Source organism: Halobacillus sp. K22, from assembly GCF_052246795.1.
In the GTDB taxonomy this organism is placed as follows: domain Bacteria; phylum Bacillota; class Bacilli; order Bacillales; family Halobacillaceae; genus Halobacillus.
This window is the reverse complement of record NZ_JBQQCN010000023.1, coordinates 1-57,671: the sequence shown is the minus strand read 5'-3', so window position 1 is coordinate 57,671 and position 57,671 is coordinate 1. Positions and strand designations below refer to the sequence as shown.

General features: G+C 42.2%; 60 protein-coding genes and 1 tRNA gene (1 of these 61 running past the window's edge). 54 read left to right on the top strand and 7 right to left on the bottom strand.

Annotated elements, in window-relative coordinates; genetic code table 11:
* From ACTWPM_RS15665 to ACTWPM_RS15545, 25 genes are all read left to right on the top strand, one after another.
* Nucleotides 1-851: the 3' portion of a nucleoside recognition domain-containing protein gene (locus ACTWPM_RS15665; protein ID WP_443133959.1), read on the top strand. Its footprint begins 106 nt before the window's first position; only the last 851 of its 957 coding nucleotides appear in the window; its start codon lies off the left edge, out of view; it ends in the stop codon at nucleotides 849-851.
* Nucleotides 826-1,464 (top strand): pyrophosphatase PpaX, encoded by a 639-nt coding sequence (gene ppaX, locus ACTWPM_RS15660; RefSeq protein WP_443133958.1) that lies wholly within the window; start codon nucleotides 826-828, stop codon nucleotides 1,462-1,464. The genes ACTWPM_RS15665 and ppaX overlap by 26 nt, the downstream gene beginning before the upstream one ends.
* A 3-nt stretch (nucleotides 1,465-1,467) precedes the next feature.
* Nucleotides 1,468-2,007: an acyltransferase gene (locus tag ACTWPM_RS15655; protein ID WP_443133957.1), complete on the top strand. Its 540-nt coding sequence runs from the start codon at nucleotides 1,468-1,470 to the stop codon at nucleotides 2,005-2,007.
* A gap of 116 nt (nucleotides 2,008-2,123) precedes the next feature.
* The gene (locus ACTWPM_RS15650) at nucleotides 2,124-2,678 is read left to right on the top strand and encodes a glycerol-3-phosphate responsive antiterminator (RefSeq protein WP_443133956.1); all 555 of its coding nucleotides are present in this window, start codon (nucleotides 2,124-2,126) and stop codon (nucleotides 2,676-2,678) included.
* Between the two features lie 111 nt (nucleotides 2,679-2,789).
* Nucleotides 2,790-3,590: an MIP/aquaporin family protein gene (locus ACTWPM_RS15645; protein WP_443133955.1), complete on the top strand. Its 801-nt coding sequence runs from the start codon at nucleotides 2,790-2,792 to the stop codon at nucleotides 3,588-3,590.
* A gap of 31 nt (nucleotides 3,591-3,621) precedes the next feature.
* Nucleotides 3,622-5,118 carry a glycerol kinase GlpK gene (gene glpK / locus ACTWPM_RS15640; protein WP_443133954.1) on the top strand — a complete coding sequence of 499 codons (1,497 nt, stop codon included), beginning with the start codon at nucleotides 3,622-3,624 and terminating at the stop codon, nucleotides 5,116-5,118.
* 243 nt (nucleotides 5,119-5,361) lie between these two features.
* Complete coding sequence (locus ACTWPM_RS15635; protein ID WP_443133953.1) at nucleotides 5,362-7,029, top strand: glycerol-3-phosphate dehydrogenase/oxidase; 1,668 nt, start codon at nucleotides 5,362-5,364, stop codon at nucleotides 7,027-7,029.
* Between the two features lie 751 nt (nucleotides 7,030-7,780).
* The gene (locus ACTWPM_RS15630) at nucleotides 7,781-8,593 is read left to right on the top strand and encodes a hypothetical protein (protein ID WP_443133952.1); all 813 of its coding nucleotides are present in this window, start codon (nucleotides 7,781-7,783) and stop codon (nucleotides 8,591-8,593) included.
* Nucleotides 8,594-8,716: 123 nt separating this feature from the next.
* Complete coding sequence (locus ACTWPM_RS15625) at nucleotides 8,717-8,884, top strand: MerR family transcriptional regulator (RefSeq protein WP_443133951.1); 168 nt, start codon at nucleotides 8,717-8,719, stop codon at nucleotides 8,882-8,884.
* A 298-nt stretch (nucleotides 8,885-9,182) separates the two neighbouring features.
* Nucleotides 9,183-10,844, top strand: a complete 1,662-nt coding sequence (locus ACTWPM_RS15620) for an acyl-CoA dehydrogenase family protein (protein WP_443133950.1) — start codon at nucleotides 9,183-9,185, stop codon at nucleotides 10,842-10,844.
* 621 nt (nucleotides 10,845-11,465) lie between these two features.
* Nucleotides 11,466-12,650, top strand: coding sequence for an ATP phosphoribosyltransferase regulatory subunit (locus ACTWPM_RS15615; RefSeq protein ID WP_443133949.1), 1,185 nt, complete (start codon nucleotides 11,466-11,468; stop codon nucleotides 12,648-12,650).
* On the top strand, nucleotides 12,643-13,278 hold the full coding sequence (hisG, locus tag ACTWPM_RS15610) for an ATP phosphoribosyltransferase (protein ID WP_443133948.1): 636 nt from the start codon (nucleotides 12,643-12,645) through the stop codon (nucleotides 13,276-13,278). The genes ACTWPM_RS15615 and hisG overlap by 8 nt, the downstream gene beginning before the upstream one ends.
* Nucleotides 13,278-14,552 carry a histidinol dehydrogenase gene (gene hisD / locus ACTWPM_RS15605; RefSeq protein WP_443133947.1) on the top strand — a complete coding sequence of 425 codons (1,275 nt, stop codon included), beginning with the start codon at nucleotides 13,278-13,280 and terminating at the stop codon, nucleotides 14,550-14,552. The genes hisG and hisD overlap by 1 nt, the downstream gene beginning before the upstream one ends.
* Nucleotides 14,549-15,142: an imidazoleglycerol-phosphate dehydratase HisB gene (gene hisB / locus ACTWPM_RS15600; protein ID WP_443133946.1), complete on the top strand. Its 594-nt coding sequence runs from the start codon at nucleotides 14,549-14,551 to the stop codon at nucleotides 15,140-15,142. Before hisD ends, hisB begins: the two co-directional genes overlap by 4 nt.
* Complete coding sequence (hisH, locus tag ACTWPM_RS15595) at nucleotides 15,143-15,772, top strand: imidazole glycerol phosphate synthase subunit HisH (protein WP_443133945.1); 630 nt, start codon at nucleotides 15,143-15,145, stop codon at nucleotides 15,770-15,772.
* Between the two features lie 12 nt (nucleotides 15,773-15,784).
* Entirely contained in the window at nucleotides 15,785-16,516 is a 732-nt protein-coding gene (gene hisA / locus ACTWPM_RS15590; RefSeq protein ID WP_443133944.1) for a 1-(5-phosphoribosyl)-5-[(5-phosphoribosylamino)methylideneamino]imidazole-4-carboxamide isomerase, read from the top strand.
* Nucleotides 16,516-17,274 (top strand): imidazole glycerol phosphate synthase subunit HisF, encoded by a 759-nt coding sequence (gene hisF / locus ACTWPM_RS15585; RefSeq protein WP_443133943.1) that lies wholly within the window; start codon nucleotides 16,516-16,518, stop codon nucleotides 17,272-17,274. Before hisA ends, hisF begins: the two co-directional genes overlap by 1 nt.
* Entirely contained in the window at nucleotides 17,271-17,894 is a 624-nt protein-coding gene (hisIE, locus tag ACTWPM_RS15580; RefSeq protein ID WP_443133942.1) for a bifunctional phosphoribosyl-AMP cyclohydrolase/phosphoribosyl-ATP diphosphatase HisIE, read from the top strand. The genes hisF and hisIE overlap by 4 nt, the downstream gene beginning before the upstream one ends.
* Before the next feature lie 86 nt (nucleotides 17,895-17,980).
* On the top strand, nucleotides 17,981-18,997 hold the full coding sequence (locus tag ACTWPM_RS15575; protein ID WP_443133941.1) for a tetratricopeptide repeat protein: 1,017 nt from the start codon (nucleotides 17,981-17,983) through the stop codon (nucleotides 18,995-18,997).
* Between the two features lie 194 nt (nucleotides 18,998-19,191).
* Nucleotides 19,192-20,142: a thioredoxin-disulfide reductase gene (gene trxB / locus ACTWPM_RS15570; protein WP_443133940.1), complete on the top strand. Its 951-nt coding sequence runs from the start codon at nucleotides 19,192-19,194 to the stop codon at nucleotides 20,140-20,142.
* A 218-nt stretch (nucleotides 20,143-20,360) separates the two neighbouring features.
* Nucleotides 20,361-20,828: an 8-oxo-dGTP diphosphatase gene (locus ACTWPM_RS15565; RefSeq protein ID WP_443133939.1), complete on the top strand. Its 468-nt coding sequence runs from the start codon at nucleotides 20,361-20,363 to the stop codon at nucleotides 20,826-20,828.
* Nucleotides 20,829-20,845: 17 nt separating this feature from the next.
* Nucleotides 20,846-21,730 carry an RNase adapter RapZ gene (rapZ, locus tag ACTWPM_RS15560; protein WP_014644245.1) on the top strand — a complete coding sequence of 295 codons (885 nt, stop codon included), beginning with the start codon at nucleotides 20,846-20,848 and terminating at the stop codon, nucleotides 21,728-21,730.
* A 3-nt stretch (nucleotides 21,731-21,733) separates the two neighbouring features.
* Entirely contained in the window at nucleotides 21,734-22,687 is a 954-nt protein-coding gene (locus tag ACTWPM_RS15555; protein ID WP_443133938.1) for a gluconeogenesis factor YvcK family protein, read from the top strand.
* Nucleotides 22,688-22,722: 35 nt separating this feature from the next.
* Nucleotides 22,723-23,679, top strand: a complete 957-nt coding sequence (gene whiA, locus ACTWPM_RS15550; RefSeq protein WP_443133937.1) for a DNA-binding protein WhiA — start codon at nucleotides 22,723-22,725, stop codon at nucleotides 23,677-23,679.
* A gap of 132 nt (nucleotides 23,680-23,811) precedes the next feature.
* The gene (locus ACTWPM_RS15545) at nucleotides 23,812-24,066 is read left to right on the top strand and encodes an HPr family phosphocarrier protein (RefSeq protein ID WP_443133936.1); all 255 of its coding nucleotides are present in this window, start codon (nucleotides 23,812-23,814) and stop codon (nucleotides 24,064-24,066) included.
* 88 nt (nucleotides 24,067-24,154) lie between these two features.
* On the opposite strand, the gene clpP is transcribed toward ACTWPM_RS15545, so the two are convergent.
* The gene (gene clpP, locus ACTWPM_RS15540; protein ID WP_014644241.1) at nucleotides 24,155-24,736 is read right to left on the bottom strand and encodes an ATP-dependent Clp endopeptidase proteolytic subunit ClpP; all 582 of its coding nucleotides are present in this window, start codon (nucleotides 24,734-24,736) and stop codon (nucleotides 24,155-24,157) included.
* A gap of 490 nt (nucleotides 24,737-25,226) precedes the next feature.
* On the opposite strand from clpP, the gene ACTWPM_RS15535 reads away from it, so the two are divergent.
* The 26 genes from ACTWPM_RS15535 to ACTWPM_RS15410 all read left to right on the top strand — a co-directional run bounded on the left by ACTWPM_RS15535 (nucleotide 25,227) and on the right by ACTWPM_RS15410 (nucleotide 47,260).
* Nucleotides 25,227-25,302, top strand: a tRNA-Arg gene (locus ACTWPM_RS15535).
* Between the two features lie 207 nt (nucleotides 25,303-25,509).
* The gene (locus tag ACTWPM_RS15530) at nucleotides 25,510-26,502 is read left to right on the top strand and encodes a tyrosine-type recombinase/integrase (RefSeq protein ID WP_443133935.1); all 993 of its coding nucleotides are present in this window, start codon (nucleotides 25,510-25,512) and stop codon (nucleotides 26,500-26,502) included.
* Nucleotides 26,503-26,680: 178 nt separating this feature from the next.
* Nucleotides 26,681-27,436: a helix-turn-helix domain-containing protein gene (locus ACTWPM_RS15525; RefSeq protein WP_443133934.1), complete on the top strand. Its 756-nt coding sequence runs from the start codon at nucleotides 26,681-26,683 to the stop codon at nucleotides 27,434-27,436.
* Between the two features lie 30 nt (nucleotides 27,437-27,466).
* Entirely contained in the window at nucleotides 27,467-27,892 is a 426-nt protein-coding gene (locus tag ACTWPM_RS15520; protein WP_443133970.1) for an endonuclease domain-containing protein, read from the top strand.
* A gap of 1,123 nt (nucleotides 27,893-29,015) precedes the next feature.
* On the top strand, nucleotides 29,016-29,267 hold the full coding sequence (locus ACTWPM_RS15515; RefSeq protein ID WP_443133933.1) for a hypothetical protein: 252 nt from the start codon (nucleotides 29,016-29,018) through the stop codon (nucleotides 29,265-29,267).
* 1,301 nt (nucleotides 29,268-30,568) lie between these two features.
* On the top strand, nucleotides 30,569-30,787 hold the full coding sequence (locus tag ACTWPM_RS15510; RefSeq protein ID WP_443133932.1) for a helix-turn-helix domain-containing protein: 219 nt from the start codon (nucleotides 30,569-30,571) through the stop codon (nucleotides 30,785-30,787).
* A gap of 29 nt (nucleotides 30,788-30,816) precedes the next feature.
* Nucleotides 30,817-31,749: a hypothetical protein gene (locus ACTWPM_RS15505; protein ID WP_443133931.1), complete on the top strand. Its 933-nt coding sequence runs from the start codon at nucleotides 30,817-30,819 to the stop codon at nucleotides 31,747-31,749.
* A gap of 103 nt (nucleotides 31,750-31,852) precedes the next feature.
* The gene (locus ACTWPM_RS15500) at nucleotides 31,853-31,987 is read left to right on the top strand and encodes a hypothetical protein (protein WP_443133930.1); all 135 of its coding nucleotides are present in this window, start codon (nucleotides 31,853-31,855) and stop codon (nucleotides 31,985-31,987) included.
* A gap of 29 nt (nucleotides 31,988-32,016) precedes the next feature.
* On the top strand, nucleotides 32,017-32,157 hold the full coding sequence (locus tag ACTWPM_RS15495; RefSeq protein ID WP_443133929.1) for a hypothetical protein: 141 nt from the start codon (nucleotides 32,017-32,019) through the stop codon (nucleotides 32,155-32,157).
* Nucleotides 32,150-32,725 (top strand): HNH endonuclease signature motif containing protein, encoded by a 576-nt coding sequence (locus ACTWPM_RS15490; protein WP_443133928.1) that lies wholly within the window; start codon nucleotides 32,150-32,152, stop codon nucleotides 32,723-32,725. The genes ACTWPM_RS15495 and ACTWPM_RS15490 overlap by 8 nt, the downstream gene beginning before the upstream one ends.
* Nucleotides 32,726-32,774: 49 nt before the next feature.
* The gene (locus tag ACTWPM_RS15485) at nucleotides 32,775-33,140 is read left to right on the top strand and encodes a hypothetical protein (protein WP_443133927.1); all 366 of its coding nucleotides are present in this window, start codon (nucleotides 32,775-32,777) and stop codon (nucleotides 33,138-33,140) included.
* 19 nt (nucleotides 33,141-33,159) lie between these two features.
* Nucleotides 33,160-33,471: a hypothetical protein gene (locus tag ACTWPM_RS15480; RefSeq protein WP_443133926.1), complete on the top strand. Its 312-nt coding sequence runs from the start codon at nucleotides 33,160-33,162 to the stop codon at nucleotides 33,469-33,471.
* Between the two features lie 2 nt (nucleotides 33,472-33,473).
* The gene (locus ACTWPM_RS15475) at nucleotides 33,474-34,100 is read left to right on the top strand and encodes a hypothetical protein (protein WP_443133925.1); all 627 of its coding nucleotides are present in this window, start codon (nucleotides 33,474-33,476) and stop codon (nucleotides 34,098-34,100) included.
* Nucleotides 34,101-34,152: 52 nt separating this feature from the next.
* Entirely contained in the window at nucleotides 34,153-34,341 is a 189-nt protein-coding gene (locus ACTWPM_RS15470) for a hypothetical protein (protein WP_443133924.1), read from the top strand.
* A 95-nt stretch (nucleotides 34,342-34,436) separates the two neighbouring features.
* A complete protein-coding gene (locus ACTWPM_RS15465) occupies nucleotides 34,437-36,239 on the top strand; it encodes an ATP-dependent nuclease (RefSeq protein ID WP_443133923.1) in 1,803 nt (600 codons plus the stop codon).
* Between the two features lie 127 nt (nucleotides 36,240-36,366).
* Nucleotides 36,367-36,621: a hypothetical protein gene (locus ACTWPM_RS15460; protein WP_443133922.1), complete on the top strand. Its 255-nt coding sequence runs from the start codon at nucleotides 36,367-36,369 to the stop codon at nucleotides 36,619-36,621.
* A gap of 1,152 nt (nucleotides 36,622-37,773) precedes the next feature.
* The gene (locus ACTWPM_RS15455; RefSeq protein WP_443123026.1) at nucleotides 37,774-37,998 is read left to right on the top strand and encodes a hypothetical protein; all 225 of its coding nucleotides are present in this window, start codon (nucleotides 37,774-37,776) and stop codon (nucleotides 37,996-37,998) included.
* 73 nt (nucleotides 37,999-38,071) lie between these two features.
* A complete protein-coding gene (locus tag ACTWPM_RS15450; protein WP_443133921.1) occupies nucleotides 38,072-38,305 on the top strand; it encodes a glutaredoxin family protein in 234 nt (77 codons plus the stop codon).
* 146 nt (nucleotides 38,306-38,451) lie between these two features.
* On the top strand, nucleotides 38,452-39,480 hold the full coding sequence (locus ACTWPM_RS15445) for a sugar-binding transcriptional regulator (protein ID WP_443133920.1): 1,029 nt from the start codon (nucleotides 38,452-38,454) through the stop codon (nucleotides 39,478-39,480).
* A 35-nt stretch (nucleotides 39,481-39,515) separates the two neighbouring features.
* On the top strand, nucleotides 39,516-40,523 hold the full coding sequence (gap, locus tag ACTWPM_RS15440; protein ID WP_443133919.1) for a type I glyceraldehyde-3-phosphate dehydrogenase: 1,008 nt from the start codon (nucleotides 39,516-39,518) through the stop codon (nucleotides 40,521-40,523).
* A 169-nt stretch (nucleotides 40,524-40,692) separates the two neighbouring features.
* The gene (locus ACTWPM_RS15435) at nucleotides 40,693-41,874 is read left to right on the top strand and encodes a phosphoglycerate kinase (protein ID WP_443133918.1); all 1,182 of its coding nucleotides are present in this window, start codon (nucleotides 40,693-40,695) and stop codon (nucleotides 41,872-41,874) included.
* 19 nt (nucleotides 41,875-41,893) lie between these two features.
* On the top strand, nucleotides 41,894-42,655 hold the full coding sequence (gene tpiA / locus ACTWPM_RS15430; RefSeq protein ID WP_443133917.1) for a triose-phosphate isomerase: 762 nt from the start codon (nucleotides 41,894-41,896) through the stop codon (nucleotides 42,653-42,655).
* Nucleotides 42,648-44,186: a 2,3-bisphosphoglycerate-independent phosphoglycerate mutase gene (gene gpmI, locus ACTWPM_RS15425; protein ID WP_443133916.1), complete on the top strand. Its 1,539-nt coding sequence runs from the start codon at nucleotides 42,648-42,650 to the stop codon at nucleotides 44,184-44,186. The genes tpiA and gpmI overlap by 8 nt, the downstream gene beginning before the upstream one ends.
* 14 nt (nucleotides 44,187-44,200) lie before the next feature.
* On the top strand, nucleotides 44,201-45,487 hold the full coding sequence (gene eno, locus ACTWPM_RS15420; RefSeq protein ID WP_443133915.1) for a phosphopyruvate hydratase: 1,287 nt from the start codon (nucleotides 44,201-44,203) through the stop codon (nucleotides 45,485-45,487).
* 95 nt (nucleotides 45,488-45,582) lie between these two features.
* Entirely contained in the window at nucleotides 45,583-46,164 is a 582-nt protein-coding gene (locus ACTWPM_RS15415) for a YdcF family protein (protein WP_443133914.1), read from the top strand.
* 502 nt (nucleotides 46,165-46,666) lie between these two features.
* Nucleotides 46,667-47,260, top strand: a complete 594-nt coding sequence (locus tag ACTWPM_RS15410) for a nitroreductase family protein (RefSeq protein ID WP_443133913.1) — start codon at nucleotides 46,667-46,669, stop codon at nucleotides 47,258-47,260.
* Nucleotides 47,261-47,874: 614 nt separating this feature from the next.
* Here the strand turns inward: ACTWPM_RS15410 and ytzI are convergent.
* The 6 genes from ytzI to ACTWPM_RS15380 form a co-directional block, all read right to left on the bottom strand.
* Nucleotides 47,875-48,054, bottom strand: a complete 180-nt coding sequence (gene ytzI / locus ACTWPM_RS15405) for a YtzI protein (RefSeq protein ID WP_041601395.1) — start codon at nucleotides 48,052-48,054, stop codon at nucleotides 47,875-47,877.
* A gap of 82 nt (nucleotides 48,055-48,136) precedes the next feature.
* Entirely contained in the window at nucleotides 48,137-49,855 is a 1,719-nt protein-coding gene (gene ptsP, locus ACTWPM_RS15400) for a phosphoenolpyruvate--protein phosphotransferase (RefSeq protein WP_443133912.1), read from the bottom strand.
* Between the two features lie 3 nt (nucleotides 49,856-49,858).
* Entirely contained in the window at nucleotides 49,859-50,125 is a 267-nt protein-coding gene (locus ACTWPM_RS15395; protein ID WP_014644227.1) for a phosphocarrier protein HPr, read from the bottom strand.
* Nucleotides 50,126-50,178: 53 nt separating this feature from the next.
* Nucleotides 50,179-52,062, bottom strand: a complete 1,884-nt coding sequence (locus ACTWPM_RS15390; protein ID WP_443133911.1) for a PTS fructose transporter subunit IIABC — start codon at nucleotides 52,060-52,062, stop codon at nucleotides 50,179-50,181.
* The gene (pfkB, locus tag ACTWPM_RS15385; protein ID WP_443133910.1) at nucleotides 52,037-52,990 is read right to left on the bottom strand and encodes a 1-phosphofructokinase; all 954 of its coding nucleotides are present in this window, start codon (nucleotides 52,988-52,990) and stop codon (nucleotides 52,037-52,039) included. The genes ACTWPM_RS15390 and pfkB overlap by 26 nt, the downstream gene beginning before the upstream one ends.
* Complete coding sequence (locus ACTWPM_RS15380; protein ID WP_443123100.1) at nucleotides 52,987-53,736, bottom strand: DeoR/GlpR family DNA-binding transcription regulator; 750 nt, start codon at nucleotides 53,734-53,736, stop codon at nucleotides 52,987-52,989. Before ACTWPM_RS15380 ends, pfkB begins: the two co-directional genes overlap by 4 nt.
* A gap of 272 nt (nucleotides 53,737-54,008) precedes the next feature.
* Here ACTWPM_RS15380 and secG point away from each other — a divergent pair, with 272 nt between their 5' ends.
* The 3 genes from secG to rnr all read left to right on the top strand — a co-directional run bounded on the left by secG (nucleotide 54,009) and on the right by rnr (nucleotide 57,511).
* Nucleotides 54,009-54,242, top strand: a complete 234-nt coding sequence (gene secG / locus ACTWPM_RS15375; protein WP_014644223.1) for a preprotein translocase subunit SecG — start codon at nucleotides 54,009-54,011, stop codon at nucleotides 54,240-54,242.
* A 194-nt stretch (nucleotides 54,243-54,436) separates the two neighbouring features.
* The gene (locus ACTWPM_RS15370; RefSeq protein WP_443133909.1) at nucleotides 54,437-55,180 is read left to right on the top strand and encodes an alpha/beta hydrolase; all 744 of its coding nucleotides are present in this window, start codon (nucleotides 54,437-54,439) and stop codon (nucleotides 55,178-55,180) included.
* A gap of 42 nt (nucleotides 55,181-55,222) precedes the next feature.
* Entirely contained in the window at nucleotides 55,223-57,511 is a 2,289-nt protein-coding gene (gene rnr / locus ACTWPM_RS15365; RefSeq protein WP_443133908.1) for a ribonuclease R, read from the top strand.
* Nucleotides 57,512-57,671: the final 160 nt, after the last annotated feature.

The window sequence follows — 57,671 nt, the reverse complement described above, 5'->3', positions numbered from 1 at the left end:
CACCAGTGTTGTCATGGGTTATGGATCAATTGGAACCATTGATGCAATGGATAGGACTTTCAGGGGAAGCGGCTGTTCCGCTTGTTTTAGGCAACTTTTTAAATTTGTATGCCGGTATAGCCGCGATTATTTCTTTTGATTTCACAGTAAAAGAAGTCTTTATCATGGCGGTCATGATGTCTTTTTCCCATAATCTGCTTATAGAATCAACGGTTGCCAAGCGAGTGGGAGTCAGCTGGTGGTTTGTTGCTGGAATAAGGATCGGCTTGGCTTTCTTGGCCGCTATTTTCATCAACCTTCTTTGGAATGGTGGAAGCAGTGCAGCTAAATACGGGATGACCCCGGAGAAGGCCGCTGATCCAGAAGGCTGGAACGAAATTATCTGGCAAGGCCTGCAGACTGCTTTTATGGGAATTTTCCAACTTGCTTTAATTGTCATTCCACTAATGGTTTTTATGCAGTATTTACGTGAGAAAGGCTGGTTGGACCGCTTCTCAGAATGGCTTGCTCCAGCCACCCGTTTCCTTGGAATGGAGCGGAACACCTCGATGACGCTAGCAGCGGGATTGACGATTGGCCTTGCGTATGGCGCTGGGTTAATGATTCAAGCTGTCGAGGAAGATGGAGTATCCAAAAAGGATATGTATTTGGCGCTAATTTTTTTAGTATCCTGCCACGCTGTGGTAGAAGATACACTGATATTTATTCCACTTGGCATACCAATATGGCCGCTGCTTGCAATACGGCTGGTGACCGCTATATTACTTACAGCGGCGGTCGGCTTTATATGGAATAAGCTACAACAGGAGAGAAAGGAAACTTCGAATGAACATACGCACCATTCTATTTGATTTAGATGGAACACTGATTGATACAAATGATCTGATTATCGCTTCATTTACTCATACAATAAGCGAGTACAGTGACCGATCGTATTCGAGAGATGAAATATTGGATTTTATCGGCCCTCCGCTCCGCGAAAGCTTAAAAAAGATTGATCCGGAGCGGGTAGAAGACATGGTAGAAACGTATCGGAAACACAATATTGAACATCATCAAGCTTACGTCAAAGCATATGACGGAGTGCCAGAAACGATACGACAGCTGAAGGAAGCTGGGTACCGAATGGGTATAGTCACTACCAAAATGAAAAACACGGTGCAGATGGGGCTTGAAATTACTGGGCTCGACGGCTTGTTTGAAACCATTATTACCCTTGATGATGTAACCAACGCAAAACCTCATCCTGAGCCTATCGTTAAGGCTCTTCAGGCTTTAGACTCCAAAGCCTCCGAGACTCTGATGGTTGGAGATAACACACATGATATTGAAGCAGGTCATAATGCTGGTACTCACACGGCCGGTGTAGCTTGGACGGTTAAAGGCAGAGAGGTACTTGAGCAGCTTAAACCTGATTATATGCTGAACCATATGAGTGAACTTCTAGAAATTACAGGGGGATAACCTATGAGAAAAACGGATCGGTATCCAGTTGAAGGTGCGAATTCTTTATGGCACATTTATAAGACGGTGCCGTTTTTCAAGGTGGTTAGAAACTTTACGGTTATTCAGGTTGCTCGCTACACCCCTTTTTTAGGGATGAAAAACTGGCTCTACCGAACATTTTTGCGCATGAAAGTTGGAAATCAGACTGCGTTCGCATTAATGGTTATGGTGGATATTATGTTCCCAGAACGAATACGAGTAGGACGCAATACGGTGATCGGCTATAACACAACTATTCTGGCTCACGAATATTTAATTGATGAATATCGCCTAGGGGATGTTCTCATTGGAGATGAAGTGATGATTGGGGCAAATACGACAATCCTCCCGGGCATTACTATTGGAGATCAAGCAGTTGTCTCCGCCGGAACGCTTGTTCATAAGGATGTGCCAGCAGGAACGTTTGTGGGAGGTAACCCGATGAAAGTGATTTACACCAAAGCAGAAATGGACGAACGTAGGGAAGCCGATTCTGTCTTTAAAAGCTCTACGAAAAGATAGTGTTGAGAAGGTTGCTAATTCCCCCTGCACCCTAAAGGTAAAAGTTGGGCTTTCTATTACTAAATCAATCACCTGCATCATTGATCAGAGGTTCTTAAAAAAAATGAGGTGAATTCATGAATATTCATCAATCTGTACTGCCCGCTGTGCGGAAGATCAAAGATTTTGAAACTTTATTAGAAAGTGAAACGGAATTTATCATTCTTTTAGACAGTCGGTTAGGATTACTTCGAAAACTGGTAAGAATCGGACATAAATCCGGGAAGAAAGTTCTTGTACACATCGATTTAATTCAAGGATTAAAAGCGGATGACTATGGAATGGAATATGTAGCCCAGGAAGTTAAACCTGACGGGGTGATATCGACAAGAGCCAATGTCATCCATCAGGCAAAAAAACATGGTCTTATTTCTGTCCAACGTTTATTTTTAATAGATAGCCAGGCTATTGATCATAATATAACGATCATAAAAAAAACGAAGCCGGATTTTGTCGAAGTTTTACCAGGGGTCTTACCGGGAATGATAAGAGAGATTAAAGATCAATTAGCTATCCCTGTAATTGCTGGCGGATTGATTCGAACGAATGATGAGATCAATCGAGCTCTTGAAGCCGGGGCTTCTGCAGTTTCAACTTCACGTTCTGATTTATGGCATTATCACCAAAGATAAACTTTTGTCCGTTCGTGATCGAAACTGACGTGGCCACACAAACGCTTTCAACTGAAGGCAATTAATTTGTGTGGTTTTTCTACGTAAGAACTGAGAAAGGGGAGAAGACTGTTGACGGAGTTCATGGGTGAACTGATTGGAACGATGATACTTATCATCCTTGGCGGCGGCGTTATTGCCGGTGCCAACTTAAAAGATACGAAGGCAGACGGAGGTTGGGTTCTCATTACTGTAGCATGGGGGCTGGCTGTGGCCATGGGTGTTTATGCCGTAGGAAAATTGACAGGTGGGCATATTAACCCGGCTGTTACGCTTGGACTTGCCTCTGTAGGGGATTTTCCGTGGCAGAAAGTTCCAATGTATATTTTAGCTCAGATGATAGGAGCATTTATTGGTGCAGTCATTGTATTCTTTCATTACATACCTCACTGGAAGGATACAGAAGACCAATTAGCTATTAAGTCTATTTTTTGTACAGATCCTGCGATTCGCAGTCCCATTTCCAATTTAATTAGTGAAATTATTGGAACCTTCGTCTTAGTGATGGGAATACTATTCATAGGCGCAAACGAATTTACAGAAGGTCTAAATCCCATAATCGTAGGCTTGTTAATTGTAGCCATCGGTATGTCTCTTGGAGCTACGACCGGCTATGCCATCAACCCGGCACGGGATCTTGGTCCGAGGATAGCTCATGCTGTTCTTCCCATTCCTGGGAAAGGGAGCTCTGATTGGAGTTATTCATGGGTGCCTGTTCTTGGTCCGATTATCGGGGGCGTGTATGGCGGATTATTTTATCAAGCTATATTTGAAGGAAGCTATACGGCGGGATTCTGGGTGTTATCCGTAATTATAGTGGCCCTGCTTATTTCATCAATGAATATAGAGTTGAAAAAGGCCCAAACTGCTTAAATATTTAATGATTAGAGGAGGAAAATAAGCGATGGAAAAATATATCTTATCAATTGATCAGGGAACGACGAGCTCTCGAGCTATCTTATTTAATCACGATGGTGAAATTGTGGAGACTGGACAGAAAGAATTTGAACAGTATTTTCCTAAACCCGGCTGGGTGGAACATGACGCTAACGAAATTTGGACTTCGGTACTTTCCTGTATTGCAGATGTACTTAGAAGAGCGGATATTGATCCAGGGCAGGTTGCAGGGATCGGAATTACGAATCAGCGTGAAACAACTGTTGTGTGGGATCGGAATACAGGGAAGCCAATCTATAAAGCGATTGTATGGCAGTCTCGTCAGACTCAGAAAATTTGTAATGAACTACGTGAGCAAGGCTTAAATGACACATTCCGTGATAAAACCGGCCTATTGCTTGATCCGTATTTTGCAGGTACAAAGGTGAAATGGATACTTGATCACGTAGATGGAGCGCGGGAAAAAGCTGAAAATGGAGAATTGATGTTCGGCACAATTGATACGTGGCTGATTTACAAACTGTCTGGACAGAAAGCTCATGTTACGGATTATTCTAATGCTTCACGTACGCTTATGTATAACATCTTTGATTTAAAATGGGATGAGGAACTGCTCGATATCCTTGGTGTACCCGAAAGTATGCTTCCAGAGGTCAAACCTTCCTCGGAAATATATGCACATACCGTAGATTATCATTTTTATGGAAAAGAAGTGCCTATCGCCGGAGTTGCTGGAGATCAGCAAGCAGCTTTATTTGGCCAGGCTTGTTTTGAAAAAGGTATGGCTAAAAACACCTATGGTACGGGTGGATTTATGTTAATGAACACTGGGGAAGAAGCAGTAAAATCTGATAATGGACTTTTAACAACTCTAGCCTGGGGAATTGACGGCAAAGTAGAGTATGCTTTAGAGGGCAGTATATTCGTTTCTGGATCAGCGATTCAGTGGTTGAGAGACGGTCTTCAAATGATTGAAGATTCTCCTCAAAGTGAAGAAATTGCCGGGCAGGTTAACAATACTGAGGGTGTCTACGTGGTGCCGGCGTTTGTGGGCTTAGGAACACCTTATTGGGATAGTGAAGCAAGAGGAGCCGTGTTCGGCCTTACTCGGGGTACTTCAAAAGCTCATTTTGTAAGAGCTACACTTGAATCCCTGGCTTACCAGACTAAGGACGTTGTGGATGCTATGATAGAAGATTCCGGAATTGAACTCAAAAAACTTCGTGTTGACGGAGGAGCCGTAAAAAACAACTTGTTAATGCAATTCCAGAGTGACCTTCTTGATGTTACAGTGGAAAGACCGGAAGTAAATGAAACTACAGCTCTTGGGTCTGCGTACCTCGCTGGCCTTGCCATCGGATTCTGGGAAACACGCGAAGATATTGCGGACCAGTGGAAGGTAGAACGTGAGTTTGAACCGACTATGAAGAAAGAAAAAAGAGAGGATCTTTATAAAGGCTGGCAAAAAGCAGTAGAGGCTACGCGAGTATTTAAACAAGATTGATTTTTGACTTTGGTAAGTAATCTGATATAATAGGACTACAAGTTAATTCTATCGGTCGGAGATATGGAGAGACCACGAACCTTTATGTGTATAGCATAAAGTCATTCGTGGTCTCTTTTCTTATAGCCGGTCAAAGATTCTATTTCTATAGGCAATTGCACACATACTTCCTCGATTAATGGGGAATAAACGTATCAGAAGATGGTAACATTAATGAAGCCCAACCAAATAAGGAGAGATAACATGAAACCTTTCTCTAGTTATGAGAGAACATCACATTTTGATAAACTCACCCAAGAAGATTGGGATGTCCTCGTCATTGGCGGGGGAATTACCGGATCTGGAATTGCTCTCGATGCAGCCAGCCGTGGAATGAAAACTACAGTCGTGGAAATGCAGGACTACGCAGCTGGTACATCAAGCCGATCCACAAAATTAGTCCATGGCGGACTTCGTTACCTGAAAAATTTCGAAGTGAAAATGGTGGCTGAAGTAGGGAAAGAACGTGAAATCGTGTACGAAAATGGTCCTCATGTAACCACTCCAGAGTGGATGATGCTTCCATTCCACCAGGGAGGTAACTTCGGACCGTTCTCAACAAGCCTTGGGCTGCGTGTCTATGATTACCTGGCAGGGGTGAAAAAATCAGAACGCCGAACCATGTTCAGCCCGGAAGAAGCTTTGGAACGCGAACCACTTGTAAAAAAAGAAAACCTTAAAGGTGCCGGTTTCTATGTAGAATATAAAACCGATGATGCCCGTTTAACACTTGAAGTTATGAAAAAAGCAGTAGAGTATGGTGCAAACTCCATTAATTATGCTAAAGTGGTTGATTTTATTTATAATGAAGACGGAAAAATGGTCGGTGCAAAAATAGAAGATACTATCTCCGGCAAGCAGTATCATGTAAAAGCGAAAAAAATTATTAATGCTGGCGGCCCGTGGGTAGATGATCTTCGTGAAATTGACGGATCGAAAAAAGGAAAAACCCTTCAGCTAACAAAAGGAATTCACCTCGTATTCGATCAGTCTAAATTCCCTCTTAAACAGGCGATTTATTTCGATAGCCCGGATGGCCGAATGATCTTTGCAATTCCTCGTGATGGTAAGACTTATGTAGGTACAACTGATACGGAGTATTCTGATGAAATCTCTCATCCGACTATGACTGAAGATGATCGTGACTATGTGCTGAATGCGATATATGATATGTTTCCGACCGTTGATGTGACGGCGGAAGACGTAGAATCCAGCTGGGCAGGTGTGCGTCCATTAATCCATGAGGAAGGAAAAGATCCTTCAGAAATTTCCCGAAAAGATGAGATCTTCATTTCTGATTCCGGCCTGATTTCCATGGCGGGCGGAAAACTGACAGGTTACCGTAAAATGTCCCAACAGGCTATAGACTTGGTACGTGATCAATTGATGGAAGAATACGGAATTCTTTATTCAGAGTCTGAGACAAAGCATATGCCTATTTCCGGAGGCGAAGTAAATGGCTCTCAAGGATTTAAGCAATTTCTGAAAGAAAGAATTCAAATTGGAGAATCCATTGGACTTTCAGAAGAAACGGCTGAAAAACTTGTCCGTCTTTACGGATCCAATGTGGATGCTGTCTTCCATATTTATAAAAATCGTAAACAGGAAGCTCAGCAGGCGCAGCTGGACCCTGTGGTTTTTGCTCAGCTTGCATATGCACTGGAAGCTGAATTCACGTACAAACCGGTCGATTTCTTTGTGCGCAGGACGGCTGCTTTATTCTTTAATATCAACTGGGTTCATGAACACAAGGATGCGGTTATTAATTATATGGCAAAAGCCTTGAATTACACCGATGAACAAAAGCGCATCTACACGGAAGAATTAGATCAGCTTCTTAAAGAAGCAGTAGTCCCAATTGAATATGCATAAACTTTCGCAAAAAAAGCGTCCCGATTTCCGGGGCGCTTTTTTGTATGTACATTGGAAAAGAGAGAGGATATGATAAACTGTGATTAGGATACTTTTTCCAATGGCTCTATTAAAGTTAATTGTTGATTTTCATAAGAGGCTTATTACGCAATAGGGCCGTTTAGTCGAAGACTCAGTTTCGAGATATTTTGTAGAGGTAGGGGCTCCAGGGAACGACTCGCTTTCCGCGGGCATGTGGTGAGCTTCCTCAGGCTTCGCCTTCCGGGATCTCACCGATCATGTTCATCCCGCAGGAGTCTTCGCCGTTCCCTTCCGCCCCTTTGCGATCATGGAGAGCTCTAAGTTCTCTACATAAACACCTTCCACATCTATAATCCACCTTGGTTTTTACTGTTTGTTTACGTGTAGGAACCGTGTTATAGAAGCATTTGAGGCAGATAAAGCTTGGCTCCTGTCTTCTATAACAGGGTCCGTTACAAGAAATGGCTGGGTTGGTGGGGAAATGGCGAGACTCCCATGGGAGAAGGAACTAGGTGAGATCCCGCAGGGAGTGAAACGAGCGAGGAAGCTCACCGTTCCCCCATAGGAAAGCAAGTTATTTCCCCACCAACCCTCCTCTCTTTTCTAATAACGGGCCCAATTAGCTCGAAACTGAGTCTTCCAGAAACGGGAGCTTAACCTTAAGATCAACACGGAAGTTTAACAGACCCTTTCCAATAGTTAGTGTGAATTAGCATGAGAGGTGAAGTATATGACGAATGTTAAATCTCTGATCCGCCAGGACGGTCGGAGGCAGGTGATTACGGGAGGGTTGTTGCTTGCCGGAGGACTGTTTTTCTTACTAAGTATCCTTGCCTGGCAATTTGAAAGCTTTCCGCTGAGTCTTCTTTATGGATCTGTCTTCACATTCAGCGGATTCGCCTTACTAAAAACCGGACTCCGTGATATTGAAAAAGCTAAACAAACCGAAAACGATTTTACGGAAGATCTTACAGTAGAGACAGTTGAAAAACTTCCAGCCCGAATGTATATGGGACATAGTACGAAGAATGTTTTTCAGGCCACGTTATATGATATGGATGGAAAGGAATACGCTTATATTAAAGAAAAGCCCAGCTTCCTGCATAAGCTCACTTTTTTGGCTTATTATGGGTTCATTCTTTCTGCGGACTATCAAATGTACAACCAACATGGAGATTCCGTGTATCGCATAGAGAAGAAGGGAGGTTTCTCGTGGCGAGGTTATATCCAGCTTCCTAATGGTCACTATGTGGCTTACACAAAGGATAGTAAAGATAAGACCACGGGCAAGAGTCTATTCCGCTATGTAGAAAAAGACTATTGCAGGTGGAGTGCAGAAGGGGACCCTCAAATTGGACACTATAAAGTAAAAGATCATGAGGGGAACATCTGGGCGGTTATTAAACAGAATGCTATTCCTATAGAAGCAGCTGAACGCTTTGAAAGAATCAGTGGATATTTAATTGAGTGGAAGAGACGCGATGAGATTCCTCAATCTTTACTCGCTTTTTTGTTTCTTTTACAGTCACGACATAATCTATAAAGGAAGATACTCTGCTCATTTAGCAGGGTATTTTTTTGTTTTAATTTCCAAATATTTAAAGTAAACGTTAACGTAAATGGTATAGTGTAATTGTAAGAATTTTCAAACATAATAGGGAGGGGCATGGTTAAAGATTTAACGATTGCTGAAGTAGCAGAAAAATTTCAGGTGACCTTACGAACGATTCACTATTATGAAGAAATTGGCCTCGTTCATCCCCATCGTAAAAATGGACATAGACGATACAGTAGAAAAGACATAACACGATTAAGTCTTGTATTTTGTGGATAGAAGTATGGATTCCCATTCGAAGAAATAAAAACATGATTCAATTGATTGATCTTGAACCTTCGGGTGTACAGGAATTAGAGAGAACGATGAAGTATGGTCGCAGTAAACTGAGAGAAGTTGACTGACGATTATTGGAACTGGAGCAATTGAAGACTGAGATGAATTTATGGCTGCGCAAACTTGAAGAAGAATTAGGAAAAAGGAGAGGGGCACCTCTGTGAGCTGCCAAAAAACACTACAGGGAAACTAATAAATACTTAGCTTTGCGAACAAATTCATAACCGGTAGGAGGAAAACTGTGAATTTTTATGAGAGGGATTCAAACCTGCAGGCCATTTTAAAGGAACAATTGGACCCGCCATTATGGAAATGGGCCGATGAACAGCTGCAAGAGTTCGGCGGCTTATGCGCTGGGGAGATTGATAATCGGGCACGTCACACAGATCGTGATGGTCAGCCCAAGTTAATAAAATATAATAAGTACGGGGAAGACCAATCTGAAGTGTGGTTAAATGAAGGCTATAAAAAAACGATTGCGGAAACATATGGAGCAGGCATTGTAGGCTACATTCATAAAGACATACCAGAACTAGGACGTCCAGGGGGATATGTTTATTCCTTCGCTCAAGGTTACCTTCTTTCTCAGGCAGAGTCAGGGTTTTACTGTCCTGTTACGTTGACCATGGCTACTGCTTATTTAATCGAACATTACGCCTCTCCAACGTTAAAAGAGAAATATCTTCCTCACGTCCTATCTACAGGGGAAATGGAGTTGTATGAAGGAGCAACGTTTCTCACAGAAAGGCAGGGAGGATCTGATGTAGGAGCTAATGAAGTTAAAGCTTTTTCGGAAGAAGACTATTTCCTGATTTATGGGGAAAAATATTTTGCCAGTAATGCTGGCGCCTGCGGAATCGCGATGGTTCTTGCAAGGTTGGAAGATGCTCCTCCGGGGACGAAGGGACTCAGCTTATTTTTAGTTCCCTGGAAAAAAGAAAATGGGGAGCTTAATGGTATTCAAATTCGCAGACTGAAGGATAAACTTGGTGTTCGTGCTGTTCCATCTGCGGAGGTTGAATTCAGCGGAGCTGTAGGTTATCTGGTTGGAAAACCTGAACAAGGTTTTTATTATATGATGGAAGCATTAAATTTATCCCGAATATGCAATGCTGTAGCCTCTATCGGAATCATGAGACGCGCCTATACAGAATCTTTAGAGTATGCTTCTAAGCGGGAAGCCTTTAAGAACAGGCTGATTGATTTTCCGATGATTAAGGACACGCTGGTGCAACTGAAGGTAAAGCAGGAAATAGAAACGCGAGCGGTATTTGGTATGATCAGTGATTTTGAAGCGACAGCCTCAACCAAGAGCGCGGCTCCTTCTTCCGAAGAGGTGATGAACCGACTTAAAATTGCGATTTTAAAAAAAGAAACAGCCGAACAGGCGGTCGTATTTACCCATGCAGCGATTGAATTGCATGGTGGCAACGGATATATTGAAGACTTTGTGACGCCAAGACTGTTGCGAGATGCTCAAGTTCTCACAGTCTGGGAAGGCACAACTAACATCCTGGGGCTTGAAGTCCTGCGTCTGATAAATAAATTCGGTGCTCACTCCTTCTTTTATGAGGAAATAACCCAGCGTCTTGAGCGAGTGAAAGGATTCACTTCTCAAATAGAAGTGGTAAAAAAGGAAATCCTGACTTTGTCAGAGCAAGTCACAGAAGTTTTAAATCAACCATCTGATATTCAAACGTATTATAGTAAATCAATTGCTAGACAGATGGCACTGATCTATGAATCAGTCATCGCTCTTGAATCGGGAAATAAAGGTGGGGAAGAAGAAAAGGTGGCGGAACTTTATGTACACTTGGCTTTTGGAGAGGAACAAGTGACAGGAGATCCCTTGACGCTTCGCTACGCAGATGAGTTACTGGATTTATCGTCAGTCGTAGAATGAACAAGTAAAAAGCTCCTATTTAGGGGCTTTTTTTAATAGAGGTGTGAATGGGGAGTTGTTGGCCAAGATCTGAGGTAAAATGGGCTGTTTCCTGGAACAGGTGTACTGACGTCTTCTTCGGGGCAAGCCCCTCGGGAATTTCACGACTATATTTCTATAACAACCAAGTCTTGGACAGTTACTGATCCTTCTATTACCTCATAGTTTTTATATTTAGCTCCTGGTTGCGAAAGGTCGGTTTGGATTCTTCGTCGTGATGGTCCAGGAAAGCGAAACGTCCCCCGCAGGACATCTACCGTGAACCAATATCTTGAAATCGAGTCTTACAGTTTATGGCTCTATAGTTGAATAACATGCTTATGATAATCAACAATGAAATTTGCCATTGATTTGTCCGAGTTACTAAATGGATACAGGTTGATCCAACTACTTGCTCATAAAAACAAGAGTTCTCTATAAGCGGGTTTCCTTATACTTCTTTTCCTCTTAAATAAGACCGAAACTATTGTTTCTGCTATGATAGGAAGGGGAACATAAGGGAGAGATTGAGCATTGACGCTGTATCTTTATTTTGTTAGCATATTAGCAAGCTAAAGGATTTGTCGAAAGGAATGAATACCATTGGTTAAACGGTTAATGTTTGAAAAGCCACTGGGGATGCGCGACACGCTCCCTTTTTTTTATAATCAAAAGTCGAAAGCGAGAAGACAGTTATCAGAAGCCATCTTGTCATATGGCTACTCATTTATGGATACACCGCTTATGGAGTATCACGATACAGTAGGGAAAGTGAGTGCGACGCTGGATCAACAGTTATTCAAACTTTTGGATCAGCAAGGACATACACTTGTACTAAGGCCGGATATGACGGCACCGATTGCCCGTGTAGCCGCTTCACAGTTAAAAAACGGAGAGTTTCCACTTCGTCTGGCTTATGACGGTCCAGTTTTTCGTGCGCAGCAGGCCGAAGGGGGTAAACCTGCGCAATTTGAGCAAGTAGGAACAGAATTGATAGGTGACCACTCCTCTTATGGAGATGCGGAAGTGATTGCCCTGCTTGTTGATTCTCTTAAACAGACGGGCCTCGATAATTTTGTTATTACCGTTGGCCACATTGGTTATGTGAAAGCATTTTTCAGTGATCTTCTCGGAGATGATGAAGAAACGATGGAAACCCTGCTTCATTACTTATATAGAAAAAACTATGTTGGATTCAGAGAATGTGTGAAGTCACTCTCTATTTCTGAAGATAAAAAACAAGCTCTGCTAGAGCTTCTTTCACTTCGAGGAGGAGAAGAAATCTTTGAAGCCAGTCGTTCGCTCGCGCGTAATCAATCGTGTATGCAGGCGGTCAATGAATTGAAACAGCTCTACCGTTTATTAAAAGTAAACGGAGTAGAAGACTACATTCAATTTGACTTAAATCTAATCAGCCATATGGAATACTACACAGGTATTCTTTTTGAAGGGTATGCGCCTAATCTAGGTGCTTTGCTTTGTAACGGAGGACGTTATGACACGCTGCTTCCGTCTTTTGAATTGAATGCATCAGCTACAGGCTTTGCCATTCATTTAGAGCGCCTGGTAGAAGCGTTAAATGATTTAGAAGATCGGGACGAAAGAATCGGCATTATTGTAGACGATGATTCGTATGCAAAGGGGAAAAGAAAAGCAGATCAATACCGTAACGAAGGTTATGCTGTCCTTCTACAGCATGTAGATCAGATACCGGATCTCCCTGCTTTTTTCGCTCAATTAGCTAATACAATTGATTTTACACAGGTAGGAGGTGGTCAGAATGAGTAAACGTCTGACAATCGCGATGCCGAAAGGCCGGATATACGAAGAAGCAGCTGAGCTTATGAAAAGGGCGGGTTACGACTTAGGGGCAGATCTTGAAGAGTCCCGAAAGCTTATACTTGAATTCCCTGAGCAAAATATTCGTGTGATGATGGCAAAGCCGATGGACGTAGTCACTTATGTTGAATATGGTGCCGCTGATCTTGGAATTGCCGGGAAAGATGTACTTTTGGAACAGGATCGTGATGTCTATGAAGTCCTCGATTTAAAAATCAGCCCGTGTTACGTAGCCGTGGCAGGCGTGCCGAACCAGCCTCTCAGCCGGATTGCACCGAAGATTGCCACTAAATATCCAAAGGTGGCTTCCAATTATTTCCGTGAACAAGGCGAGCAGATTGAAATTATACCGCTTAATGGGTCGATTGAATTGGCGCCATTAATTGGGCTGGCCGACCGAATCGTGGATATCGTTTCTACAGGCAGAACCTTGAAAGAAAATGGTCTGGTGGAATATGAAAAGATTACTGATATCACCTCTCGCTTGATTGTAAATCCAGTCAGCTATCGTTTGAAGAGTGAAGAGATTGAGCACATGGTGACGAACCTCAGTGATGTCATGGAGGGGATAAAGTAATGAAAATCATTGGAAAAAGTGACGGTGTTTCGTTACGCCGCCGTGTAGAGCAAGGAACTGAGGAACAGAGAAAAACCGTTCAAGCGATTATTGATGATGTGAAAGCTCAAGGTGACCAGGCTGTCCTTAACTATACTGAACGTTTTGACGGGGTGAAGCTTGAACAGTACAAAGTTACACCGGAAGAGTTTGAAGAAGCATATGAATCGCTTGATGGCGAATTTGTAGAGATCTTACAAGAAGCAGCTGCCAATATACGTGCCTTTCACGAAAAACAGCGATCCACCTCCTGGTTTGATTCTTCAGAGGATGGTACAATTTTAGGTCAGAAAATCACTCCTATTGAAGCTGCAGGAGTGTATGTACCTGGAGGCACAGCAGCTTACCCGTCTTCTGTATTTATGAATGTGATTCCTGCTCAGGTGGCCGGAGTTGAGCGAATTGTGATGGTCACACCACCAGGAGAAAATGGCAAAGTCCCGGATGGTGTATTACTTGCTGCCCATATTCTTGGCATTGAGGACGTCTATAAAGCGGGTGGTGCTCAGGCAATTGCAGCACTCGCATATGGGACGGAGACCGTACCTGCAGTAGATAAAATTACTGGCCCGGGAAATGTATTTGTTGCACTTGCAAAAAGGGAAGTGTATGGAGATGTAGATATCGATATGATTGCCGGTCCCAGTGAAATTGCTATTTTGGCAGATGAAACGGCCCTTGCTTCTGAAGTAGCCGCTGATCTTCTGTCTCAGGCGGAGCACGATGCCCGTTCTTCAAGTGTTCTTGTAACAACGAGTCAGCAGCTTGCTGAACAGGTGCAGCAAGAAGTGAAGGACCAATTGAAGGATTTACCTCGTGCTGAGATTGCCCGTAAAAGTGTGGAGGATTACGGCATGATCCTCATATGCGATACGTGGAGCGAAGCTATTACTACAATAAATGAAATCGCCCCTGAACACTTGGAAATTGTTACAGATGATCCATTTCAGCACTTAGGCAAAATAAAAAACGCTGGTGCTATCTTCCTCGGACCTTACAGCAGCGAACCTGTCGGTGATTATTTTGCCGGTCCTAACCATGTACTTCCGACTAATGGAACGGCCCGTTTTTCCAGTCCTTTGAATGTAGACGATTTTCTTAAAAAATCGAGTGTTATTTCCTACAGTGAAGAGGCACTGAAGAAACATGGGGACAAGATTGCACGTTATGCCCGGCTGGAAGGGTTAGAAGCTCACGCAAGGGCAATTGATACACGGAAGGAGAGATGGAAATGACCAATGAAAGGCACGCTGAAATTGTACGTAAAACGGGAGAAACCAATATAGAACTTGGCATTTCCGTCGATGGTTCTGGTAAAGCAGATTTGGATGTGCAGGTTCCGTTTTTAGCTCATATGCTCGAGCTCTTTGCAAAGCATGGTCTGTTTAACCTTTCCGTTAAAGGACATGGAGATGTGGAAGTCGATGATCATCATTTAACGGAGGATATCGGTATTTGTCTGGGGCAGGCCTTCCGGGAAGCCCTGGGGGACAAATTTGGCATGAAAAGATATGGTTCCATGACTCTCCCTATGGATGAAACGCTTGTCACAGTAGCGGTGGATCTTAGTGACCGTCCACACCTGGAATGGAAAGCGGAGTTACCTAAAGACCGCCTCGGCACCTTTGATACGGAAAATGTACATGAGTTTTTTTGGAAATTTGCGGTTGAAGCCAGGATGAATCTCCATATCGTTCTGCACCATGGACATAATACGCACCATATTGTTGAAGCCATGTTTAAAGCTCTTGCTCGTGCGCTTGATGAAGCAACTCAAATTGATCCCCGTGTTCAAGGAGTGCCAAGTACGAAAGGAAGTTTATAAATGATAGGAATCATAGATTATGGAATGGGGAATTTATTCAGTGTTTCTAAAGCTTTAGAGCGTTTGGAAGTTCCTTATAAGTTTGGTGAACGGCCTGCTGAGATTGAGGACTGTGATGGTTATATTCTGCCTGGTGTTGGTGCTTTTCCGGATGCCATGAAGGCATTGGAAGAACATGGATTCGTTCCTTTTATAAAAGAAAAAGTCAAAGCTGGTGTGCCGATTTACGGAATTTGTTTAGGTATGCAGCTTTTATTTGAAGCCAGTGAGGAAGGCGGAGATACCGAAGGACTGGGCCTCTTTCCTGGCAAAATTGTTAGATTTCCAGGGGTGAATGAACAGGGGACCTCCTACAAAGTTCCCCATATGGGCTGGAATCAGATGAACCTACGTCAGCCGGAAGAGCCGCTGCTCGCCAATGTGAAAGTAGATTATGTTTATTTTGTCCACTCCTTTGTCGTGCAGACTCCTGATCGATCGATCCTCTATGCAACAGCCGATTATCACCTGGAAGTACCGGCCATCGTGGGCCGTAATAACCTGGTAGCGAGTCAGTTTCATCCTGAAAAAAGTGGGAGAGCCGGCATGCAGCTCTTGGAGAATTTTTGCAAAGTAATGGTCAAACAGTGAGGAGTTTTTGAGATGAGTTTTACAATCTATCCAGCAATTGATATGCGTAATGGCAAATGTGTACGCCTTGAGCAGGGAGACTTCGATAAGGAGACGGTTTACGGAGAAGACCCTTACGAAGTGGCCCGTGAGTTCTCTTCAAAAGGTGCTTCCTGGATTCATATGGTAGACCTTGACGGGGCAAAAGAAGGTTCAAGAAAAAATGCGGAGCACGTTCTTCGTGCAGCGAAGGAATTGTCTTCCCGCGTGCAAATAGGCGGAGGAATTCGCAGTGAGGAGGATGTACGTTTCTATTTGGACCAGGGAGTTGATCGAGTGATTATCGGTTCACTGGCTGTTCGTGATCCTGAATTAACAAAATCTCTTCTTAGAAGCTATGGAGACCGTATCGTAATCGGTCTCGATGCACGAGATGGCTATGTCTCGACAGCAGGATGGCTGGAAAGTTCACAAATCCAGGCAGTTGATTTAGGGCGTGAATTAGCCGAGGCAGGAGCAAGAACGTTTATATACACCGATATTGCTAAAGACGGGATGCTATCTGGACCTAACGTAAAAGAAATTGTCCGGTTAGCCGATGAGACAAAAGTCAATGTGATTGCTTCTGGAGGCATCCAGGGGCTGAGCGATTTAAAGATACTCAAAAATTACCAGAGCCGTCACGTCATTGGCTCCATTGTTGGGAAAGCTCTTTATACCGATCGTTTTACTCTTTCTGAAGCCCTTGAATTGGAGGAAAGCTAATGTTATCCAAACGAATTATTCCATGCCTGGACGTGAAGGAAGGACGAGTAGTGAAAGGGATTCAATTCGTCGATATTCGTGACGCCGGAGATCCAGTAGAGCTTGCAAAGGTTTATGACGAGCAAGGAGCGGATGAATTAGTTTTTCTAGACATCTCAGCAACTCATGAAGGAAAGAAAACTATGATTGATGTTGTTCGATCGGTAGCCTCAGAACTGGCTATTCCTTTTACAGTCGGCGGAGGAATCCGGACACTGGAAGATATTAAAGAAACTTTAAGAAACGGAGCTGATAAAGTTTCTTTAAATTCATCAGCGGTGAACAGGCCGGAACTGCTTACAGAAGGAGCGGACTATTTCGGCAGCCAATGTATCGTTGTGGCGATAGACGCACGTTTTGATGAAGAATGGGGAACGTGGCGCGTTTATACTCGGGGAGGGCGTACCCCTTCTGAATGGAAAGTGACCGAGTGGGCTGAAGAAGCAGTCCGGCGTGGAGCCGGAGAAATCCTCCTGACATCTATGAATAAAGATGGGGAAAAAACAGGTTTTGACCTTCCTTTATTGGAGGCAGTACAGGAAGTGGTCAGCGTACCGGTCATTGCTTCAGGCGGGGCTGGTTCGAGTGAGCATTTCTATGATGTATTTACTGAAGTCGATGCGGATGCCGCTTTAGCTGCTTCGATTTTCCATTATAAAGAAACGTCAGTTGCGAATGTTAAAGCTTATTTGAAAGAAAAAGGGGTTATCGTGAGATGAATGTAAATGATCTGAAATTCGATGAACAGGGGCTTATCCCTGCTATTGTGCAGGATGCGCGTTCAAAGGCTGTATTAACATTGGCCTATATGAATAAAGAATCGTTAGAAAAAACGTTGGAAATTGGGGAAACAGTTTTTTTTAGCCGCTCCCGACAAGAGTTATGGCACAAGGGGGAAACCTCCGGAAATACACAGAAACTAGAAAGTATACATTTCGACTGTGACCAGGATGCGTTACTCGTTCAAGTAGTTCCAAACGGACCAGCATGCCATAAAGGAGATTATAGCTGCTTTTCCGGATCATTGACAGATACGGAAGGATACGTAAAAGAGAATCGCTATCAAATTCTGGACCAGTTGCAAAGTACACTAGCTGAACGAAAATCTACTCTTCCGGAAGGTTCATATACAGCTAAATTATTCAGTGAAGGTGTAGACCGGATCGCCAAAAAAATTGGAGAAGAAGCCGGCGAAGTCATCATTGCCTCTAAAAATAATGATCCAGAGGAAATCGCCCTGGAATCAGCTGATCTGCTTTTCCACTTGCTTCTCATTCTGACTGATCGGGGAGTTTCGCTTGATGACGTACTGACAGTTCTGGAAGAACGGCACTCTTAAAAGTTACAGAATCTCCTATTTCATAACACGTTTCTATGTTATACTGCTTTATTAGTGAGATTTGTAACGGAAATAGGGGGACGCTCATGACGACATCACTAAATAGCACAGCTGCTCAAGAAAATACGAATATTATCCCTTTTCTGCCATCTGGAAACTTTTATTTCACCCATGGGATTCAGGCGTTTCAAAAGCGTCGTTTCAATGTGGCTGTAAAGTGGCTTAAAAAAGCAATAGAAGCAGCACCTGATGAACCACTTTATCCTTGCCAGCTTTCAGTGGTTTATACCGAAATTGGTTCATATCACGCGGCTAACCAGCTGCTTACGGAAGTATTGGCTCGGTTTGGAAAAGAATATGTGGATTGTTACTATTTAATGGCCAACAACTACGCTCATCTTGGCTTATTAAGTGATGCGAAAAAGTATGCAGAAACCTATCTTGAACAGTCAGAAGATGGAGAGTTTGAGGAAGCATCCCAGCAGCTTCTTGAAATGCTTGAGTCAGTGGATGAAGAAGAAGATGATGATGAGTGGGCTTTTGATGATGAAGATGATTTATTGATATATCAGGAGACCGCTTTCTATCATCTTGAACATGAAGAGTGGGAGCAGGCGTTAAGCTTATTACATGAAATGATGCAGCTCTTTCCTGACTTTCAGATGGCGAAGCACAAGTACGCTTATGCGCTGTTCATGAGCGGGAATCAACAGGAAGCTATCGATATTGAGCAAGAATGGTTGGAAAAAGAACCTGAAAATATACACAGCCATGTAAACCTGGCTGCTTTCCTTATTATGCAGGGGGACAGGGAAGAAGCTATGCATCATATTCATCTCCTACGCAATGTCTATCCTATGCATAGTCAGCAAAAATTAGCTGTCGCTGAGACGCTGGCAAGAGCAGGTTTTTACGCGGAAGCGGTGGAACGGTTCCAGAATTTGAGAGACCGTCAGGTTACGAGAAGACGAGTCTATTATAAATGGTACAGTATTTCGGTGTATCATACAGGTAATCCTTCGAAAGCTTTACAATTATGGGAAAAAGGGTGTCAGCAATTTCCGACATTGAGTAACGAAGAAGGGCCCTGGAAAGAGTACTAGTATAAAAAAAGAACCGTGCCATCACCTTGTTCTCAGGACTGCATGTCTTTATGGCGAAAATTGTAGGTTTATAGGGAAGAAGCGCACTGTGTCATAAGCACATTAATGGACGGTTTTTATTTGTTTTAATATGATATGAACATGAAATGAACAAAGGCATCAGGATACACACTGAAACAAGGAGCTGATAACGGATGACGGAAGATCGAATTTATGACGTTATTATCGCAGGGGCTGGTCCAGCAGGAATGACTGCAGCCGTTTATACTTCCCGAGCCAACCTTGATACTCTAATGCTTGAACGCGGAATCCCGGGCGGGCAGATGGCTAACACGGAAGATGTAGAGAACTACCCAGGCTACGAAAGCATTCTTGGACCAGATCTTTCTAATAAAATGTTTGATCACGCAAAGAAATTCGGAGCTGAGTATGCTTACGGAGATATTAAAGAAGTGATCGATGGAAAAGAGTACAAAACGATTAAAGCAGGCAAAAAAGAATATAAAGCACGCACAATCATTATTACGACAGGCGCTCAATATAAGGAGCTTGGTGTACCTGGAGAGAGAGAATTAGGCGGCCGTGGCGTATCCTACTGTGCAGTATGCGATGGCGCATTCTTTCGTGACAAGGAGCTTGTAGTTGTAGGTGGAGGGGATTCAGCCGTAGAAGAAGGCGTATATCTAACCCGCTTTGCAAGTAAAGTGACGATTGTACACCGCCGTGATGAGCTTCGCGCTCAAAAAATTCTTCAGGATCGTGCTTTCGATAATGACAAAATTGATTTCATATGGGACACCGTTGTTACATCCATTAACGAACAGGATGGCAAAGTAGGCAGTGTTACTCTTCACAATAAGAAAACAAACCAGGAGTATGAATTTAATACGAATGGTACATTCATTTATATAGGTCTTATTCCACTAAGTAAGCCCTTTGAAAGCCTCGGCGTCACCAATGAGCAAGGCTATATTGAAACGGATGAAAAAATGGAAACTAAAGTGCCGGGCGTGTTTGCTGCAGGGGATATCCGTGAAAAAGAACTGCGTCAAATTGTAACAGCTACAGGCGATGGCAGTATCGCTGCACAATCTGCTCAGCATTATATTGAGAACCTATTAGAAGAGCTGAAGATGGTCAATTAAAATTACTGCAAATTAACTATGCTGTAACACTTGTGAAACAAATATAAGTTATAATGTAGTTGATGAATGACCCCCTTCTAATAGATATCTCTATTAAACACAGGTGCTTATCACCTGTGTGTTTTTTTGTGCTTCGAATTATAATATTGTAGCTTCTGACATATTCATTGTATAATGAGGGATGATGTCCTCTAGAAAGAAAATGAGGTGACTGTAAGTTGCAACGTGTAGCTAATTGTATTCTAAGAATGAATGACTCCATATTAATGTTGAAAAAACCGAGAAGGGGCTGGTATGTAGCACCTGGAGGTAAAATGGAGAACGGTGAAAATATTAAAGATTCTGCTATCCGTGAATTTAAAGAAGAAACAGGACTTGAAATTAACGACCCGGAATTAAGAGGATCGTTTACTTTTATTATGCGTGAAGGCGAGAAAACTGTTCAAGAATGGATGATGTTCACCTTTCACTGTACCTCTGCTTCTGGAAATCTTCTTGAGACAAGTGATGAAGGTGAACTCGAGTGGGTACCTGTAGATGAGGTACTTGGTAAACCAATGGCTGAGGGAGACCGCCATATATTCAAACACATTTTAAATAGCAATGATCAAATTTATGGGACATTTGTATATACGACGGACTTCCAGCTCATTGATAAGGATATGGATCCGTCACGACCTGACTAAATGAGGAGCGATCGAGGATGCAAGAAGAAGCGAACAATACTCAGTTAGTGATTATTACCGGAATGTCAGGGGCAGGGAAAACCGTGGCTGTTCAAAGCTTTGAAGATCTCGGTTTTTTTTGTGTGGACAACCTGCCGCCAGCCTTGCTTCCTAAATTCCTTGAATTAATGAAGGATTCTACAAATAACATTCAAAGTGTCGCATTAGTTATGGATTTAAGAGGCAGAGAATTTTTTGACTCTCTTTTTGATTCACTAGATCGACTTGGTAAGGAAGACTGGATACACGAGCAGATCTTATTCCTGGATGCTGAAGATCAAGCTCTGGTCTCCCGTTATAAAGAAACCCGCCGATCTCATCCCTTAGCAAAAGAAGGACTTCCACTGGAAGGAATTCGTAAAGAACGTGAAATGCTCGATGAGCTGCGAGGACGTGCCCAAACACTGATTGATACCACATCTTTAAAGCCTAAAGAACTTCGAGAGCGCATTGTGGAAAGCTATCGCCAGCGTGAACAGCAGGTATTCTCTGTTCAAATGGTTTCATTCGGCTTTAAATACGGTGTTCCGATTGATGCAGACTTGATGTTCGATGTTCGCTTTCTGCCGAATCCTCACTATGTAGAACACATGCGGCCGCTTACCGGGCTGACTACAGAAGTTTCTTCCTATGTGTTCAAGTGGTCTGATACGCAGAAGTTTCTGGAGAAGCTTAAAGATTTACTGCAATTCATGCTTCCGCAATATAAACGGGAGGGTAAGAGCCAGCTGGTAATAGCCATAGGCTGTACGGGTGGCCAGCACCGTTCTGTGGCACTGGCAGAATATTTATCGGAATATTTCTCTAATGATTACGTCACACACGTGACCCATAGAGATATTGATAAAAGGAAAGGTTTGTAAAGGATGGATCATACAGACGCACCCCGTGTAGTGGTTATAGGTGGAGGCACCGGTCTGCCGGTACTTCTGCGGGGACTAAAAAATCTGCCTATTGACCTATCTGCAATTGTTACCGTTGCCGATGACGGAGGAAGTTCAGGAAAACTTCGCAATGAAATGGCCATACCGGCCCCAGGTGATATAAGGAATGTGGTGGCTGCTTTATCAGATGCTGAGCCGATGCTCCTTGATCTTTTCCAACACCGTTTTGCAGATGGAAATGGGTTATCTGGTCATTCCATGGGTAATTTACTGCTGGCTGCTCTTGCTTCCATGACCGGAGATTTTTATCAGGGAATTAAAGAGATCTCTCGTGTATTGAACGTGAGAGGGCACATTTACCCAATTGCAAATCATTCCATGAATCTGCATGCGGAAATGGAAGACGGTACAATTGTCACAGGGGAATCCAGCATTCCTAAACAACAGAAAAAAATAAAAAAGGTATTTGTAAGTCCTACACCTGTCCAGCCGCTTCCAGAAGCTGTAAGTGCAATTAAGGAAGCGGATCTAATTGTCATCGCTCCAGGAAGTCTCTATACAAGTATTCTACCTAATATTATTATCCCTGAGATTGGTCAGGCTTTAAGGGAGACGAAAGCAAAAGTTACGTATGTTTGTAATGTTATGACCCAAGAAGGGGAAACCTCAGGTTATACCGCAGGAGACCACTTGAAGGCGTTATTTGATCATATTGGTCAAGACGTCATTAACTCAATCGTGGTTCACAATCAGCCGATTGAACAAAAAGTAAAGAAAGCATATGCGAAAGAAAATGCTGAACCTGTCATTTATGACATCGAGCGTATTAAATCAATGGGTATTGAAGTAGTGGAAGAAGATATTATAGATGAAAGTCAAGCCATGTTGCGTCATGATACAGATAAGCTTACTCGATTATTGCACTCGATGCTTTAATTAAGAGGCTTGTTGTCAGAGGGAGGTGTCCAGCTGTGTCATTTGCATCGGAGATAAAAAAAGAACTGACGAACGTAGAGGCAGATACTTGCTGTCTGGAGTCAGAATTAGCAGCATTGATTAGAATGAACGGTACTTTTTCCTTTTCCAACCGTCATTATATATTGGATATCCAAACGGAAAATGCAGCCATAGCTAGAAGGACGTATATGCTCATCAAAAAATTGTATCCCTATCCAGTAGAACTTCTGGTGCGGAAAAAAATGCGGTTGAAAAAAAACAACGTGTATATTGTACGTCTTTCTGAAAACGCTGAGCAGGTGCTGCATGACTTGGAAATTCTGAAAGGTCCATTATCCATTAATCCGGAGATTCCTAAAAAGTATTTAAATGATACGTGTTGTAAGCGTGCCTACCTGAGAGGAGCATTTTTGGCAGGAGGCTCGGTCAATAATCCAGAAACTTCTTCTTACCACCTCGAGATTTATTCTTCTGATGAGGAACACAACGAAGCGTTGTGTAAACTGATGAATAGTTTTGGTCTGCACGCTCGCACCCTGGTAAGAAAGAAGGGGTTTATTACGTATTTGAAAGAAGCTGATAAAATTACTGAACTAATTAGTAATATTGGGGCGCATCAGGCATTGTTTAAGTTCGAGGATGTGCGTATTGTTAGAGACATGAGGAATTCTGTCAATCGTTTAGTGAATTGTGAAACGGCTAACTTAAATAAAACAATTGGAGCAGCATTCCGCCAGGTAGAAAACATTAAATTTATTAAGCGCACTGTTGGTCTTGAAGCTTTACCTGATAAACTTCAGGAGATTGCCTCCTTGCGTTTACAACATCAGGATGTTTCATTAAAAGAACTTGGGGAATATGTATCAGGAGCAGCCATAAGCAAATCCGGTATCAATCATCGCCTGCGTAAAATAGATGAGTTTGCTGAAAAAGTTCGAAGAGGAGAAGTCACAGAAAACACAAGAAATTAATGTTTCTCCACAATAATTCATGCTATAATGAACTATAATTAAAAACGCTTTCATTTATCGAGAGCGTTTTCTTTCGGTTATTATGAATGCGTTTTCGGAGGAAAAAATAGTAAAATGGGAGGAGAGAATTCATTGATAGAACGGGATATAAAGATTGAACTGGAAACAGGATTACAGGCAAGACCTGCCGCTCAATTTGTTCAACATGCGAATCGCTTCAGCAGCGATATATTCATTGAAAAAGAAAACAAGCGGGTGAATGCAAAAAGCATCATGGGGCTAATGAGCCTTGCAGTTGGTACTGGGGAAAGTATTAAATTGATTGCAGATGGTTCCGATGAAGAAACTGCCATGGAACAGCTGCACGATTTTGTAAAGGAGAAGTAAACCCATATTTGTGAAAGAATGAACTTAAACATAATGAAAACACATAAAAATATCCGCTGTGTATTGTGCACAGCGGATAAATATATGGTTAAGACTTCTCCATAACTTTGTCGATCAATCCATAATCTACAGCTTCGTGTGCAGACATGAAGTTATCACGATCGGTATCGCGTTCGATAACTTCATATGGCTGGCCTGTACGTTCAGAGAGAATTTTGTTTAATTTCTCGCGCATTTTAATGATGCGTTTAGCATGAATTTCGATGTCAGAAGCCTGTCCTTGTGTTCCGCCTAGAGGCTGGTGGATCATAACTTCACTATTTGGAAGTGCGTAACGCTTACCTGGTTCACCAGCGTTTAGCAGGAAAGCACCCATAGAAGCTGCCATACCAGTGCAGATAGTAGAAACGTTTGGTTTGATAAACTGCATCGTATCGTAAATCGCCATGCCAGATGTGATGGAACCGCCTGGTGAATTAATATATAGAGAAATATCTTTGTCTGGATCGTCAGCTGCTAAAAATAGCAATTGAGCTACAATGGAGTTGGAAATGTTATCATCGATCGGGCTGCCAAGCATGATAATCCTGTCCTTCAATAGACGGGAGTATATGTCGTAAGCACGCTCTCCTCGGTTCGTTTGTTCAATAACTGTAGGTACTAAATTCATTGTGATTTCCTCCTTATCATCAATAATTATGATGGAATACATTTATCATACAATTAAGGTCAATAAAGGTCAAACAAAAACGATCGACCTTTTTCGTAGAATTCCTTATACCATCATACCCTAAATTTTCTTGGATAAACGTAGGGAACTTGGTTTTTATTGCTAAACAAATATACTTTTAAAAGTCGCTCTATTAATAATAGCAGTTTTTTCCATAAGTGATTTAGTTTAACTATAGGAAAGTATTGTGAAAGACTCAATTCAGCAGAAATTCTGGTTCGTTGGGAAAGGGAGGGGCGCTTTTCTGCGAACCAGCACAGCGCGGGAGCATTTATTCTCCCACACATGGCTGCGGTCTTTAGTTAAACATCCTATTTACGAAGATTTCCGGGCTTTAGAATTTGATTTGCGAGTTGTTATACTTATCTAATTAAAAAAACCTTGCAATAATCTTCTATTCTTCATATAATATATATTGCATGTCGATTTTGCGCCCGTAGCTCAGTTGGATAGAGCGGTAGATTCCGGTTCTACGTCTGTCGGAGGTTCGAATCCTCTCGGGCGCGCTACTAAAACAGAACCGTTGATATGACGGTAATTTAATTCGAAAATTTAAGCGTAATCGTCTTCGTTGAGATAACGGAGGGACGTAAACTAAGGGAAACGGAAAGCGTGTTTCTCGTTGGTTTACCGTCTCTTCTAATCTCCGTGTTTACGCCATTCCGAGGCCTCTCGCCCAACCAAACGGTTGTGGTCGGGAGGTCTTTTTTTGTATGCCGAAAATAAATCGTAGGAATTTACGAAAACCTGGCGTGATGAAACGTTGGGAACCGTTAACCTATACGAAATCTACGCAGTCCATTTCCACCGAGGATGCCATCGAGAAAGTGATGCTCGTCTACGAGACGGAGGGCTATCGTGAGAAAACGTTAAAGGGTTACCGAGCCTATTACGATGAGTTTATTAGAATCATCGGAGTCAACGAGTTAGAGCGTATCCACAAAGACGATATAAGGGCGTATATAAAGCATCAGTTAGACAAACGGAATCTTTCCCCTGTCACCGTCAATATACGTCTTGCAAGCCTCCGCAGCGTCTTTAATCGCATGGTAGCTGAAAACTTAATCGAGGATTCACCGTTTAAGGAAATCCGTAAGTTACGTACTGATGAAGGAAAGATATTTTCGTTAACGGATCAACAAGTAAAGAGACTTTTCTCGGTCGTGGATTTAGAAACCTACGCAGGTTACAGAGATTATGTAGCAATGTTAACGATGTTAAAAAGCGGTCTTCGTTCAAACGAGATCAATTCGTTAGAGATTTCCGACTTGGATTTAGACAATCGAGTGATGATGTTACCGGGAGCAAAAAACAAGAACCGTAAAACGAGAAGTATCCCGATGACTCTTCAACTTGCCGAAGAAATCCGAGGGTTGATAGCGGAAGCACGTGAATATTTCGGGGCAGACATTAGTTATGTATTCGTTAACCAGTTCGGTCAACAGATGAGAAACGATCATTTACGTAAGAGGGTCGATAAATACGCACATCAAGCGGGTTTGAAGGGCGAATGCAGGGCTTCCCCGCACTCTTTGAGGCATACGTTTGCCGTGCGATTTCTAAGTTCTGGTGGCGATATAAAGACCTTACAATCGATTCTCGGTCACTCCGACTTAGCATCTACGGAAATCTATATTAAGTACACGGATGAAACGGTAAAACAAAACTTCGATAAAGTATTCGCTAGAGACAAAAAGCGATTATAAGACATAAAAAAAAGGATGCAACCGCCGAGCATACGGACTTGCCGTAAACTCAACGATATACACCACTAGCCTACGTGTAGTATATCGAAAAAATAGCAGACAGTCAAATTCGGCAGGTCTGTCTATTTATAAGAACATAAGTTCGGTGTTTGCGTCTCATTAAGGGAGGCAGCACGGTATGGATTACGTTACGACCGATTTAACAGTACTAGCAGAATACGCTACTTTTACGTCTAAGAACGAGATGGACGAAAAGATTTACGATTACATAGCACGTTTACAAGCAGACGAGCAACCCGATTCCGTAATCGAAGTTCTACGTTTCTTTGGTAGATCCAGTTTACGGTTGCTGGGCGTTAGTTTCGCGAAGTACCAAACGATAGCAGAGAACGTAGGGGTAAGTAAACGAACGGTTATCCGAGTGGTAAAGAAACTCGAAGAATACGGGTTTATTGATAAGTTGCCGACCGTGAAAAAGTGGCGAGGGAACTCTCGGAAAAAGTCCGTTAACGTCATTCGTATTCTAGTGACACGTCAGGGTGACACCGCAATAGAAGACGGTGAGAGTACGCCGCAAGAGCACTCGGAGCAGATTGAGGAAACCGAACCATCTAATTCTAACCATATTCAAAAGCACATATTAGATACGGGGAAAACGTTGAAAAACTCGATCCCTACGTCCATTTACGAGGTAATGAGTCCGTTCTTTAACGTAGAAGAGTTGTACGAGTTAGTCGGGGTCTTGTACCGATCCAAAGCGTCTATTGATCGATCCATTCACGTGGAGGATCACGAAGCATTTGCAGAGGCGTTCCTATCGTGTATTAGACGTTACAAAGAGGGGCAGGTACGTAATCTCAACAACTATCTATACGCCTCATGGCGGAAGGTGAGTCGAGGTATATACTTACGTCAAATGGCAGACGTGTATTAGAGACGGTTTGGGCGAAACTAAATACGGGTGATGAAAATGAGCGAGTTTATTGTAACCGTTATTCTCTTTTTGCTGATGGTCTTAATAGTCTTCTGTCTTAATCTTTTTCAAAGTGATCCAGAACCAGTTGAGAAATCCGAATATGAGAAATGCGAGTCTCCGATTGAGCGTCGATTATACAACGGGTTAGTTTCGTTTTTGTACCCACGAACGCAGTATCCCGAGGGAAAGTTTCGCATTGACATAGCGTTTCCTGGGTCGAAGATAGCGATTGAATGCGATGGAAAGGCGTTCCATTCGTCGGCTTCACAAAAGGCACATGATCGAAAAAAAGACCGTTACCTCCGAAGTAAAGGCTGGAAGGTTATGCGTTTTAGTGGATCGAGGATACATCGAAGCCTTCCGAGTGTGGTCAAAGGAATTAGCGAGGAACTCACGAAGAGATCGAATGTGTAATCGAACTGTAAAGGAAAATAACTTTACGAGGGAGAGACAAAAGAAGAAACTCGGAGCAAACAGGAGATGGAATGCGCTCTTTAACTACACGTTATTACACGTATGTCTAACGTAAAAGAGATAATATCCATCGGTTATACCGGCGAAGCCGTTCACGAGCTCTCTAGGGCGAAAACATCGAGGGGACAAGCGGGGTGTAAGCGTCTTTTATCCCGGTGTATGACGGACTCATAGACGTTGTGAGCGTAATTATTGGCGAGTATAATTTCATACCCAACGCAAAATATATAAGGCGTGGAATCCTCTGAATTGGCTCTGCGAAGGCGTTGTATTGACGTTGTGGTCGATAAACAAACGAGAGGAATGGGCGGAAAAAAGCGATAATTATGCAAGATTTTATACGGTATAATAACGCATAATTTCGAGGGATAAAAAGTCGATAATACGTAAGTTTGCGGAATATTGATTTGCCGGGGCTGAACGTGTTACTTCCGTTAATACTCATTATGTAAAGTAAGACGAATTCTTCCCCTTGGAACGTTGATTTGCCGGAGTTTATCGTTAATAAAGGCGAGTGATTACGGGAAGGTATCGCCTACCTAACCACGGATAAACTATGCATTTTCGTGTATTCTCTATTCACCGTTTTATTCCGGCCACTCGTTTGTATGCTCGTTATCCCCCGGGGGCACTAAACCCGGCAGCCGCCGCCGAGTGAACGAACATTTCCGACAAAATTTCAAAAGGTCGAGGGTTCAACGTTAACCATTCCCCATTAAAAAAGATATTCTAATCCTGCTTAAAAAAATTCAAAACTCATGTAACAAAAATGGATATGATTTTGGTTCTTATTAGTAGAAGGGAAAAACAGAAAATTTGATGCTTAATTTTCCTTCACAATAGAACTGAATAATGGGAGAGGAAAACGCAGGTTAACAGGGAGACTTCGATAAAAATGAATAGAAAAGAACCCGAGAGGGCTGTCGTAGGATTGACGGTATTCTCGGGTTTTTGAGTCCAAATTTTTAAACGGTGTCCCACGAAATGATCTTGTTGTGATATTAGCGAGTAAGAGGGTGACATTAAACGTTACCCACGAAATCGAAAACGGGAGAGGATTGCGATGGAAAATCAAAACGTATGGATCGAACGAAAAACGAGAGATTATCGGGAAAAGTGTTCGAAATGCGGTACACCGAAGATTCTCGAGGCATTCAATCGAGATAAATCGAAGTTTGCCGGGAGACGCTCGGAATGCAGCGAGTGTAGCCAGAAATATGCGAAAAAGCATTACGAGGATAACCGTGAACAACGGAAGGAGTATCAACGTCTTTACTACGAAGTGAACGAAAAAGTCAAAATGGCCGAGTGGTAGAAACGCTAAGTACTTTCATCCGCTTGAAGCGAAGAGGAAGTTTTGTTTAGCCGACGGAACGGAGTGGAGAAGGCTAAGGAACGATAGTGACTAATGTTTTACAAACGGAGAAAACGAGGGGAACGGGGGTATTTGGGAGCAAGCTCCCACCTCCTAACGTCGGTCAATGGACAATACAAAAGTCTACGTTGTTTAGGTAAGGAAAACACGAGGGGGAAACGAAAAGAATTTAATTTTCTTGTCGGTGATGGTTGTAAAATACCGCCTCAGCAGCACTATATAGTGAAGGGCGATAAACGGGCCAAACGCAAGGGGAAAACGAAAAAGAATTAAATTTTTTCCTGTTCGATACTTCCGCAGGAAGGCCACAGCAGCACTATATAATGAGAGGGAAGGCGAGGACTATCGCAGGGATAACGCAGGGACAACGGGGAACAACGTCACAACGCATATTCCCGAGTGTTCACGGGTGTTAGATACTTCGTTTCACTCGTATCTTGAGATTAGAAATCTCATACATACAACGCAAACAAAGCAATAAACGTACCAACGATCTAGCGGTAAAGTATGACCGTGATAAACGCCATGACGAGAACAACGAGGCCAACAGGATATCGTTTGTCCTGGCGAACGTACACGGGTTCTTGAAAGCCGTTTGTGTAACGGGAATAAGGCGGGTTACATACGTAGTTATGTCGAGTTTCTTCCATTAACGGCAACAAAAAACGCACAGGCCACGTGAGGCACATGGGATTACACGGAAAAGGCTAGAGGCAAGGCGGGAGAACAACGGACGGCAGACGGTTTAAAGAATCGCTTCTTAAACAACGGTGGAAACGAGTTTAGTAATTACTGATTAGAAGATGACCCAGTTTTTACTCTATCCAAGAAAAACGGCGTTAAACGCCTTTATAGCGGTGTTTAAACATGATTTTGGCCAATTTCGCTTGTTCCCGAAATGGAACCTATTACCCCGATTTTGTTCCCGAAAAGGAACCTAATTTGTTTACCTTACACATCGTTTCACATTGCTGGAAAGTACGAAAAATACAAATCCACCATAAAGGGGAACGAAAAAAATATATTTTTTGGATACGTAACCCTAATTTTTGTCTCCACAGCAGCACTATATAATGAGAGGAATTTTTTCGAAGAAATTTGAGTCGAATACGTCCGTAGAACCCGATTAGTAGCACTAAATAATGAAGAAGAAATTAGAGAAGCCCATCGAGGCTTTTTTATTTTGGATTCGTGGAAGGAAACGAGCCTCAACGACAACCATTTGAAAGGAGCGAGGTAATATGACAAACGAAACATTCAAGTTGATTCGGCTTTATCTCGGGCAAACCCAACGAGAGTTTAGCGAGGAAATGAACATCGCTGAATCAACGATTGCAAAAGTGGAAACGGGCTTCACCGTACTAACCGAGAAGAACCGAGCAAAGGTCGTTCGGAAGTTCAACACGGATGATCCCGAGTTCATCGAGTTCTGCAAGCGTATGAAGCAGAGAATCTATTAAACAACCAAAGCGAGAGAGGGAGAGATAGAATGATGGAAACAAAATGGGCGGATTTACACCCGAACGCAATACGAGAAGCTATCGAGGTAACGCAAAACTTCGAGGTTATTAACGGAGAGGCGTATGACACAGAAACAGGTGAGAATATCTCCGACAAGGTAGACGTTAGGCCACGGTTAACAGAAGGGCAAATGAGGGGGCAGCAAATTAAAGAGAACCTTAAAGCGCATCAAACGGAGAACGGCGGATATGTATTCGCTCTATTTCAAGGAAACAAAGCGATAGAGGAGCGATTTCCTAGCTTAACGCAATCCGACTTGGCTCGGTTAATGTTTATCGGGACATACGTCTCTTACGACGATAGCGAAGCATTCCGCTACGGGCTATTGAAGCATCCAAACGGTGTAAAAATCGGTAAGAAATCGCTCGAAGAGTTGCTCGGAATGAGTAGAAGTAAGTATAGCGGGTTTTACAAGAAACTTTTAAACGAGGGAATCCTAGCGGAAACCGACGAGGGATTAGAGATAAACCCAGCCGTCTTCTATCGAGGGGAGCACGTTAAGGCTATAAAAGGAGAGATGCGGTACACTCGATTGTTTCGGCAAACGGTACGGGATTTGTACGAGCTCTACAATGGGCGATCCATTAAGAAGCTAGGCGTTATTTACTCGGTACTACCATACGTGAACTTTAACTTTAACGTTCTTGCGGAAAACCCAAGCGAAGTTAAAGCGGACGAGGTTAAACCGTTAACAATAGAAGAGTTAGCCGAAAAGCTAGGCTATGAGGACGAGAAGAAGCTAACACAAACTCTAAGATCCATTAAATACGATGGGCAACCGATCTTTGGATTCGTGGAGATAAGCGAGGATCGACGCAGAAATAAGATCGTGGTTAATCCCCGAGTGATCTACGCAGGAAATGGAAAGCACTTAGACACAATTAAAATGCTGTTTAAATAGGGCTTTATAACACCTATTAAGCGATTAATAAAAACCGCCCGTTAGCACCGCTATCCTGCCGGCGGGAGGGTTGAGCCTACTTAACGATTGAAGGAGTGATCGAATGAATGAAGATCGAAAGCTAATAGATCTTATCGAATATTTAAAAGCGTTGGCAGCGCTGAAGACTTCAGGGGTTCACGTAACACTTGAAATTACCTCCACGCTGGAAACGATCGAAAAAGAATTGAACAAATAACAAAAATGAAAGAGAGAGTGAGAGAGCGAATGAGTGACGAATTAGTAATGCGCAAGATAATCGAAAAACTTGAAGGTATGGAACGGAAGCTCGATAAGGTTGACGGAAAAGTCGAGCGGATTGAACACGAAGTCTGCTCGGACAAGAAAGGGGGTGTTCACCATGGATAAACGTTGTACCCGTTGCCAAACGGAGAAGCCACTCGAAGAGTTTTACGGAGTGAAACGGAGTCATTGTAAGGCGTGCGAGTGTGTCGAGGCAGCCGAGCGTATGAGGCGACATAACGGGACTTTCAGAGGTAAGGCGAGCCAAGCGCTCCAGTCGTCTACAAAGGCCGTAAGAAAGGTTGAGAAAGAGTTAGGTATAAGCGTAACCAACGATTTAGGTCTCTTCGAAGTAGCCTTTATTTTGGCGGATGAAACGTGCTCCTACTGCGGAAAAGATGTGCCGGAAAACGAACGGCAGTTGGACCATGTTACGCCCCTACGTTATGGAGGAGCTAATACTGCAAGTAATTGTACGATGGCTTGCGGTCACTGCAACCGCGAGAAGTCGGATACCCCCGCCTTGCTACACATGATTCGAGAGGTCGAAGACTACTACGTAATGAAACTAGTAGATCGGTTGGCCTTGCGAAAGCAGCAGACATTTCAAGAAGCATTCGAAGAGTTATCCGCAGACGCTAGAAAGCACCTCGAGATTAAAGCGGAAGAAGCGCTAGTGAATGCCGTTGAGTGAGACCATTTACGATAACCAACGGATTCACTCGAGAGAAGGAGGCGATAGATTGTCAGAAGTAGTCAGGCGGTTTAAGGCGGTTGCCATTCGCGAAGAAACCGAAACGGGGATAGGTATCGTTGAATACGAGCCAAGCGGAGAAACCATATCACTAGATAGCGTTTACTACCCGTCCAGATTAAGTAACCGAGATACCTACGTTAACACGATAAAACGTATTGAGATGGTGACGCAGTTAAATGAAGTCGTTGTCCTCCGAACGTCCTCGATGCAGTCTAAGCTAAAATGGCGGAGACACTTTACAAATGTAAGAGGAAAAAGCGAGTGGTTCAAAGCGGAGGCATTTGGTGAATGCTTAGATTTAGCGAAAGACGGAATCAAACGTAAGACCACGATGTATGAATATATGCAATGAAACGGAAGGAGTCGGTTATATGTTCGGAATACAGAAAGGCAAATTCGAAGAGATAGACGAAGAGGCGGACGGAAAGGTACTCGTCAACATACAGGTGGACCGAATCAACCGCAAGGAGCGAGAGGTTCAGATTAAAGTATTCGATAGAGGTCGGGAAGAGAACGTGTTCAAGGCGGATTATGTATCGAGACAGAACGAAGCAAACGCCCATTCCTCCGCCCAAGAGATTGTAAAGAGATTCATTAGAGAAAACGACTACGTGATAGACGTAGAGACAACGAACGTTGAATTACCAACGATACAAACACTCACAAATAAAAGGAGTAGGTAATAATGGAGCAGTACAAAAGAGACATCGAAAAGGCAGTACGTAAATTCAGAAAAGACGTGCAGAAAATCGAAGAAAGCAGCGATCCTAGATACAAAGATCAAGCGTTCAAAGACGAAGCAATTCGGGAGAAACGTCAAGAATTAGAGGACGTAGTTGCCGATAGAAACACTAAGTACGCGCAAGAAGCCGAGGCTTTACTTGAGCAGCGTAAGCAAGAAGCCGCTAAAAGTTACTTTAAACCGTCCCCAAGCGACAAGCAATTTGTTGAATCGGTATTGGACGAATTTACGGCGAGCGTGGCCTTCGCATACAGCGATAAACAACGAAGAGAGGTTTTTAATTCACTTGAAGATAGATTCGAGCACATGTCTCCGGAGCAGCTCAACGAGGTACGAAAGCAATTACCAAAGGTGCTGCAAAGCGTGAATGACGAGGAAACCATAAAAAAACTACGCTACGTTAACTCGTATCTCTCAAACTTGCAAACTCCCGAGCAGGAGGCGCTAGAAGAAGCGCAAGAAGCCGCCATGTTAAAACCAGACGCAGCATTTAGGCGCTTAACCTTTACGCACCCAGCGTTTAAGGATCAGGCGAAGAACATTCATAACGGCACAAGAAAAAGTATTTAAAGAGCGGGGAGCCTTCGGGTTCCTCGTCAATTAAACGAAAAGGAGAGAGTCGATGATTAAACGAGAAATCAAACAGAAGGAAATTACGCAAAAGATAGAAACTGTGAATACCACGGAAGAGTACGTGCAACTACGAGAGGCCGTCGAGCGGCAAGGGGGGAGAGTAGTCGAGACAATCGCGTTGCGGAACGGGCAGGGGATCAGCGTGAAGGTTGAGTTGGCTGGACGGTGTGCCGGATGAGGGGGTAATCTTTTTATGGTTTTAAGATATAATTTACTATAATTTTACAATTGAATAGAATATAATGGAAATTAATAAAGGGGGAGTGGTTAATTATGGCTAAAAAGAAAATCCCGGAAGTTAACTTAGTTTCAGATGATCCCAGTGTACCTAGACCAAGATTAAGCAAACTAGTTATTAAAAACTTCAGGAGCATTGGTAGTACTCCAGTAGAGGTTGAGCTTGACGATATAGTTGTGCTCGTAGGCTCAAATAATGCTGGAAAGAGTACTATTTTAAAAGCTTACGAGATAATAATGTCACATGGTTCTAGAGCATGTGAGCTAGGTATAGATGATTTTCCGAATGGCGAAATTATTGAAGGCGCTTACCCTGAGATGGAGTTACATACTGTGGTGCATGATAACAGTCCTGGAGAACGTTGGATTAGAGTGGATGATAATACAAAGGAAAAGTATGTTAGAGAACAATGGGTTTGGAAAAATGTAGGTGCACCAGTTAGAAGAGGATATGATGTGCAAGTGGGAGAGTGGTCAGAAAATGTACCTTGGGGAGCACCCAATGTCGCAAATTCTCAAAGGCCTCAACCTCATCTGGTAGAGGCTTTTGAAGATCCGAAAAAACAAGCTGACGAAATAACTCAAATCTTATCGACTGTAATTAAAGAGCGAGTTAAAAGTATGTCCAAAAATCTTTCAAAAGAGGATAAAGACACGGCTCAGTCAGATTATGAAAAATTATTAAATCATATTCAGAAATTGCAAGAGCAAATTTTGCAGGATTCAGAAAAAGAAATTGAGGATGCAGAAACTAAACTATCCTCTATTATGGATAATGTATTTCCCGGATATGAGGTTAAGTTCGATGCAAGGCCAGAGGAGGAGCTTGAAAAAAGTATTGACTTATTTAAAGCCAAACCTCAACTCTTGATGGGGCCACAGGGAGGCTATCAAAGTTCAATTGCGAGGCAGGGTAGTGGAGCTAGAAGAACATTGCTTTGGGCTGCCTTGCGTTATGTGAATGAGACAAAGCTAAGTAAAAAGAACAAAAGTGAAAGACCCCATGTACTACTACTGGATGAACCAGAACTATGTTTACATCCTAGTGCTATACGAGAAGCTTGTAAAAGTTTATACGACTTGCCAAAAAGCAAGAATTGGCAAGTAATGGTCACGACTCATTCTCCCGCATTTATTGATCTATCAAGAGATAATACAACTATTGTCAGAGTAGAAAGAAGTGAGAGTGGAGATATTGTAGGGACTACTTTGTTTCGACCTGAAAGGGCTTCGTTGGATGAGGATGATAAAAGAAGGTTAAAACTTCTTAATATGTTTGATCCATATGTTGCTGAATTCTTCTTCGGTGGTCATACAATTGTTGTAGAAGGTGATACAGAATACACGGCATTTAGATACATTATAGAGTCCGAACCAGAGCTCTTTAGAGGGGTGCATGTTATAAGAGCAAGAGGTAAAGATACTATTGCCTCATTAGTAAAGATATTAAATCATTTTGATTCTTCTTATTCAGTTCTTCATGACAGCGATAGACCTTACACTGAAAAAAGGAAAAAGAATGGTGAATTTAAAAAGAATAAAGCATGGACTTCAAACGATAAAATACTCGAATCTGTGAAATCGCATGTTGACCCAAAAAAAGTTAGGCTTCTAGCCTCGATCCCAAATTTTGAAGAAGCATACTTTAACGAAGAAGTAAAAGGGGAAAAGCCTTACAATGCACTTATGACTTTGGCTGAGAATCCGGATGCATTTGAAAGAATCAAGTCTCTACTTAGAGCATTGGTCGACCATAATGTTAACGCTCCTAATGGATGTATTGAATGGGAAACTACTTCAGAGCTTCTGGAAGAATTGGAAGTTAAAGATAGCGTGTGATTACTTAATTGTAGGACTAAAAGTGGGCGAGGTCGCGAAGCCTCGCTTTTTTCTTTGGAAAAAGAAGGAATCCGCGGAAACTTGTTGAATTATACCCCGATCAACTAAATTAGGAGTGATTCGAACTATGTTAAATGAGCTTAACGACCCGTACAAAATCCGCCGCACCCTCGAACTTTACGGTCATGGACGCTTCGATATCGAGAAGGTCGTAAAACTCCCCGATGGTGATCGCCTCATTACCGTCTACGACAAAACAAGTCCTCAAGAAGAACCGGTTACATACGTACAATCCTTCATTCCAACGCTCCAAGATGATGATGTCCGTAGCTTCCTTTTGCGCCAATTGATCTATATTCAGGGCGAGCATTATGACGAATAGGTTAATTTAGTATCAAACAGTTTACACCGTGTTTAGTTAGTGCTATCTTGGGTAGTATAAGAATAGATGACCGTTAGCCGCTAACTAACGATCATCGCAATATTTTCTAAATGAGAAACCTCGGCTACTTGTCGGGGTTTATTTTCATGCCTAAATCTACTCCTAGCATAAATATCAATATAATATGATAAAGCATATCAATATCCAATAATCTCCCTCCTCACTTTCCGCCTAATTAATCTCCAACTCCAATCATGGCGGTTAATTCCAAGTTTTAACTTGTACATGTAACATACCACATTTACGAAAACTTAATCAATATATTGTGTTCATGAATTAAACTTTTTCAATATATAGTGTTTTTGAACGAATGAGCTGGAATTTGTCAAATTGCTAATCGCACGTAGAAAGCCTTGCGAGCAAGTATTCAAGAGCAAAATGATATTTCTAAAAGAAATCCTATTTAATTCATTAATTGCAATGTTAAAGGGGGAAGTGCCTAATACTCAAAGGTTTATTAAAAAAACTACCTAAAACTTTCATCTAAAAATCTACTAATTCCTTTTTGTAGTAGGTAGAGAAAAAGAATGAGGGGACTGAAAATGTCGTAATTAATAATTTTTCATGAAATAGATGAAAAACCTAGTAGAGAAAATCCGTAAATATTATTCGTTGCTATTAAATAACTAAGGATATATAATAAGGATAATTCCGAAACGGACTGTCCACGCTTAAGCAGCGGGTTATCGTCTGTACGGAAAATTTCTCGCAATCGTTCGGTTGAGATAACGATGTGTGGCGAGGGTTTCTCGAATACATATTTTCGTAAGATTTCCGAATAGATTCCGGTTCTACGTCTGTCGGAGGTTCGAATCCTCTCGGGCGCGCTACTAAAAAAATAAACGCAAAAAACGCTTTTCTTTTAGAAAAGCGTTTTTTGCGTTTATACGTAGGTATTTTTATACTCATATAATAAAATTAGTTGTCAGATTTATAAGAGAAGAAAAGTTGAACAAATATGGAACAAAATATATACGGAGTTTCGTAAGTAGATTGTTATGTCAATGTAATTTTTTTATTTTATTTTCTATGTTATTATTATTCTATGTAGTTGCCGTTTCTTGACGCTTTTGCCAAAGAAAAGGGGTATTTATGACAAAATTAATCCGTTATAAAATGTTGTCGACTGAGCAAATTTCTGAGGACAGACGGATTCACGTGTTCGATATGCAGCAGCAGCAAAAACTATCTTTTAATTATGAGTCGTTGAAGCGAACACCTAAGAATAATGCCTACGAAGAATTAACCGAGTTTTTACAGAAGAGAAAATTGAAAATAGATAATGGCGTATATGATAATGAAGAGCATGCATCCTGATTAGTGCATGCTCTTTATTTATGTATAATAAATGAGAGAACATAGTAAGATGAGCCAAAAAAGGAGGAAAACAGTGAATAAAATAATCCTATATTCAAAACAAAACTGTCCGCTTTGTGAAGAGATCAGCAGTTTAGTTGAACTGTTCTCCGGGGAATATAATATTGACGTGCAGGAAATTGACATTGAGCAAAATGATGAACTAATGAGAAGGTATTTACTCGAAGTTCCCGTCATTTTAGTCAATGGAGATGAATTAGATTATCGGTCTATTACGTATGGAGCTATAGAAGAACGCTTACATTAAAAATTCATTCACTTCTGCTTGCGCCTCCACATTCTCACTGTTAATATTACTAGTGAAAGAGATATTTTTGCTCCAAGTGGGACATAATATGACTGCCCGGGACGTAATCCGCCCCAATCGATGGATTTTAAGTAAGGAGCTTTTCCATGCGAGATTTAATTGACTTACAAACAAAACTTTTTCCTGAAGTGGTGGAGGTAATGCAGCAACGCTATAAGCTTCTGTATTACATTCAAATCATGCAGCCTGTGGGTCGCCGTGCTCTCGCTGAAAATGTAGAGCTAGCGGAGCGCACCGTCCGCAGCGAAGTTGACTTTTTAAATAAGCAAGGCTCTGTGGAAATTACTTCCCGTGGAATGCATTTGACTTATGAAGGTCAAAACATTTTGGAGCAATTAGCTGAATTCATTAAAGAAGTTACAGGGATAAAGGTTTTAGAAAAGCAATTAAAGGATAAATTAAACCTAGACTATACTGTGGTGGTTCCCGGTGATAGTGATAACCTCGACTGGGTAAAGAGTGAAATGGGAAAAGCTTGTGTTAATTATCTGAAAGAACAGTTAATCCCTCGCCAAACTATCGGAATTACTGGCGGCACGACTATGGCAGCAGTAGCTGAAATGATGACGCCGTTCCATGGTGCAGATGAATGTCTCTACGTACCTGCACGCGGAGGTCTTGGTGAAAGAGTTGAAAATCAAGCCAATACCATTTGCGCTGAAATGGCTAAAAAAGCTAAAGGGGATTATCGCTTACTTTATGTCCCTGACCCTTTAAGTGAGGAATCTTATAAGACCATTATTGAAGAACCCTCTATTAAGGAAGTACTTGAGATTATCCGAAATGCAGGAATTATCATCCACGGGGTAGGGGATGCTGTAATGATGGCTGAGAGAAGGAAAACCTCAGCAGAACAATTGCGTCTCATTAAAAACCGTGAAGCCGTAGGAGAAGCATTTGGTTATTATTTTAATCACATGGGTGAGATCGTTCACAAAGTTAGAACGGTTGGACTTCAATTAGAAGATTTAAAGCACGCCGAGCATGTGATTGCCGTGGCTGGAGGACGTTCGAAAGCTCAGGCCATTGCTTCCTATTTTAAGCCGGGTCAGAGTAATGTCCTTATTACCGATGAAGGCGCCGCAAAAGAGTTAATAAGGGGAATTTCCCTTTAAATATATAATGTATAGAATCCAAGGAGGAATTTTACATGACTGTAAGAATTGGTATTAACGGTTTTGGCCGTATTGGACGTAACGTTTATCGTGCTGCTTTGAAAAACGATGACGTAGAAGTAGTAGCGGTAAATGATTTGACAGATGCTAACATGCTAGCGCATCTGCTTCAATACGATACCGTTCATGGTGAACTGGACCAAAAAGTCACTACAAATGGTGACAATTTAGTTGTAGGCGGAAAAGAAATTAAAGTGCTTTCCGAAAAAGATCCAGCTCAACTTGGCTGGGACGAGCTTGGTGTAGAAGTTGTTATTGAATCTACAGGTCGTTTCACTCAGCGCGAGGATGCTAAAAAACACTTGGACGGCGGTGCTAAAAAAGTAATTATCTCTGCACCTGCCAAGCAAGAGGATTTGACTGTAGTTATGGGTGTAAACGAAGAGCAGTATGATAAAGATTCCCACCACGTTATTTCCAATGCATCTTGTACAACCAACTGCCTGGCACCATATGCTAAAGTACTAGATGAGAAATTCGGACTTAAACGCGGTATGATGACCACCGTTCACTCTTACACAAATGATCAGCAAATTCTTGATCTACCGCATAAAGATTACCGTCGTGCGCGTGCGGCAGCTCAGAATATTATCCCGACAACTACGGGTGCTGCTCAAGCCGTAGCAAAAGTTCTTCCGCAGCTTGATGGTAAGTTAAGCGGCATGGCTATGCGTGTACCGACAGCAAACGTATCAATTGTAGACTTTGTCGCTGAGCTTGAAACAGATGTAACAGTAGATGAGGTCAATGATGCCCTTAAAGCAGAAGCTGAAGGTAACTTGAAAGGAATCCTTGGATATAGTGATGAACCACTAGTTTCTAGTGATTATAACGGTAACACCCTTTCATCAGTCATTGACGGCTTGTCTACTCTTGCATTAGAAAACAACATGGTTAAAGTTGTTTCCTGGTACGACAACGAGTATGGTTATTCCAACCGTTGTGTAGACTTGGCTGTATATCTTAAAAACCAAGGCTTGTAAGAACTAAATAGAGAACTTTGAGGTAAAAGGAGGGGGCCTTATGTCCTCCTCCTTTATCCATGTTTGAAATAGTTTCTGCTGTTCTGCGTTTTCATTCTGAATTGCAGGGGAAACGTACATATCGGCAGGGTGTTTGATTTTGACCACAAACCAAGGAGGTTGTCATTTCATGAATAAGCAAACCATTCGTGATGTAGAGGTAAACGGAAAAACTGTATTTTGCCGCGTGGACTTTAATGTTCCTATGAGCGGGGAAGAAGTTACAGATGATACTAGAATTAAAGCGGCTCTTCCAACCATTAAGCACTTGTCTGGAAATGGAGCTAAAGTTATTCTTGCCAGTCACCTTGGTCGCCCAAAAGGAGAAGTAGTTAAAGAACTTCGTTTAGATCCTGTAGCGAAACGTCTAAGTACTCTGCTAGGACAAACCGTAACGAAAACAGACCAGGTACATGGTGATGAAGTAAACAAAGCCATTTCTGAAATGGATAATGGGGAAGTCCTTTTAATTGAAAACGTACGCTTCCACCCTGGTGAAGAGAAAAACGATGCGGACTTGTCAAAAGCATTTGCTGACATGGCAGACCTTTATGTAAATGATGCCTTCGGGGCTGCTCACCGTGCTCACTCATCCACGGCTGGTGTGGCAGAGCATCTGCCAGCTGTAGCTGGTTTTCTAATGGAAAAAGAAATTAATGTGCTGGGACAAGCACTTTCAGATCCAGAACGCCCGTTCACTGCTATAATTGGCGGTGCTAAAGTTAAAGACAAAATCGGTGTAATCGATAACTTGATTGATAAAGTAGATCACTTAATTATCGGTGGAGGACTTGCTTATACCTTTGTAAAAGCTCAAGGTTATGAAATCGGTAAATCTTTATTAGAGGAAGATAAGATCGAAACAGCGAAAGAGTATATGAAGAAAGCTGAAGAAAAAGGTGTAGAATTTCTTATGCCTGAAGATGTGGTTGTTGCAGATGACTTTTCTGATTCAGCGAATACTGAAGTAGTTTCGATTGACAGTATCCCAGCTGACTGGGAGGCTCTAGACATTGGTCCGAAAACAAGAGAAAAATATGCTGAAGTCATCAAAAAATCCAAATTAGTGATCTGGAATGGACCAATGGGCGTATTTGAACTTGAAACATTTGCGAATGGCACGAAAGCTGTAGCGAATGCTCTGGCTGAAACGGAAGGTTATACCGTGATCGGAGGCGGAGATTCAGCAGCAGCTGTAGAGAAATTCGGTTATGCAGATGATATGGATCATGTGTCAACCGGAGGCGGTGCTTCCTTAGAATTTATGGAAGGAAAAGATCTTCCAGGAGTCGCACTGCTAAACGATAAATAATAGGAGAGGTGATGAAGACATGCGTAAACAAGTGATTGCAGGAAATTGGAAAATGAACAAAACTCACCGCGAAGCGGAAGATTTTATTCAAACAACAAAGAATGAGGTACCATCTTATGATAAGGTGGAATCTGTTGTATGTGCCCCTTTCCCGTTTCTTCAGAAATTAGTAGAAGAAACAGAAGGGACCAGCTTGAAGATTGGTGCTCAAAATATGCACTTTGAAGAAAGTGGTGCTTTTACAGGGGAAGTAAGCCCAGTAATGCTTAAAGAACTTGGTGTCACGTATGTAGTTCTTGGCCACTCTGAACGTCGTGAAGTATTTAAAGAAACAGATGAGGATATAAACAAGAAAGTTCACGCTGCCTTTAAACATGGACTTACCCCAATTATCTGTGTAGGTGAGACGCTTGATCAGCGTGAAGCAGATCAAACGATGAATCATGTAGAATCCCAAGTGAAAAAAGCTCTTGAAGGACTTACGAATGAGCAATGTGCCGATGTAATCATTGCTTATGAGCCGATCTGGGCTATTGGCACAGGACGTACGGCTACAGCAGAACTAGCTAATGAAGTATGTGCTCACATCCGCGAAACGGTCAGCAACTATGTGAATGCAGATGCTGCTGATGCAGTACGTATTCAATATGGCGGCAGTGTAAAGCCAGCTAACGTTAATGAAATGCTTTCCCAGTCTGATATTGACGGAGCGTTAGTTGGAGGAGCGAGCCTTGAGGCAGACTCTTTCTTAAAACTTGTGGAGGCAGGTAAACATGAGTAATCATGATTTAGCAGCTTTAATCATCCTCGACGGGTATGCCCTGCGGGATGAAGAAAAAGGCAACGCAGTTAAACAAGCGAATACACCTAATTTTGATCGCTACTGGAACCAGTTCCCTCATGCTCAGCTAATCGCTAGTGGAGAAGCTGTAGGTCTTCCAGAGGGACAGATGGGGAACTCAGAAGTCGGTCACCTGAACATTGGTGCTGGACGTGTAGTTTATCAAAGTCTGACTCGTGTTAACCTCTCCATTCGTGAGGGCGAGTTTTATGAAAATGAAGTCTTGTTAAACGCTATAAGGAATGCCAAAGCAAAAAATAAAGCCCTTCATATTTTCGGGCTATTATCGGATGGCGGGATTCACAGCCATATAGACCATATGTTTGCCACATTGAAATTAGCTAAGAGTGAAGGACTTGAAGAGGTTTATATTCATGCTTTCCTTGATGGACGTGATGTGGGGCAGCAATCAGCGAAGACTTATATTCAACAGACGCTGGACAAGATAGAAGAAATCGGCATCGGTGAGCTGGCAACTATTTCGGGGCGCTATTATGCCATGGACCGTGATAACCGCTGGGAACGAGTAAAACTGGCTTATGATGCGATTGCTTATGGTGAAGGTCATAAGTATAAGGATCCTCTCCAGGCGGTAGAAGACTCTTATCAGAAAGAAGTCTATGATGAATTTGTCGAACCAGTGGTAATAACGGATGAAAACGGTGAGGCTCAAGGTACAGTAAATGATGAAGATTCCATCATATTCTTTAACTTCCGTCCTGACCGTGCTATTCAACTATCTAAAACCTTTGCTAATGATGACTTCGATGGTTACGATAGAGGCGAAAATGCTCCGAAGAACACGTATTTTGTGGGAATGACTCAGTACAGCGATGCAGTAAACAGTAAAATTGCTTTTCCACCCAAGGATCTTAAAAATACAGTTGGGGAAGTACTAGCGAACAACAACAAGAAACAGCTGCGCATTGCTGAAACGGAGAAATACCCGCACGTAACCTTCTTTATGAGCGGCGGTCGTGAAAATGAATTTGACGGTGAGGAACGCATACTCATTGATTCTCCAAAAGTAGCGACATATGATCTCCAGCCTGAAATGAGTGCTTATGAAGTTACGGATGCTCTTTTAGGAGAGTTAGATGCCGATAAGCACAATGCGATTATTTTGAACTTTGCAAACCCGGATATGGTTGGGCACTCCGGCATGCTTGAGCCGACCATTAAAGCTATAGAAGCTGTGGATGAGTGTTTAGGGAAGATTGTCGACAAGATTCATGAAAAAGGTGGACACGCCATTATTACAGCAGACCATGGAAATTCGGATGAAGTTATAACTTCGGATGGAGATGCCATGACTGCACACACTACTAATCCAGTACCAGTCATTATTACCAAAGAAGGTGCTGAGCTTCGCACAGAGGGAGTGTTGGGAGATCTTTCTCCAACCCTTCTAGAGTTATTAAACATTGAACAGCCTGAAGAAATGACAGGTCAGTCATTAATTAAAAAATAAGGGAGAGAATTTAAATGCCATTTATTACAGACGTTTACGCACGTGAAGTATTAGACTCTCGCGGTAATCCAACTGTTGAAGTTGAAATTTATACAGAATCCGGCGCTTTCGGTACAGCGCTTGTACCAAGCGGAGCTTCTACTGGTGAATATGAAGCTGTAGAACTTCGTGACGGTGACAAAGACCGTTATCTTGGAAAAGGTGTAGAAAAAGCTGTTGAGAATGTGAACGAAAAAATTGCTCCTAACCTGCTTGGAATGGACGTTACTCAACAAGTGATTATTGATCAAATGATGATTGAGCTTGATGGTACCGAAAATAAAGGAGAGCTAGGCGCTAACGCTATTCTTGGTGTATCAATGGCTGTAGCTCATGCAGCAGCAGACGTAGTAGGTCTTCCACTATACAAATATCTTGGAGGCTTTACAGCTAATACTCTTCCAACTCCAATGATGAACATTCTTAATGGTGGAGAGCATGCGGATAACAACGTAGATATCCAAGAATTTATGATCATGCCTGTAGGTGCTCCAACGTTTAAAGAAGCCTTGCGCATGGGTGCTGAAATCTTCCACTCTCTTAAGAAAGTGCTTAAGAACAAGGGCTATAACACAGGCGTTGGTGATGAAGGCGGTTTTGCTCCAAGTCTTAAATCCAATGAAGAAGCTCTTTCCACTATTATTGAAGCGATTGAAGAAGCAGGATACAAGCCTGATGCAGAAGTGAAGCTTGCGATGGACGTAGCTTCTTCTGAAATTTATGAAGGTGGAAAGTATAACCTTAAAGGTGAAGGGGTTGTACGTACTTCTGAAGAAATGGTTGATTGGTACGAAGAGCTTGTAAACAAATACCCAATTGTGTCTATCGAAGACGGACTGGACGAAAACGACTGGGAAGGAACCAAGCTTCTTACAGACCGAATTGGCGACCGAGTGCAATTGGTTGGTGACGACTTGTTTGTAACAAACACAGAAAAACTGGGACGTGCCATTGAGCAGGGTGTAGGAAATTCCATCCTTATTAAAGTGAACCAAATCGGTACACTTACAGAAACTTTCCAAGCGATTGAAATGGCGAAACGAGCAGGTTACACTGCTGTTATTTCACACCGCTCTGGAGAGACGGAAGATGCCACAATCGCTGATATTGCCGTTGCTACAAACGCAGGACAAATCAAGACAGGTGCGCCTTCCCGTACAGACCGCGTAGCGAAATACAACCAGCTACTTCGTATTGAAGACCAGCTTTTTGGAACTGCGGAATATGCAGGCGGAAAAGCATTCTACAACTTAAATAAATAATTTGTAACTCGAGCCTCTCTGTTTATTCAGGGAGGCTTTTTTCTATGATATGATGGGGTGGATGATAGTCATGAAAGAGTAGGAGAGCTTAAACGATGCGCCGATTTTTAAAAATAATTTCAATTCTTATAGTAGTTTACGCACTTTACACAGGCTACAGCTTATGGACTTATGGAGAAGATGAGAATATACCTGATGCAGATGCTGCCATAGTACTTGGTGCGGCTCAGTGGAATGGAGAGCCCAGTCCTGTCTTCAAAGGACGGTTAAAACAAGCCCTTGAACTATATAAGGAAGACAAGGTAGACTATCTTATATTTACCGGCGGCGGGAGTCAGGAGGCTGCCTCTTCAGAAGCGGAAGTAGGTAAAGAATATGCAGTCAGAAATGGAATACCAAGTGAAGCGATTTTAATTGAAAAACATTCTCTTGTAACGGAAGAAAATTTAATCAATGCAAAGAAAGTAGCTGCTCGTAAAGGAATTGAATCTTATCTACTAGTAAGTGATCAATTTCATCTTAAAAGAGCCGCAGGAGAGGCTGAAAATCAAGGGATGGATGTAACAGGTGTCCCGACACAGTATTCGGCCTATGAAACCTTGAAAACGAAAATACCGTTCTTTTTAAGAGAGTGGGCATATTTGATGGTATATCAAATCACGCAGTGGGTTCCTTAAGTAAAGGCTTTGTTCAATTTTCCGTGTTAATTTTCGAGATAAGCGCCTTATTCCATAAGAATGATTTCGTATATATCGTGTGAAAATGGGTGCTTGGATTTCCATGGCATTGGGTAAGCTTCCTCAGGCTTTGCTTTCCAAGTCACCATCAATCAAGGTTGTAAGAAACAAACCCCTTCTTACATGATATAAAGTTATTGTTTTTGAACAGGCGTGGATATTGAGTAGCTTCTAAAAACCTTGTGTGCCTTGTATGGATGGGAATGATGAGACCAAGTAGAGATGCTCAAGGAGGCTCATCTACAGAAAGAAGAGGCTCTCCGCGTCCTGTGAATACGTTGAACGACCCCGAAGGATACCATCAGAAGCGAGTCGATTTTCAGGAGCCTCATCCTCCACACAATACCTTGAAAAACGCGTCTTATAGTATAGGTTCCTAAAGTTCAATAACCTGCTTTTGAAAACCAACAATAACGTTTAACCTAAAGAAGAGGGTGATGGTGTGGATTTGGAAGAAGTAATTAGGAATCGCCGTTCCATTCACGATTTTAAACCAAAGGAAATACCCGAAGTTTTATTAAGAGAAATATTTACATCCGCTTCATGGGCGCCGACTCATCGTATGAAAGAGCCGTGGAATATTTATATGTTTCAGGAAGAAGGTAAAGAAGCATATGCTGATCTAGTTCTGCAAAGCTACACGAGAAAGGGGTTCTTTGATGGGTACGGTGAGGAAAAATCACAACGTATGAAGCAGGGTATTCACAACTTTCTCACGAATATACCTCATCATGCTTTAATTTTCATGGAAAAGGATGCAAATGAACACAAATATGAAGAAGATTATGCGGCAGTGTGTGCTTTTATCCAAAATGTTCAGTTGCTGGCATGGGAAAAAGGGATCGGAGGATTATGGACCACTAGTCCCTACTTACATGATGCAGAATTTATAAAAGGTGTCGGCCTTAATCCAGGCTTACATAAATTGATAGGAGTCATTCAAATGGGATATCCAGAGAAAGTACCAAAAGCTAAACCCAGGACTTCTATGGAAGACAAATATACGTTATTTAATTACAAATTCACAAATAGTTGATTTCTTATAAGAGCTTATTACGTTAAAGGGGCCGTTTACTTTAAGACTCAGTTTCGAGATATTTTATGGAGAAAGGGGCTCCAGGGAACAACTCGCTTTCCGCGGGCATGTGGTGAGCTTCCTCAGGCTTCGCCTTCCGGGATCTCACCAATCATGTTCATCCCGCAGGAGTCTTCGCCGTTCCCTTCCGCCCCTTTGCGATCATTGAGAGCTCAAAATTCTCTGCATAAACGCCTTTCAATGAACAAGGATCATCTATGATTCCCACTGGTCTTTACGTGTGTTTAGCTGTAGAAACCCTGTTATATAAGCATTGGAAGCAGATGTGGCATGGCTTCTATCTCCTATAGCAGGGTCCGTTCACAAGAAATGGCTGGGTTGGTGGGGAAATGGCGAGACTCCCATGGGAGAAGGAACTAGGTGAGATCCCGCAGGGAGTGAAACGAGCGAGGAAGCTCACCGTTCCCCCATAGGAAAGCGAGTTATTTCCCCACCAGCCCTTCTCCATTTAACGTAACGGGCTCGATTATCTCGAAACTGAGTCTTACACAAAAGGGAGCTTTACTGTAATTTGGGTATAGAGCTAATACGGAGGTTACAAAAAAAGCTGACGCTTATTGATTGGCGTCAGCTTTTTTATCTTCTTCATCTTTATGATGATTATGATGTGGCTCCTCAGGAAGAGGATCTATGGTGTGTTCGTAATCATATCCCTTGGAGACTGCCGTGCCAAACATGGCCGCAATCCCAAGAACAATAGCTACACAAACGATCATAATAATCGTAAACGTCATCGCCAACACTTCTTTCTAAATAACATAAAAAGGGCGTTTCTCCGTTTCACACGTTTAGTTTGCCACATTTCACATGTAATTACTACCTTGAATCTGTTTTTTCTTTAACAAAATTCACCACTTCATCAGATGTGCCTTTAGAAAGTAATTCGTCTTTATAAGAAATCCAATCTTCTTTAGACAGGGTTCTGATTTGCGTACGAGCTGGAAGAATGGAAGTAGCACTCATGCTGAATTCATCAAGTCCAAGACTTAAAAGAATTGGAATTGCAATTTCATCTCCAGCCATTTCTCCGCACATACCAGCCCATTTTCCTTCAGCATGAGCAGCTTCAATTACGTTATTAATCAAATTGAGAATTGCTGGGTTGTAAGGCTGGTACAAGTACGATACTCGTTCATTCATTCGATCAGCAGCCATAGTGTATTGAATAAGATCATTTGTACCAATACTGAAGAAATCCACTTCTTTTGCAAATTGACGAGCAATTACGGCAGTGGCTGGAATTTCGACCATCATACCAACTTCAATGGTTTCCGATACCTCTTTGCCTTCGTTAACTAATTTTTCTTTTTCTTCGTCTAGGATAGCTTTTGCCTGACGGAATTCTTCAAGCGTAGCAATCATTGGGAACATGATTTTTAAATTTCCGTGGACACTGGCACGTAAAAGAGCACGCAGTTGTACGCGGAAGATGTCATCACGTTCCAAGCATAAACGAATCGCGCGATAGCCAAGGAAAGGGTTCATTTCATCAGGAAGATCCAGATAATCAAGTTCCTTATCTCCACCGATGTCCAGTGTTCTTACAACTACCGGTTTATCGCCCATTTGTTTCAATACGGTAGAGTAGGAGTCATATTGCTCTTCTTCTGTTGGAAGCTGGTTTTTACCCATGTAAAGAAATTCGGTACGGTAAAGACCTACACCTTCGCCGCCATTATTAAGCACTCCCTCAACATCCTGAGGTGTACCAATATTAGCCGCAAGCTCTACGTGGTCACCTTCAGAGGTCATGGTAGGCTCGTCTTTGAGTTTAGCCCATTCTTTCTTTTTCTGTTCAAAATCTTCTTGTTTCTGCTTATACTCATTTACTTGATCTTCGGTAGGTTCGATAATTACATCGCCATTGATTCCATCAACGATAATCAGCGAATCCTTCGGAGCTTTAGAAGTTACATCTTTAGTACCGACTACCGCAGGAATTTCCAGAGAACGAGCCATGATCGCGGAATGAGACGTACGTCCACCGATATCTGTAGTGAATCCTTTGACGTACTGCTTATTTAATTGTGCCGTATCAGAAGGTGTAAGGTCATCAGCTACAATAACAACTTCTTCGTTAATCAAGGCAGGATCAGGAAACGTGACATTTAAAAGGTGCGCCATTACGCGCTTTGTTACATCGTGGATGTCTGCGGCGCGTTCCCGCATATATTCATTGTCCATGTTCTTAAACATGTCGATGAACATATTGGCTGTTTCGTCTAAACCAGCTTCGGCGTTCACATTCTCTGCTTTTATTTTATCTTCGATCGGTTTTATCAACTCTGGGTCAGAAAGTACAAGCAAATGAGCAGAGAAGATCTCAGCATGTTCATCGCCGAGGCTATTTTTAGTATGTTCTTTGATTTTCTCAAGTTCTGACTTTGAAACATCGAGAGCATCATGCAGGCGTTTGATCTCTTGATCTGGTTGGTCTATATCTTTTTTACTGTAAGAAAGGTCTGGAGCTTCCAGACGGTACACTTTTGCAATAGCGATACCACTGGAAGCTGCAATTCCTTGGAGGTTTGTCATGGGTTATTCCCCCAGCCCTTCATTCTTCATTGTAGATGCCATGTGATCTACAGCTTCTTGTTCATCACTGCCTTCTGCAGTGATTTTGACTTCAGCGCCTGCTGGAATACCAAGACTCATAATCCCCATAATGGATTTTAAGTTAACAGCCTTTTCTTTGTAATGAAGATTAATTTCTGATTCATACTTGCCTGCATTTTGGACAAGTACTGTGGCAGGTCGTGCGTGTACACCGTCTGAGGATGTAATTTTAAATGTTTTCTCTACCATTTTAATTCCTCCTTAAAAATGTATTATCTTTTCAGTACCCTAACTCTATCATTTTAAGCCTTTTGTAGGTCTTTTTTCAAGAATCCTACAATGATTGCACCCAAAATTGAGCCTGCTACAATAGCTACCAGATAAAGAAGGATTTGGGTAATCCCGCCTTCTACAAGAGGAGCTACAATTACGCCGCCATGAGGAGCGCGAAGCCCAATACCAAACAACATAGTCAGCATACCAGCTAAAGCACTTCCGGCAACCATGGAAGGAATAACACGGGCAGGGTCTGCCGCTGCGAATGGAATAGCTCCTTCTGTGATAAAGAAAGCTCCCAGCGGATAAGCTGCTTTTCCGGTTTCGCGTTCTTGTTTTGTAAATTTATTTTTAAAGAAAGTAGTAGCAAGTCCCATTGCTAGCGGCGGAACCATTCCACCGGCCATAGCTGCAGCAATGAAAGTGAAATTATTGGCTTCAAGGGCAGCGATCCCGAATGTATAAGCTGCTTTGTTGACTGGACCGCCCATATCGACAGCCATCATGCCTCCTACAATAATACCGAGCAGAGCTAAGTTGGTTCCGCTCATACTATCAAGAAGATCAAACAACCAAGTATAAACACCTGTTAGAGCTGGGTTGATCAGCAACATGATCATCCCTGTTGCAAAAATAGCTAGTACCGGATAAAAGAGTACGGTTTTCAAACCATCTAAAACAGCTGGTAGTCCTTCAAGCAGCTTCTTAATGAGTAAAGTTAAATAACCTGCTAAGAAACCGGCAATTAAACCACCTAAGAAACCAGAACCATTTCCAGCACCTTCAGCAGATGTCTGCGTTATCGCAATCAAACCACCGACCATACCAGGAGCAAAACCTGGACGGTCTGCAATACTAGAAGCAATGAAACCAGCCAGTACCGGTACAAGCAGGAAGAAAGCATTTCCACCGCCAATAGTGTTAAGCATTTGAGCAAATTCGTTTTCGGATTCAATTCCCCAGAAGAAGGAAATGGCTATTAAAATCCCACCTCCGACAACAAACGGAAGCATGTTGGAAACACCGTTCATTAAGTGTTTATAAATACCAGAACGCTGTCCTTTCTCCGCTGTTTCCTCGGATTGGTTTTTCCCACCGCCCTGATAGACAGGAGCGTCCTTGTTGACCGCTTTGTTAATTAATTCTTTTGGTTCGTGAATGGCTTTAGCTACTGGTACTTCAATAACAGGTTTGCCTTGGAAGTGTTCCATTTCAACTTTTGTATCAGCAGCTACGATAATTGCATCAGCTTCAGCAATATCTTCTTTGGTCAGACGGTTTTTAACGCCACCGGAACCATTAGTCTGCACTTTAATATTTACGCCCATTTCCTTTGCTGTTGCTTTCAATTTGTCAGCTGCCATATAGGTGTGTGCAATCCCTGTCGGACATGCGGTAACCGCTAAGATTTTTCCAGCGGAAGTACTTTCTTCAGCTTCCTCGTCGCCATCTTCTTCAGCTTCTTTTGCGTTAATGGCTTCTATCACTTCGTCTTCAGTTTTCGCCTGCTCCAACTTAGATCGAAAATTAGTATCCATTAAAAATGAAGATAGACGTGATAATGTTTCCAGGTGAGCATTATTGGCACCTTCAGAAGCAGCAATCATGAAAAATAAATTGGTCGGCTGGCCATCCAGCGATTCATAATCCAACCCTTCTTGAGATCGACCAAATGCGATAGCTGGGTCTTTTACAGAGCCAGTCTTTGCATGAGGGATGGCGATTCCTTCTCCAATACCCGTAGTGCTTTGATCTTCACGAGCCTGAATCGCTTGTTTAAACTCATCACGATCATTTAATTTACCGGCTTTATCCAGTTTTCCAATGAGTTCATCGATCGCTTCCGGTTTAGAAGAAGCAGTCATGTTTAACAGAATTGTTTCTTTAGTCAATAATTCTGTGATTTTCATTAGGTTTCCCTCCTATAATTAATGAAGAAATCTTAACTTCATCCAAAAGCTCCTCTACATCTTCGGCGGTACATAAGTCATCTTGAAAGGCGGTAGCACTCCCTGAAGCCACACCGATACGAAAAGCCTCTTCTGTCGATTTTCCTTGTGCCATGGATGCAAGAAATCCGGAAACTACAGAGTCACCCGCGCCGACTGAATTTTTCATTTGGCCTTTAGGAACGTTGGAGTAGAGCTGATGGTCAGGGCCTATATATACAGCGCCATCACCACCCATGGAGACAATTACGTGTTGAACACCTTGGTCTGCAAGCTTTTTCCCATAATGCGCAGCCTCTTCCATAGAATCAATGTTTACGTTAAATAATTCACCCAATTCATGGTGGTTCGGTTTAAGCAAATAGATAGGCCGGCCCACCAGCTGCTTTAACGCTTTTCCTGAAGTATCGACAGCTAATTTCGTGCCATTCTTACTGCACATATCTGCAATGGTTATATAAAAATCTTCTGGTAAAGAAGATGGCACGCTCCCTGCAAGTATCAGGGTGTCCTCACTAGTCAATGTTCGAACTTGCTCCATAAGCTCTTCCTGATGTTTAGAGGAAAGTATGGGGCCTGGACCATTGATCTCCGATTCTTGCTTACTTTTTAACTTTACATTCACTCTTGTATTTTGCTCGGTATCGATAAATTGATGATTAATTCCCTCTTTATTCAAAAAGTCTTTAACAAATTCACCTGTAAATCCGCCTGTAAAACCAAGTGCAATCGTTTTAACTCCTAATCTTGTCATTACCCGGGAAACGTTAATGCCTTTCCCACCAGGATAGTAAAACGTCTGGCTTGCACGGTTCAGATCTCCCGGCTTGAATTCGTCCACATTCATTACATAATCAATGGACGGATTCAGTGTGCACGTATAAATCATGCGGTCACAACCTTTATATTAGTTTTTTCTTTGTAATTGTTTAAGTACAGTCCTTCATAATTTGTGAGAATGTAAGCCTCATCGAGATTGGCAAATTTTCCGAAGGATATTTCTTCAAACTTGGAATGGTCAGCTAAAACATAGCGTTCCTGAGATAAAGATAAGGCTGTGCTTTTAATGGCAGCTTCTTCAGGGTCTGGTGTAGAAAAACCTTCCCTTAAGGAAATACCGTTAGTCCCCATAAAGCACTGGTCAAATCGGTATTGTTGAAGGTTCTGCATGGCCACTGTGCCAATAACGGCTCTTGTCCGATGCTTTACATATCCACCAACTACATAAGTTTTGATTTGATACTCAGTGAGTTTATCGAGTTGATCGAGCCCATTCGTGACTACTGTGATGTCCTTACCATATAAATAAGAGATCATTTCGTAGGTGGTGGAGCCTGCATCGAGAAAAATGCAATCACCGTCTCTGACGAGTGAAGCAGCATAGCTGGCAATAGCGTTTTTTTCTTTATGGTACTTTGTGATTTTTTCCCCCATGCTTGGCTCGTCGCTCGCTGAAGCTCTTAGAGATGCCCCGCCATGGACCCTGCGAAGTAGACCTTCCTGCTCTAATTGGTCTAAGTCACGTCGAATTGTGGATTCCGATGCTCCTGTTGATTGCACCAGATCTTTAATTTTCGCCGTATGATATTTTTTGACGGTTTCCAAAATGATCTGATGTCGTTCTGGAGTCAGCATAGGCACCTCTCCTTTCTCTATCTCAATACCTATAATAAAGAAAACCCTTACATAAATCAAGCAAAAACGATCAAAAATTATCAAAAACAATCAATTTCTTTAATAACCTTTCCACTTATCCTTCCACGCTTTAATTGATCTATCCTGCAAAGGCATGGACGATCACCTCTAGGAAGAGGCCGGTCGAGAGTTTAAATTTTCTTGATGCTATAATGGTTTTATGCTACATTTAATCTAGTGATTTGTACGTTCATAGGAGGTGTTGGCACAACATGGAAACACTCGCGATAACTTTATTGACTATTGATACAATAGCTTTAATTGTTCTAGTACTATTGCAATCAGGGAAAAGTGCCGGACTATCAGGAGCTATATCTGGTGGAGCGGAGCAGTTGTTCGGTAAGCAAAAGGCTAGGGGAATTGATGCTGTATTGCATAAAGCTACAATCGTAACAGGTGTCTTATTTTTTGTCCTGGCTTTCTTGTCAGCCTATATTTTGGGTTAAAGAATGTGAAAGTAGAACCGCGCTGATCTCTTAGCGCGGTTTTTTATTATGATCGATAAATAGATACATGAAGAGTATAATTTGTCATATAAGCTCAAAAAAAGAACCTGAGAGCTAATTTTGGTAAGCTGAAAACAGTATTATAAGAATGAAAATTGGAAATAAGGAAATAGATGAAGTAAGGAGAGAATGACATGAAAATTAAACAGCCACAACCTTTTACGTTTGAAGAAGGAGAGCGCGCGGTATTATTACTACATGGTTTTACCGGACATTCCGCTGATGTCCGTATGCTCGGAAGATTTTTACAAAAGCACGGATACACGAGTCACGGTCCGATATACCGAGGTCATGGTAAAGAATTGGAAGCATTAATTGATGCAAGACCAGAAGATTGGTGGGCGGATGTAAAAGCTTCCTTAGACCATCTGCGAGATCTTGGTTATCAAAAAATAGCCGTGGCTGGTCTGTCTCTTGGAGGAGTGCTGGGGTTGAAGCTTGCTTATTCGGAGCCGATAAAAGGGTTAGTTACCATGTGCTCGCCTATGTTTTTTGATAACGAAAAGCAGTTAACCCAGGGGTTTGAAGCAAAAGCCCGACAGTACAAGCAGCTTGAGGGTAAAGACCAGCAAACAATTAATGAAGAAGTAGACGAATTATTAAACGATTCAGAAGAAATGTTTAAGCAATTAGGCGGGTTTATCAACGAAGTTCATGATGAAGTAGATCAGATTTACACACCAACGTTTGTAGTACAAGCAGAAAAAGATGAAATGATTAACAAAGATAGCGCAAACTATATTTATGAACACGTGGAATCCAACCATAAAGACATCAAATGGTACAAAAACTCTGGTCATGTCATTACAATGGGGAAAGAAAAGGAACAGCTGCATGAGGATATCCTCGAATTTCTTGAATCATTGGACTGGTCCTAATCACCAGAGTCTTGTCCTTTACTTTTAGAGGAGGTTAGACAATTGAGCACAGATTTAAAACAACAAATATTAGCATTTTTTAAAGAAACAGCGTCTAAGCCATTATCTGTACAAGAATTAGAAGATACAATGGAGTTAGAGGACGGCAATGAATTCAAAGATCTTATGAAAGCATTGAATGAATTGGAAGAAGAAGGGGAACTCGTAAGAACCAGAAAGAACAGGTTCGGACTACCTGAAAAAATGAACCTTATTCGTGGCCGCATCCAGATGCATGCGAAGGGGTTTGCTTTTCTCATCCCAGATGAAGAAGACAAAGATGATGTCTATCTTCACCATTCTGATCTTCATTCGGCTATGAATAATGACAAAGTAATGGTTCGAATTGAAAAAAGAGATGAACAAGGAAATCGTCCAGAAGGTACTGTGATACGAATATTAGAACGGGCAACGACCCGGGTAGTAGGTACGTATGAATCAAGCCGTAATTTCGGTTTTGTTATAGCCGATGATAAACGAATTCCTAATGACATATTTATTCCTAAAGGGCAGACCAATGGGGCAGCCGATGGTCATAAAGTTATTGTGAATATAACGAAATTCCCGGAAGAGCGCATGAGTGCCGAAGGGGAAATCGTAGAAATACTGGGACATAAAAATGATCCAGGAATTGATATTATCTCCATAATCCATAAGCATGGTATTAAAGTAGATTTTCCAGATGAAGTTCTTAAGCAGGCTGGAGAAACACCAGATCAGATAAGTGAAGAGGAAATTAAGAATCGACGTGACCTTCGGGATGAAACAATTGTTACGATCGATGGTGCGGACGCTAAAGACTTGGACGATGCTGTGACAGTTAAGAAGCTTGATAATGGGAACTTTAAACTTGGTGTTCATATTGCGGATGTCACGTATTATGTGGGAGAAGGTTCTCCAATTGATAAAGAAGCTAGAGAGCGTGCTACAAGTGTTTACTTAGTAGACCGTGTAATCCCTATGATTCCGCACCGCCTGTCTAACGGAATTTGTTCATTAAACCCGCAAGTTGATCGCCTGACCCTATCCTGCGAAATGGAAATTAATAAAAGTGGCGATGTAGTAGCACACGAAATCTTTCAAAGTGTAATTAAAACCAATGAACGAATGACCTATAGAGACGTGAATAAAATTCTTGAAGACGAAGATGAAGAATTAATTAAAAAATATGAAAATTTAGTACCTATGTTCCGTGATATGGCAGCCCTGGCTAAAACTCTTCGCGGCAAACGTATGGACCGTGGAGCTATTGACTTTGACTTTAAAGAAGCCGGAGTCATTGTAGACGAAGAAGGTAAAGCCGTTGATGTTAAACTTAGGGAACGGTCAGTCGCGGAGCGTTTAATAGAAGAATTCATGCTTGCCGCCAACGAAACCATTGCAGAGCACTTCCACTGGATGGATGTTCCATTCATTCATAGGATTCACCAGGATCCGGATGAAAGCAAGCTTCAGAACTTCTTTGAGTTTGTAGCTAATCTTGGGTATGCAGTAAAAGGCACAGCAGATAATGTCCACCCACAGGCTCTTCAAAAAGTCTTAGAAGAAGTGAAAGGCACACAGGAGGACATGATTATTTCAAAACTAATGCTGCGTTCGATGCAGCAGGCTAAATATGATCCTCAAAGCCTGGGCCATTTTGGCTTAGCTACAGATTACTATACACATTTCACTTCGCCGATACGCCGTTATCCCGATTTAATTGTCCACCGTCTCATACGCACGTATCTGGTGGAAGATAAACTGGATTATAAAACCCGGAAACACTGGAAGGACCAAATGCCTGAAATAGCTAGACATTCTTCTGAGATGGAACGAGCAGCAGTTGATGCTGAACGTGAAACGGACGATTTGAAGAAAGCAGAATTCATGCAGGATAAAGTTGGGGAAGAGTTTGAAGGTGTAATCAGCTCCGTAACCAGTTTTGGTATGTTTGTAGAACTGCCGAATACAGTTGAGGGTCTTGTTCATGTGAGTTCATTAACCGATGACTATTATCATTTCCATGAGAAACAATTTGCTATGATTGGCGAACGTACTGGCAATGTATTTAGAATCGGGGATGAAGTAACCATCCGAGTAACGAATGTAAACCTTGATGAGCGTGTCGTGGATTTTGAAATTGATGGAATGAAGCCGAGAAAAGAACGTAAACGTCCCGCTCAACCTAAGCAGATTAATTCTAAAGGGCCGGATAAGAAAAAAGAAAAGAAAAAGAATAAGCAAAAAGGAAACAAGCCTTTTTATAGAAACAAAGGTGTTCCGAAAAAAGGCAGTAAAAAAAAGAAGTAACATAAAAAACGCGCGAGTTACTTCGCGCGTTTTTTTATCATTCATCGGCAGAAGACTCCCTCTTCAAGCGCCGTGTCGAAGACCGGTGGTAAGGGGGAGATGAATGCCGTCGCCGTAAGGCGAATGCCTTTGAATATTCTCCCTACCGTGATATCCTAAA

What these genes read in the sequence shown, in the direction of transcription:
- ppaX (WP_443133958.1), top strand. Translation starts at nt 826, where the DNA reads ATGAACATACGCACCATTCTATTTGATTTAGATGGAACACTGATTGAT.
- ACTWPM_RS15655 (WP_443133957.1), top strand. Translation starts at nt 1,468, where the DNA reads ATGAGAAAAACGGATCGGTATCCAGTTGAAGGTGCGAATTCTTTATGG.
- ACTWPM_RS15650 (WP_443133956.1), top strand. Translation starts at nt 2,124, where the DNA reads ATGAATATTCATCAATCTGTACTGCCCGCTGTGCGGAAGATCAAAGAT.
- glpK (WP_443133954.1), top strand. Translation starts at nt 3,622, where the DNA reads ATGGAAAAATATATCTTATCAATTGATCAGGGAACGACGAGCTCTCGA.
- ACTWPM_RS15635 (WP_443133953.1), top strand. Translation starts at nt 5,362, where the DNA reads ATGAAACCTTTCTCTAGTTATGAGAGAACATCACATTTTGATAAACTC.
- ACTWPM_RS15630 (WP_443133952.1), top strand. Translation starts at nt 7,781, where the DNA reads ATGACGAATGTTAAATCTCTGATCCGCCAGGACGGTCGGAGGCAGGTG.
- ACTWPM_RS15625 (WP_443133951.1), top strand. Translation starts at nt 8,717, where the DNA reads ATGGTTAAAGATTTAACGATTGCTGAAGTAGCAGAAAAATTTCAGGTG.
- hisG (WP_443133948.1), top strand. Translation starts at nt 12,643, where the DNA reads ATGAGTAAACGTCTGACAATCGCGATGCCGAAAGGCCGGATATACGAA.
- hisD (WP_443133947.1), top strand. Translation starts at nt 13,278, where the DNA reads ATGAAAATCATTGGAAAAAGTGACGGTGTTTCGTTACGCCGCCGTGTA.
- hisB (WP_443133946.1), top strand. Translation starts at nt 14,549, where the DNA reads ATGACCAATGAAAGGCACGCTGAAATTGTACGTAAAACGGGAGAAACC.
- hisH (WP_443133945.1), top strand. Translation starts at nt 15,143, where the DNA reads ATGATAGGAATCATAGATTATGGAATGGGGAATTTATTCAGTGTTTCT.
- hisA (WP_443133944.1), top strand. Translation starts at nt 15,785, where the DNA reads ATGAGTTTTACAATCTATCCAGCAATTGATATGCGTAATGGCAAATGT.
- hisF (WP_443133943.1), top strand. Translation starts at nt 16,516, where the DNA reads ATGTTATCCAAACGAATTATTCCATGCCTGGACGTGAAGGAAGGACGA.
- hisIE (WP_443133942.1), top strand. Translation starts at nt 17,271, where the DNA reads ATGAATGTAAATGATCTGAAATTCGATGAACAGGGGCTTATCCCTGCT.
- ACTWPM_RS15575 (WP_443133941.1), top strand. Translation starts at nt 17,981, where the DNA reads ATGACGACATCACTAAATAGCACAGCTGCTCAAGAAAATACGAATATT.
- trxB (WP_443133940.1), top strand. Translation starts at nt 19,192, where the DNA reads ATGACGGAAGATCGAATTTATGACGTTATTATCGCAGGGGCTGGTCCA.
- rapZ (WP_014644245.1), top strand. Translation starts at nt 20,846, where the DNA reads ATGCAAGAAGAAGCGAACAATACTCAGTTAGTGATTATTACCGGAATG.
- ACTWPM_RS15555 (WP_443133938.1), top strand. Translation starts at nt 21,734, where the DNA reads ATGGATCATACAGACGCACCCCGTGTAGTGGTTATAGGTGGAGGCACC.
- clpP (WP_014644241.1), bottom strand. Translation starts at nt 24,736, where the DNA reads ATGAATTTAGTACCTACAGTTATTGAACAAACGAACCGAGGAGAGCGT.
- ACTWPM_RS15530 (WP_443133935.1), top strand. Translation starts at nt 25,510, where the DNA reads ATGCCGAAAATAAATCGTAGGAATTTACGAAAACCTGGCGTGATGAAA.
- ACTWPM_RS15525 (WP_443133934.1), top strand. Translation starts at nt 26,681, where the DNA reads ATGGATTACGTTACGACCGATTTAACAGTACTAGCAGAATACGCTACT.
- ACTWPM_RS15520 (WP_443133970.1), top strand. Translation starts at nt 27,467, where the DNA reads ATGAAAATGAGCGAGTTTATTGTAACCGTTATTCTCTTTTTGCTGATG.
- ACTWPM_RS15515 (WP_443133933.1), top strand. Translation starts at nt 29,016, where the DNA reads ATGGAAAATCAAAACGTATGGATCGAACGAAAAACGAGAGATTATCGG.
- ACTWPM_RS15510 (WP_443133932.1), top strand. Translation starts at nt 30,569, where the DNA reads ATGACAAACGAAACATTCAAGTTGATTCGGCTTTATCTCGGGCAAACC.
- ACTWPM_RS15505 (WP_443133931.1), top strand. Translation starts at nt 30,817, where the DNA reads ATGATGGAAACAAAATGGGCGGATTTACACCCGAACGCAATACGAGAA.
- ACTWPM_RS15500 (WP_443133930.1), top strand. Translation starts at nt 31,853, where the DNA reads ATGAATGAAGATCGAAAGCTAATAGATCTTATCGAATATTTAAAAGCG.
- ACTWPM_RS15495 (WP_443133929.1), top strand. Translation starts at nt 32,017, where the DNA reads ATGAGTGACGAATTAGTAATGCGCAAGATAATCGAAAAACTTGAAGGT.
- ACTWPM_RS15490 (WP_443133928.1), top strand. Translation starts at nt 32,150, where the DNA reads ATGGATAAACGTTGTACCCGTTGCCAAACGGAGAAGCCACTCGAAGAG.
- ACTWPM_RS15480 (WP_443133926.1), top strand. Translation starts at nt 33,160, where the DNA reads ATGTTCGGAATACAGAAAGGCAAATTCGAAGAGATAGACGAAGAGGCG.
- ACTWPM_RS15475 (WP_443133925.1), top strand. Translation starts at nt 33,474, where the DNA reads ATGGAGCAGTACAAAAGAGACATCGAAAAGGCAGTACGTAAATTCAGA.
- ACTWPM_RS15470 (WP_443133924.1), top strand. Translation starts at nt 34,153, where the DNA reads ATGATTAAACGAGAAATCAAACAGAAGGAAATTACGCAAAAGATAGAA.
- ACTWPM_RS15465 (WP_443133923.1), top strand. Translation starts at nt 34,437, where the DNA reads ATGGCTAAAAAGAAAATCCCGGAAGTTAACTTAGTTTCAGATGATCCC.
- ACTWPM_RS15460 (WP_443133922.1), top strand. Translation starts at nt 36,367, where the DNA reads ATGTTAAATGAGCTTAACGACCCGTACAAAATCCGCCGCACCCTCGAA.
- ACTWPM_RS15455 (WP_443123026.1), top strand. Translation starts at nt 37,774, where the DNA reads ATGACAAAATTAATCCGTTATAAAATGTTGTCGACTGAGCAAATTTCT.
- ACTWPM_RS15445 (WP_443133920.1), top strand. Translation starts at nt 38,452, where the DNA reads ATGCGAGATTTAATTGACTTACAAACAAAACTTTTTCCTGAAGTGGTG.
- gap (WP_443133919.1), top strand. Translation starts at nt 39,516, where the DNA reads ATGACTGTAAGAATTGGTATTAACGGTTTTGGCCGTATTGGACGTAAC.
- ACTWPM_RS15435 (WP_443133918.1), top strand. Translation starts at nt 40,693, where the DNA reads ATGAATAAGCAAACCATTCGTGATGTAGAGGTAAACGGAAAAACTGTA.
- tpiA (WP_443133917.1), top strand. Translation starts at nt 41,894, where the DNA reads ATGCGTAAACAAGTGATTGCAGGAAATTGGAAAATGAACAAAACTCAC.
- gpmI (WP_443133916.1), top strand. Translation starts at nt 42,648, where the DNA reads ATGAGTAATCATGATTTAGCAGCTTTAATCATCCTCGACGGGTATGCC.
- eno (WP_443133915.1), top strand. Translation starts at nt 44,201, where the DNA reads ATGCCATTTATTACAGACGTTTACGCACGTGAAGTATTAGACTCTCGC.
- ACTWPM_RS15415 (WP_443133914.1), top strand. Translation starts at nt 45,583, where the DNA reads ATGCGCCGATTTTTAAAAATAATTTCAATTCTTATAGTAGTTTACGCA.
- ytzI (WP_041601395.1), bottom strand. Translation starts at nt 48,054, where the DNA reads ATGACGTTTACGATTATTATGATCGTTTGTGTAGCTATTGTTCTTGGG.
- ptsP (WP_443133912.1), bottom strand. Translation starts at nt 49,855, where the DNA reads ATGACAAACCTCCAAGGAATTGCAGCTTCCAGTGGTATCGCTATTGCA.
- ACTWPM_RS15395 (WP_014644227.1), bottom strand. Translation starts at nt 50,125, where the DNA reads ATGGTAGAGAAAACATTTAAAATTACATCCTCAGACGGTGTACACGCA.
- ACTWPM_RS15390 (WP_443133911.1), bottom strand. Translation starts at nt 52,062, where the DNA reads ATGAAAATCACAGAATTATTGACTAAAGAAACAATTCTGTTAAACATG.
- pfkB (WP_443133910.1), bottom strand. Translation starts at nt 52,990, where the DNA reads ATGATTTATACGTGCACACTGAATCCGTCCATTGATTATGTAATGAAT.
- ACTWPM_RS15380 (WP_443123100.1), bottom strand. Translation starts at nt 53,736, where the DNA reads ATGCTGACTCCAGAACGACATCAGATCATTTTGGAAACCGTCAAAAAA.
- secG (WP_014644223.1), top strand. Translation starts at nt 54,009, where the DNA reads ATGGAAACACTCGCGATAACTTTATTGACTATTGATACAATAGCTTTA.
- ACTWPM_RS15370 (WP_443133909.1), top strand. Translation starts at nt 54,437, where the DNA reads ATGAAAATTAAACAGCCACAACCTTTTACGTTTGAAGAAGGAGAGCGC.